The organism is Marinobacterium alkalitolerans (assembly GCF_017776525.1).
GTDB classification, from domain to species: Bacteria; Pseudomonadota; Gammaproteobacteria; order Pseudomonadales; family Balneatricaceae; genus Marinobacterium; species Marinobacterium alkalitolerans.
On sequence record NZ_JACVEW010000010.1, the window covers coordinates 57,672 to 115,342 of the forward strand.

Here is a 57,671-nt window from a genome sequence, read left to right on the forward strand (position 1 = left end):
TGAAGCCCTCAGGCAGATCCGACCAAAGAGTCGTTTTCTTGAGCTGGTGCATCGCCTGGACCGCGATACCTCCGGGTGCATCATGGTCGCCAAAAAGCGCAGTATGCTCAGGTATCTGCATGATGCCCTGCGACAGCGCAAGGTCAACAAGGTGTATCAGGCGCTGGTCGTGGGGCGCTGGGGCAAACGCCAGCAAACGGTTGATGCGCCACTGCTTCGATATGAACTCAAGTCGGGTGAGCGCATGGTCAAGCCGCACCCCGACGGCAAGGCATCCGTTACACGCTTTCAGGTATTACGGCGCTTTCAGGACGTCGCCACGCTGGTTGAAGCCAGGCCCCTTACGGGCCGGACGCACCAGATTCGTGTTCATACACAGTTTGCAGGCCACCCCATCGTAGGGGACGTTAAGTACACCCCGGATGAGGACAACGCCCGGTTTCGGAGTTTGGGGTTCAAGCGGCTTATGCTGCATGCTGCTAAGCTGGAAGTGAGTTTGCCGGACGGTGAAAAACTGTCGGTGTCGGCACCACTTGATCCTGAGACCACAAACGTTTTGGATAAACTGGCACAACGTTTCCCAAGGCAGGAGTCATAACGACAATGGATCAGTCTCGCAAAACACGTTTTTTCCACGCGGCCGATCAAATGCTGGCAACCGGACGTTTTCCGGAGCAGGAGTCACTGGTACAGCAGTGCCCGGTTGACGATGCGGCGCTTGCTGAGGCCTGGCTGGCAGAGTGGCGTCAAAGCCTCTCGGCTCGGTTGGGCAGCTTTACCAGTACACCGCCCAATGCCTTGCCGGAAAATGTGCATTCGGCCATGGAGCGCCTGTGGCAACTGGCGCTGGATGAGGCAGGGGAGCGCATTAACCTTGTGCGCCAGGCCCAGTCATTGCCGGCAGAGGAACAGGTGCGTGCCTGTGATGATGCTCTCAGGCAATCCAGGGGTGAGCGGGAAGAACTCTCCAAACGATTTGCCGAGCTTGAGCAGCGCTACGAATGGCTCAGTGAAAAATTCGATACCCTGGATAGTGAGAACAAGTCTCTGCAGCACGCGCTCTCTCAGGAGCGAAATGAGCGCAAGAAAGTCGAGCAGATGCATGCCAGTGCCTGTCAGGAGCTGGCTCAACTTCAGAAAACCTATGAAGATGCCAAGAGTACCTTTGATCAGCGCATCGATCAGGAAAAACGCTACAGTCTTGAGGCGATCGCCAAGGCTGAGGTAGATACTCGCCATTACCGTAACGCGTTTGAAAAGCTCAAGGATGAAAGTGGTCGTAACGAGGCGGCCCTGACGCGCGAGCTGAGTGGAGTTCAGGCACAGCTGTCGCGCCGTGATGCCAAGATTGAAAAGCTGGAGACTCAGGTCAAGTCTCTGGAGTCAGAGCTCAAGCGCTCCAGAAATGAAGATGTCCAGCAGAACAAGGAACAGACGCAGCTGAGTGCTCAGCTGCTGTCGGAGCGCAATCGAATCAAGCGCTATGAATCCCAGTTGAAAGAGCTGGAGGCGACCCGAGAAGCGCTGGATAGGAAACTGAGCGAAGCCACACTGGAAGCTTCACGCCGTGAGCAGAAGCTGCGCAGCCAGTTACAGGCGCTCGAAGAGCAGTTCAACAAGCAGCGCAGTCGATCCCAGGCTACGGATAAACGGTTGGCTGCCATGGAAGAGGAAAACAGGCGGCTTAAACAGCGCAACCTATAAGGTTATTGCTTGTTTATTCTGAAATGTTATATTGAATTTTTATTTATAACCTGGGCGACGCACAATGAAACTGCAACAACTTCGATACATTTGGGAAGTGGCGCGCCACGACCTCAACGTGTCCGCTACGGCGCAGAGCCTGTTTACCTCACAGCCCGGTATCAGCAAGCAGATTCGCCTGCTGGAAGACGAATTGGGTGTGGAGGTCTTTGCACGCAGCGGTAAGCATCTGACCCGCGTGACCCCGGCGGGCGAAGCTATTCTGGAAATAGCCGGCGAAGTGTTGCAGAAATGTGATGCCATCAGGCAGGTCGCTCAGGAGTTCAGTGATGAACGCAAGGGCAAGCTTGAAGTGGCAACGACCCATACTCAGGCACGTTATGCGCTACCCGAGACCATTCACGACTTTATCAAGGACTACCCGGATGTGTCCCTTCACATTCATCAGGGTACGCCCATGCAGATATCGGAAATGGCAGCGGATGGTACAGTCGACTTTGCCATCGCGACCGAAGCGATGTCGCACTTCAGCGATCTGATCATGATGCCCTGCTATCGCTGGAACCGCTCCGTGGTGGTGCCGGAAGGGCATCCGCTGACCGAGTTGCCTGAATTGACGCTCGAAGCCCTGGCTGAATGGCCCATCATTACCTATGTGTTTGGCTTTACCGGCCGCTCCAAACTGGATGAGGCCTTCATCAACAAGGGGCTGGAACCCAAGGTTGTTCTGACAGCAGTTGATTCCGACGTGATCAAAACCTATGTCCAGCTCGGGTTGGGTGTGGGCATTATTGCAACGATGGCCTTTGAAGAAGGCAAGGATGACGGCCTGGTCGCACTGGATGCCAGTCACCTGTTCGAGCACAGCGTGACACGTATCGGCTTCCGCAAGGGAACCTTTCTGCGGGGGTACATGTACGACTTTATACAAACTTTTGCTCCCCATCTGACGCCTGACCTGGTGCGCAAGGTACAGTCGTGCAGCAACCGTCACGATGTGGATGAGCTGTTTGCAGGGCTGGTGCTGCCGGAGCATTGAAAGCCTTCCCCTGACAAGGTAAATTGTGGCGCACTTGTAACTGATTGGAGGCGCCCGCGTGGAACTGGCTTGTCTTGACCTGGAAGGTGTACTGATCCCGGAAATCTGGATCGCATTTGCTGAAGAAACCGGCATCGAGGAACTAAAAGCCACGACCCGGGATATCCCCGACTACGATGTGCTGATGAAGCAGCGCCTGCGCATTCTGGATGAGCACGGTCTGACCCTGCCGCAGATTCAGGATACCATCAGCCGTCTGGCGCCGCTGGAAGGTGCGCGTGACTTTATCGATTGGTTGCGCGAGCGCTTTCAGGTCGTCATTCTCTCTGACACCTTCTACGAGTTTGCGGCACCCCTGATGAAGCAACTCGGTTACCCCACGCTGCTGTGTCACAAGCTCGAAGTGAATGAGGGTGGCCGCATCACTGACTACACACTGCGTCAGCGCGATCCCAAGCGTCAGTCGGTGCGTGCGTTCCAGCTGCTCAACTACCGCGTAATTGCAGCTGGCGACTCCTATAACGACACCACCATGTTGGCGCAGGCTGAATCGGGCATCCTGTTCCATGCGCCGCAGAATGTGATTGATGAATTTCCTCAGTTCCCGGCCGTGCATAACTTTGCCGACCTGAAACAGGCATTCGTCGATGCCAGTGTGCGTGATCTGAGCGTCTGAGACATCTACGGTTGAGGTGAGTATGAAACGAGTTCTTCGCAAGCCCCTGATGCTGGGAGTGTTCCTGCCCGCAGTGGCCCTGACGTTGGGCGCGTTCTCATACCACCCGCTGGAATCCGACCTCAAGCTGGACATCAAGTCCATTGCTGCATCCGACTCGCAACTTCCGGCTGAACTGCAGTCCGCGGATGTGCGTGTACCCAACTTCACCTATACCATTCAGAAAGGCGATACCCTGAGCACCATCTTCGAGATGCTGGATGTGGGGCAGGCCGATATGTATCAGGTGCTGGAAAGTGATGTCTCAATTCTGGCACTGGATACGCTGAAGCCGGGTGATCAGTTGAGTTTCTGGCTTCACGAGGGGCGCCTGGAACAGCTGGAGCTGCGCTTCAATCCGGCCCATCAGGTTGTCTTCACGCGCGCTGACCAGGACACCTTTGAGTACGAAGACGTGCGTGTCGAGGGGGAGTGGCGTGAAGAGGTCGTCAGTGGCGAAATAAACGGCAGCTTTTACGTATCGGCCAAGCGTGCCGGCTTGAGTGCTGCGGAGATTCAGAAAATCTCCTCACTGTTGCAGGATAAGCTCAACTTCAGGCGTGATCTGCGTGCCGGTGACAGCTTTCAGGCGGTGCGCGCCACTCAGTATGTGAATGGTGAGCCGACCGGTCAGACCCGCCTGGAAGGGTTGCGCATTCTGAACCGTTCCCGCGAGCTCACCGCCTTCAGTTTTGAAGGGCAGTACTATGACTTGAACGGCGACAGTCTGGCCCGCGCCTTCATGCGCTACCCTACGCGAGGCAAGTACCGTTTGAGCTCCCGTTTTAACCCCTATCGCAAGCACCCCGTGACCGGCCGTGTCAGGCCGCACAACGGCACCGACTTTGCGACACCCATAGGAACACCCGTCCTCGCAACCGGTGATGGTGTGGTTACCCGTGTGACCAGGCACCCTTATGCCGGGTTGTACATTGTCATTGAGCACGGTCAGAAATACAGGACCCGTTTTCTGCACCTGAGCAAGGCACTTGTACGCAAGGGACAGACCGTCAGCCGCGGTCAGAAAATTGCCTTGTCCGGCAATTCGGGCCGTTCAACAGGCGCCCATCTGCATTATGAGCTGCACATCAATGGCCGCCCGGTAGACGCCATGAAAGCGGCTATTCCGGTTGCAGACGGTGTCGACAAGGACGATCGCATGGCATTTGATGCCCAGCGAGACCGACTGCTGGAACAGATGGAAGCCAGCACCCGTCAGGGCTGAACCTCCAGTCCGTTGAGCAGGTTGTTGACCTTGTTGAAGGTCTCCTGGTATTCATCTTCGATATCGGAATCGGTCACGATTCCGCCCCCGGCCCAGCAGTAGATATTCGAACCCGTGCACAGCAGGGTTCGGATCGTGATGCTGGTATCCATGCGCCCGCAACTGCTGATATATCCCATGGACCCGCAATAGACTGAGCGTCGCTGAGGCTCCAGCTCGTCGATAATCTCCATCGCCCGGATTTTAGGGGCGCCCGTGATGGACCCGCCCGGAAACGCATCTCTCAATAATGTCAGAGCCGATGCCTCGGGGCGGAGGCTGCCGCGAATACTGCTGACCAGATGGTGTACATTGGGATAGGTTTCCAGACTGAACAGCTCAGGCACACGAACCGAGCCCGGCTGGCAGTTCCGGCTCAGGTCGTTACGCAGCAAATCCACAATCATAAGGTTCTCGGCCCGGTCTTTCTCTGCGCTCAATAGGGCTTTTGCCAATGCTTCGTCTTCTTCGGGCGTCTTTCCTCTTGGGCGTGTGCCCTTGATGGGGCGCGTCTCGACTTCGCCGGCTGGTGATACCTGAAGAAAGCGCTCCGGAGAAAGCGAAAGAATGCTGCCCCCAGGTGTTTCAAAATAGGCAGCGAAGGGTGTAGGCGCGTGGTGCCTGAGCTGCTGATAGGCCGACCAGGGATCTCCCCGGTAGGTGGATGCAAAGCGTTGGGCAAAGTTGATCTGGTAGCAGTCGCCGGCATGAATGTATTCATCAATACGTTGCAGCGCTGTCCGGTACTGCTCGGCGGTGAGATTGCTTGAAAACGGTTGAGTCAGATGAAAGGCGGGTTGTGAGTCTGGCTGAGCGGTTTCAATGCGTGCCTTTATGCCTTCAATGTAATCATCTGCCAGCGGGTGCCACACAAGATGGGCGTGGTGCAACTGATGGTCAACGATCACCGCCCACAGGTAGCGGCCAACCAGCATCCACGGGAAATCGATGTCGGCCTCTGCCTGCGTGGGGAGGGTTTCAATGGCACGCCCCAGATCATAGCCGAAAACACCGATCAGACCGGCGTTGAACGGGCAGTCATCCAGCGCCTGACACTGTCCAAGCTCGTCCAGTAACTGTTGCAGGAACAGAAACGGGTCCTGCTGAGCGTCAGTGGCTAAAGGCGAGCCCTCACCGGTATGGCAGAAGAGACCCTTTTCGTTGAGCGTAACAAGACGATCGGGGGCGGCACTGATGATATCAAAGCGACCGGACAGGGCATCGGGTTGGCTGCTGTCGAGTAACACCGGATAGCCGAGCGGCCGTACGCGCGCCAGGATATCGTGTGTGCTCAGCGAGTGATAGTCCAGAAGGTACTGCTTGATCAACGGTGGAGCCTCGGCGAAAAACCAGCATTTTAGCAAGTTGAGGGCGCGATTCGCGAGCCTTGCTGCCGTTATAATCGCGGGCTCACTACATATGAGGAGTGTCATGAAACATCCATTTGACGTCAGCGTGCATCGGCTCTCTCTGCCCGATCAGTCTATCTGCTATCGGCTCTACCGGAATCCGGCAATAGACTCGGGAAGGCGGCTTGTACTCATTCACGGAGCAGGGGTGGCAGGAACGGATACCTGGCATCTGCTGATCGCACATCTTCAGCACTGGCATGAGGTGCTGGTGCCGGACCTCAGAGGTGCCGGAGAGACGCGCTTCCCGGATGGTGAGGAATATGCCTTTACCGTCGAAGAGCTTGTCAGTGACCTGTCCTCCGTGCTGGATCATCTGGGCTGGTGGTCATTTGATCTGGGCGGCTATTCGCTCGGCGGGCTGGTCAGCATGCTGCTCAAGCAGCGGTATCCGGATCGTGTGGGGAAACAGTTCCTGCTTGAATCTGCGGTTCTGGACCGGCCTGACTGGAACAGTACGGTGAAGTTGCGCCAGCGTTATTCCGAGGCGGCGGTCCACTTGCGGGACGCGGATCATGAGCGGGGGATTCTGGAGTTTCTCGATACCATTTCACCCAACCGGCGAGTATCCAGTCAGGTTGAGGCGGTTGCCGTGAAGCGACTTGCGCGCCGGCCATTGGGGTTTGCTCATGCTTTGGACTCGGTCACGGATGCGATCCAGCGCATTGATCGTGAAGCGTTGGTGGCTGCACAGGGAGATGTCAGCAGTTTCATTGGTGGCTTGAGTGTTGATCTGATGCATGAACTACATCATGCCATGGCTGAGCGACTGCCGAACTGGCACTACTTTATGGTGCCGGGTACGGACCATTCGCTGCCGTTCCAGAAGCCCCGGCAGATCGCCAGAATCATGAATGACGAGTACCTGCGATACCGGGAAAAGCACTGAGGGAATCCCCCTAGACTTTTGTCTGATGTTGACAATTTTTCAGTCTGGCTTGGTTGACGCTCAAGAATCACCCCGGTATCTTTGCTTTCGTAAATATTGTCGACAATCTTAGTGAGGGTTGTGAAAGACGTGAAAGAACAGATAGAGCAGCGCAAGGTTGTGCCGCTTGAACCCGAAACCCGAACACTGGCTGATCGAGTCTGCCAGCAGATCGTGACCGCTATCGTCAAGGGCGAGATTCCGCCCGGCCAGAAAATCAGCGAGCCTGAACTGGCACGAACCTACGGTATCAGTCGTGGCCCTTTGCGAGAAGCCATTCGGCGCCTGGAAGGCTGGCGTCTGGTCGAGCGCAAGGCGCATGTGGGTGCACGAGTGGTTCAGCTGTCGGCGCACGAGCTGATCGAGATCTACCGCGTCCGTGAGGCCCTGGAAGGCATGGCCTGTCGACAAGCCGCTCAGAACATGACGGATGATGAAATCGAAAGCCTCAAGCGCCTGCTGGACGAGCACGAAATGTCGGTTGACCAGCGTGAAGGGCGTTCGTACTTCCAAAAGGAGGGCGACCTCGATTTTCATTACCGCATAGTCCGTGGCAGCAAGAACTCCAAGTTGCTTGAGCTGCTGGGGGATGATCTTTACCACCTGGTACGCATGTACCGTTATCAATTCAGTGTATCCAGCTCCCGTCCAAAAAGGGCGCTTAAGGAGCACCGCCAGATTGTCGACGCAATCGAGGCGCGTGATGCAGAGCTGGCCGAGATGCTGATGCGCAGACATATCAGTGCTGCACGTCGAAACATCGAATCCAAGCTGGATGCGGATACCAAACCAGAAGGGGATAAACATGGCTGATAAATTGACTGCGGGTGCCCGTTTCCGCAAGGCGCTGGCTGAAACCAAGCCGCTTCAGATCGTAGGGACCGTGAATGCCTACAACGCAATGATGGCGACTCGCGTAGGTCATAAGGCGATCTATCTGTCTGGCGGTGGCGTTGCCAACGCATCCTACGGCCTGCCCGATCTGGGTATGACCTCCATGAACGACGTACTGGAAGACGTATGCCGCATCACCAGTGCTGTCGATACACCGCTGATGGTGGATATTGATACCGGCTGGGGTGGTGCATTCAACATCGCACGTACCATCAAGGAGATGGAGAAGGGTGGCGCTGCCGCCGTTCACATTGAAGACCAGGTCGCCCAGAAGCGCTGTGGTCACCGTCCGAACAAGGAAATCGTTTCTCTGGAAGAGATGGTCGACCGCGTGAAAGCGGCTGTCGATGCCAAAACCGATGGTGACTTCTTCATCATGGCGCGTACTGACGCATTCCAGAAGGATGGTCTGAATGCGGCGGTTGAGCGTGCTCAGGCATGTCTGGAAGCCGGTGCAGACGGCATTTTCGCTGAAGCGGTGCACACGCTGGAAGACTACCAGGCCTTCTCCATGGGCATTAACGGCGCTCACCTGCTGGCCAACATCACCGAGTTTGGCGCAACACCGCTGTTCAACCGTGATGAGCTGGCTGAAGCCGGTGCCACCATGGTGCTGTATCCGCTGTCTGCATTCCGTGCAGCCAACAAGGCAGCCCTGAACGTATATGAGCACCTGCTGAAAGATGGCGACCAGAAGGCCGTCGTTGACACCATGCAGACTCGCATGGAACTGTACGATTTCCTCAACTACCACGACTTCGAGCAGAAGCTGGATGCCCTTTTCAAAGAAGGCAAGAACAAATAATAAAACGTCATCATCCGATATTCGGATCGAGATAACTGGTACAGGGAGGCCTGGCCTCCCGACAACAGATTAAGGAGAGACAGATGGCTGAAGCGAAAAAATTGGGTGGTGCCGGTCTGCGAGGTCAGTCCGCAGGCGAAACAGCGTTGTGTACCGTGGGTAAAACCGGTGCCGGCCTCACCTACCGTGGTTATGACATCAAGGAACTGGCAGACAAGGCCGAGTTTGAAGAAGTGGCCTATCTGCTGCTGTATGGCAAGCTCCCGAACCAGGCTGAGCTGGACGCCTACAAGGCAAAACTGAAAGGCATGCGCGGTCTGCCGGAAGCACTGAAAGTGGTGCTGGAACAGATTCCGAAAGATGCACACCCGATGGATGTGATGCGCACCGGCTGCTCCATGCTGGGCAACCTGGAAACCGAAGCAGACTTCTCCGAGCAGCATGACCATATCGACCGCATGCTGGCGGTGTTCCCGTCCATCATCAACTACTGGTACAACTTTGCTCACCACGGCAAGCGCATCGAAACCAACACCGATGCAGACTCTATCGGTGAGCACTTCCTCTGGACGCTGCATGACAAGAAGCCGGACCCGCTGCATGTAAAAGTGATGCATGCGTCCCTGATTCTGTATGCAGAGCATGAGTTCAATGCCTCTACCTTTACTGCACGTGTGTGCGCGTCCACGCTGTCCGACATTCACAGCTGTGTAACCGGTGCGATCGGTTCGCTGCGCGGTCCTCTGCACGGTGGTGCGAATGAAGCCGCCATGGCCATGATCGAAAACTGGAAGAGCCCGGAAGAAGCGGAAGAACAGATCATGGGCATGCTGGCGCGCAAGGACAAGATCATGGGCTTTGGCCACGCCATCTACCGTGATTCCGATCCGCGTAACGCCATCATCAAGGAATGGTCCAAGAAGCTGTCCGAGCAGGTGGGCGACACCGTGCTGTACCCGGTGTCCGAGCGTGTTGAAGCGGTCATGTGGCGCGAGAAGAAGCTGTTCTGTAACGCCGACTTCTTCCATGCTTCTGCCTACCACTTCATGGGCATTCCGACCGAGCTGTTCACGCCGATTTTCGTGTGCTCCCGAGTGGCAGGCTGGACTGCCCACGTGATGGAACAGCGCGCCAACAACCGCATTATCCGTCCGTCTGCGGACTACACTGGCCCTGAGTCAGCTGAGTGGGTGCCGATCGAAGAGCGCGCCTGATTCATGCGCAGGGTGTGGCCTCAGCTGCCACACCCGTCTCTTCGCCCGGCATCCTGCTGCGGGATTTCTGCAGCAGACCGCGTCAACGAACACTATCCGATGGACATTCGACGCCATGAATACAGAATTTCGTAAACCTCTGAAAGGTGCCAACCTGGATTACTTCGATGCCCGTGAAGCGGTCGAAGCGATCGAAGCCGGCGCCTATGCAAAGCTGCCTTACACCTCGCGTGTGCTGGCTGAACAACTGGTTCGCCGCTGTGAGCCGGCGGCTCTGACCGACTCCCTCAAGCAGCTGATCGAGCGCAAGCGCGACCTCGATTTTCCCTGGTACCCGGCACGTGTTGTTTGCCATGACATCCTGGGCCAGACAGCACTGGTAGACCTGGCCGGTCTGCGTGATGCCATTGCCGAGAAGGGCGGTGACCCGGCCAAGGTCAACCCGGTCGTGCCGACCCAGCTGATTGTCGACCACTCGCTGGCTGTTGAAGCGCCGGGTTTTGATCCGGATGCCTTTGAAAAGAACCGCGCCATCGAAGACCGTCGTAACGAAGACCGTTTCCACTTTATCGACTGGACCAAGACCGCGTTCAAAAACGTGGACGTGATTCCGGCCGGTAACGGCATCATGCACCAGATCAATCTGGAGAAGATGTCACCTGTGATCCAGGCGCGTGATGGCGTTGCTTTCCCGGATACCTGTGTCGGCACCGACTCGCATACTCCGCACGTAGATGCGCTGGGTGTTATCGCCATCGGCGTGGGTGGTCTGGAAGCGGAAACCGTTATGCTGGGGCAGCCGTCCATGATGCGCCTGCCGGATATCGTGGGTGTGGAGCTGACCGGTGAGCGCAAGCCCGGTATCACCGCGACCGATATCGTCCTGGCGATCACCGAGTTCCTGCGCAAGGAACGTGTTGTCGGCGCTTATCTGGAGTTCTTTGGCGAAGGGGCCGACAGTCTGACCATCGGTGACCGTGCGACCATCTCCAACATGACACCGGAATACGGTGCGACCGCAGCGATGTTCTACATCGATGATCAAACCATCGATTACCTGAAACTGACCGGCCGTGAACCGGAGCAGGTCGCTCTGGTAGAACAGTATGCCAAGGAAACCGGTCTGTGGGCTGACGATCTGAAAACAGCCGAGTACGAACGTGTACTGACCTTTGATCTGTCCAGCGTTGAGCGCAACCTGGCCGGTCCGTCCAACCCGCACCGTCGCCTGCCGACCTCTGCACTGCATGACCGTGGCATTGCGGATGAAGACAAGCTGGCAGCGGCACGCAAGGAAGAGGAAGAAGGTCTGTTGCCGGATGGTGCGGTGATCATCGCAGCCATCACCTCGTGCACCAACACCTCCAACCCGCGCAACGTGGTCGCTGCCGGCCTGCTGGCCAAGAAGGCCAACGAGCTGGGCCTGATCCGCAAGCCCTGGGTGAAATCCTCCTTCGCGCCGGGTTCCAAGGTCGCACGCCTGTACCTGGAAGAAGCCGGCCTGCTGCCTGAACTTGAAAAGCTGGGCTTTGGCATCGTTGCTTATGCCTGCACCACCTGTAACGGCATGTCCGGTGCGCTGGATCCGAAGATTCAGCAGGAGATCATCGACCGCGACCTTTATGCTACTGCGGTATTGTCCGGTAACCGTAACTTTGACGGCCGTATCCATCCGTATGCCAAGCAGGCGTTCCTGGCTTCTCCGCCGCTGGTTGTGGCGTATGCGATTGCCGGTACCGTGCGTTTCGACATTGAAAAGGATGTGCTGGGCACCGACAAGGATGGTAACCCGGTGACGCTGAAGGATCTCTGGCCGTCTGACGAAGAGATCGATGCGATCGTGAAGGAGAGCGTTAAGCCTGAGCAGTTCAAGCAGGTTTACATTCCGATGTTCGATCTGGGTCAGGTGGAAGAGGCGGAAAGCCCGCTGTACGACTGGCGCCCGATGTCCACCTACATTCGCCGCCCGCCGTACTGGGAAGGTGCGCTGGCCGCTGAACGTACTCTGACCGGCATGCGTCCGCTGGCGGTACTGGGTGACAATATCACCACCGACCACCTGTCACCGTCCAACGCGATCCTTGCCGACTCTGCGGCAGGTGAATACCTGGCCAAGATGGGGCTGCCGGAGGAAGACTTCAACTCCTACGCGACGCACCGTGGTGACCACCTGACGGCACAGCGTGCGACTTTCGCCAACCCGAAACTGCTCAATGAGATGTGTCGGGATGAAAGCGGCGAAGTCATTCAGGGGTCACTCGCCCGCCTGGAGCCGGAAGGTGAGCAGATGCGGATGTGGGAAGTGATCGAAGCCTACATGAACCGCAAGCAGAACCTGATCATTGTGGCAGGGGCTGACTACGGTCAGGGTTCGTCGCGTGACTGGGCGGCCAAGGGTGTACGCCTGGCAGGCGTTGAAGCGATCGTGGCAGAAGGCTTTGAGCGCATTCACCGTACCAACCTGGTCGGTATGGGCGTGCTGCCGCTGCAGTTCCGCGAGGGTGAAACCCGTCATACCTACGGTATCGATGGCACCGAAACCTTCGATGTGAAAGGGGATATTGCACCGGGCGCAACCCTGACGCTGACCATCCATCGCCGTAACGGTGAGAGTGTCGAAGTACCGGTGATCTGTCGACTCGATACGGCTGCCGAGGTTGAAACCTACAATGCCGGCGGTGTTCTTCAACGCTTCGCCAAGGAGTTCCTGGAAGCGGAAGGCGCTGCCTGATCGGCACCCACTCTACCCGGGCTGTGAATGCAGCCCGGGCTTTTCCCGGGCAGATGGTCATACTGTGACGGGAGGTACGGCTCCAGGCAGGCCAGAGCCCGACCACTGGGCGTATATCACCCGTCAGGTGACAGGCATGCGCAGCAGTCAAACACCCCGCCAGCGACCTACAATGCATTTACTTCAGCCCGATAACCGTTTTATTTTGGAGCATCTACATGTCCAGTGTTCCCCAGATTAAAGTTCCCGCTACCTACATGCGCGGCGGCACCAGCAAGGGCGTATTCTTCCGTCGCCAGGACCTGCCGGAGCCTTGCCAGGCGCCAGGAGAAGCGCGAGACAAGCTGCTGATGCGTGTCATTGGCAGCCCTGACCCCTACGGGCAGCAGATTGATGGCATGGGCGGTGCAACATCCTCCACGTCCAAGACCGTGATTCTGGACAAGAGTGAGCAGCCTGATCACGATGTCGACTACCTGTTCGGACAGGTTGCCATTGACCGTGCCTTTGTTGACTGGTCCGGCAACTGCGGCAACCTGACCGCTGCCGTTGGTGCCTTTGCGATCAGCGGAGGGCTGGTTGACCCGGCGCGAATCCCTGAAAATGGCATCTGTACGGTCCGGATCTGGCAGAAGAATATCCAGAAAACCATCATTGCCCACGTCCCCATTACCAACGGTGAAGTACAGGAAACCGGTGATTTTGAACTGGACGGTGTAACCTTCCCTGCCGCCGAAGTCGAGATCGAATTCATGGATCCGGCGGATGGTGAGGGCTCCATGTTCCCCACCGGCAATCTGGTGGATGACCTGGAGGTGCCGGGTGAAGGGACGCTGAAGGCGACCATGATCAACGCAGGCATCCCGACCATTTTCGTCAATGCGGCCGATATTGGCTACACCGGTACCGAGTTGCAGAAAGATATCAATGGCGATGCCGATGCACTGGCGCGTTTTGAGAAGATGCGTGCCTATGGTGCCGTTAAGATGGGGCTGATTTCCGATATCGCGGAAGCCGCATCCCGTCAGCACACCCCCAAGATCGCCTTTGTGGCACCGGCTACTGACTATCAGGCGTCAAGTGGCAAGCAGATCTCATCAAATGATATTGATGTGTGTGTACGCGCATTGTCCATGGGCAAACTGCACCATGCCATGATGGGGACCGCATCAGTCGCGATTGCGACAGCCGCTGCAGTACCCGGCACGCTGGTGAATCTGGCCGCCGGTGGCGTCGAGCGCGAATCCGTCACCTTCGGTCATCCCTCGGGCACCTTGCGCGTAGGGGCGGCTGCCGAAGAGGTGAATGGCGAATGGACGGCCAAAAAAGCCATCATGAGCCGAAGTGCACGGGTGATCATGGAAGGCCAGGTGCGCATTCCCGGCGATACTTTCTGACCTTCCCCCTAATGAACAGCCTGGCCCTTTGCCGGGCTGTTCATTGATCTGACACGCCCCGATTTTTCGCATACCGGGGGCAGTTGGCGTACAATCAATCCGTATTCAATTTGATACGGGTGACGTGAATTAGATGGTGCACCACTTTATACGCAAAGGCCCGCCCCCGGTTGTCGCATACACGCTGATACTGCTGATAACCCTGCTGCTTTTTGTGCTGGCCGAGTTTGTGGTGGGCCTGGTGCAGCAACGGATGGCTCAGGTTCAGCGTGTCGAGGCTGTTGCGGAAATTGCTCAGCGTCGAGCAGATTTGGAAAGCCGTATCAATTCCGTGCTGTATCTTTCGTCTACCCTCAATACCTACGTCCGCGTTAATCCAAACAGTAATGTTGATCGCTGGTACGAACTGGCGCGCGAAATTGTGCGTGAAGCACCTCTGGTCAGAAACATAGGCCTGGCACCTGATAATGTCATGCGGTTTGTCTATCCCTTGTCCGGGAATGAGGCCGCGCTGGGACTTGTATACCAGGAAAGGCCGGATCAATGGCCCTCCGTGGTGGAAGCCATGCTGACTGAAAAAATGACACTTGCCGGCCCGGTTAACCTGGTACAGGGCGGCAAGGGGCTGATCGCACGTACCCCGATCTACTATGAAGAGGGGGGAGAGCGGCATTATTGGGGCTTGTCTTCCGTAGTCATCAACTATGACGACCTGATCAGTGATGTGGGCCTCAAAAACGGCAATGACGCCTTCCGTCTGGCCATCAGGGGGCGAGATGCCAAGGGCAGTGAGGGGGAAGTGTTCTTTGGCGACCCGGCAGTGTTCGATGAACCGCTGGCGCGGATGCCGGTGTATTTTCCAAATGGCAGTTGGATCATTGCGGCTAAAACTGATAACGGGCGAATCCCTTCATTAACCTGGCTGCGGACTGCTGCCTGGGGATTGGTATTGTTGTTCGCGGCCGTAGCTGCCGTTTGTTACCAATTGTACCGTTTTGCGTTGAACCAGTCCCTCACGGACCCGCTGACCGGTTGCGAGAACAGGCGCTCCCTGCTGCAGAAAACACAGCTGCTGGCCGATCTTTACCCCCGGAGCGGCATCGGGTTCTCGATGCTCTTTATCGATCTTAATCACTTCAAGCAAGTGAACGACACCTATGGCCACCATGTGGGGGACATGCTGCTGATAGAAGCGGCTGCCCGGCTCGGGGCGCATGTTCGCAAATCAGATACCCTTGCCCGCAATGGTGGGGATGAGTTCATTCTGTTGATGCCGGGTACGCGCTGCAGAGATGCCAAGGCATTGGCTGCCAAGATTGAGAGCGTGATGTCCGAACCCTTTGCGATGGGCGATCAGGAGATCTTCATATCGGCAAGTGTCGGTTTCGCGGTGTTCCCGGATGAGGCCAAATCCGCCGATCAGTTGATCAATCTGGCCGATACCCGCATGTACAGTCGAAAGCGTGAGAAGAAGGCCGAGGAAGCGTCAAGGGCAGGGGAGAGCGCAGAGCAGGAACCCTGAACATCGTCAGAGCTCCTGCGCAGGGAGCTTGAAAGGTCTTAGCGCTGCTTGAGCGGCTGGTCCAGCTTGCCGGCCATTTCGCGCAGGCAGGATTCGGTCGTGCTCCAATCGATACAGGCATCCGTGACGGATACGCCGTATTTGAGCTGGGACAGATCCTCCGGAATAGACTGGTTGCCCCATTCCAGGTTGCTTTCAATCATCAGACCAACGATTGAGTTATTGCCTTCCAGAATCTGGTTGGCCACGTTTTCGGCCACCAGCGGCTGCAGTGCAGGGTCCTTGCTGGAGTTCGCGTGGCTGCAGTCCACCATGATATTGCTGGGCTGACCGGCTTTTTCCAGTGCCTGTTCGCACAGCTTGACGCTTACGGAGTCATAGTTGGGCTTGCCGTTACCACCGCGCAGAACAACATGGCCGTAGCGATTGCCACGTGTACGGACCATTGATACTTCACCGTCGCCGTTGATGCCCAGGAAATTGTGCGGATGGCTGACAGATTTCATGGCATTCACGGCCACGTCCAGCCCGCCGTCAGTACCGTTCTTGAAGCCGACGGCACAGGAGAGGCCGGATGACATCTCACGGTGTGTCTGAGACTCGGTGGTACGTGCACCAATGGCAGACCAGCTGATCAGGTCCTGCATGTACTGGGGGGAAATCGGGTCCAGTGCCTCTGTCGCCAGCGGCAGTCCCATTTCAGACAGATCGATCAGCAGTTTGCGCGCAATATGCAGACCTTCTTCGATATCGAAGGAGTCGTTCAGGTGCGGGTCGTTAATCAATCCTTTCCAGCCCACGGTGGTACGGGGCTTCTCAAAATAGACACGCATAACCAGATACAGACTGTCCTTAACTTCCTCGGCCAGTGCCTTGAGCTTGCGGCCATACGCCAGCGCAGCTTCGGGGTCATGGATGGAGCAGGGGCCCACAACGACAAAAAGACGCTTGTCCTTGCGATCGAGGATGTCCTTGATGACTTGACGGCCCTGCATGACCGTTTCGGCGGCGGCTTCGGTGATCGGAAGCTTGGCCTTGAGTTCTTCCGGTGTTACCAGTCGGATATTGGATTCAATATTAAGGTCTTCTACACGTGTATCGGTCATCGTATTGTCCTGACAGCGGCTGAGATGCTGGTATCGGCTTTTGGCGGCCGACTGATTCTGTTTTACCACATCAGTGCAACGGTTATAAGTGTCTGAAGGTGTTAGGCTCTGGCAGTCTTACAGCGTTCAGGTGGTACACTTTGATGAAAGTGCGAACATTTTGCGTATAAACCAGTCACAGCTAGAGTATTTTGGGCCGGATAAGGAACACCAGCGTGTTGATGCGTCTTTTTATATTCCCCTTGTTACTTGCAGTCTCGCTTGTTGCGTCTCCCTCTTTCGCGAACCCCTTTGGCAGTAATGGTGCCGATGGCCCTCTGATGGTCGAGGAAGCGTTCCGGCTGCGAGTGGAGGTGCCCGCCACTGGCGTGACACGGCTGGTCTGGCAGGTCGAGCCGGATTACTACCTGTACCGTGAGCGTATTGAAGTCTCGGTCCCGGAAGGGATAGAGCTGGTTGATCGCCGGGACATCAGTGGAGATATGAAGGATGACCCGCTCTTTGGGCGTGTCGAGGTTTACCATGAGCAGGCGCAGGTGGATCTGCTGCTTGGCCGTCGTGATGGGGCGGACGCTGGTGCCGATATATCCGTGACCTACCAGGGCTGCTGGGAAGGTGGGGTGTGCTATCCGCCCGTTACTCAGCAGATCAGCGTTGATAATTTGCCTCTGGCAGCCGGTTTGGGCTGGCCGGAGATGCCGAAGGCGTCCGGTGAACAAACCCGGGATCAAAGTGCCCAGTTAGAGAATGTGCTCCCACAAACCGAGCAGGACCGCTTCGCTGGATTGCTGGCGGGCGAGGATCGCCTGTTGATGCTGGGTGCGTTTTTCCTGGCCGGCCTGGCGCTGTCATTCACGCCATGCGTCCTGCCCATGATTCCGATTCTGTCCAGCCTGATTGCCGGGCAGGGGCATCGATCCAGTACACGGCGTGGCTTCATGTTGTCGCTGGTGTATGTGCTGGCAATGGCGCTGACGTATACGTTGGCAGGCATACTGGCGGGCCTGTTTGGCGCCAACCTGCAGGCTGCGCTGCAAAACCCCTGGGTGATTGGAACCTTCAGTGCCCTGTTCGTTGTGCTGGCGATGTCCATGTTCGGTTTTTATGACCTGCAGGTGCCCGCGGCCCTGCAGAGCAGGCTGAATAACCTGAGTCATCGCCAGAAGGGCGGCACGCTGCTGGGTGTGGCCATCATGGGTGTGCTGTCGGCGCTGATCGTGGGGCCCTGCATGGCAGCACCGCTGGCCGGGGCGCTGATTTATATCGGGCAGAGCGGTGATCCGGTACTGGGTGGCTCGGCGCTCTTTTCCCTGTCGCTCGGCATGGGCGTTCCGCTGCTGCTGGTGGGTGCATCGGCAGGCCGCCTGCTGCCAAGAGCCGGGGCCTGGATGGAAGGCGTCAAGGCGGGCTTCGGTGTGGTCCTGCTGCTGATGGCAGTCTGGATGCTCGATCGGATCCTGCCGACGGAAATCACCATGTTGCTGCTGGCGCTGGTGCTGATCATCAGTGCCGTCTACCTTAAGGCGCTGGACAAGCTCGATGCCAAGGCCAGCGGTTGGCACCGATTCTGGAAAGGGGTGGGCGTCGTGATGCTCATCTACGGCGGGGCGCTGATGCTGGGCGTCCTGGCCGGAGGTCAGAGCCTGCTGTATCCGCTGCAAGGAGTCACATCAGCAGTGGCAGGGGACTCGTCCAGCAGTCAGAAGCAGAAGCTGGCGTTTGAAGTGGTCACCCGAGAATCCGAGCTGGATCGGTTACTGACCCAGGCTCGTGCAAACAACCAGCCGGTTATGCTCGATTTTTATGCTGACTGGTGTATCTCCTGCATTGAATTGGACTATGTTACGTTCAGTGATGCGGGAGTGCAGGCCTCTTTAAAAGACTTCAAGCTGATCAAGCTTGATGTGACAGAAAATGATGATCAGGCCAAGCGGCTGTATAAGCGCTTCAATATCATAGGTCCGCCTGCGCTTATTTTTTATGATGCAGGTGGAGACATTCGGCCGGAAATGACAATGATCGGTGTGATTGATCCTCCTGATTTCATTGCTCAGGTCAGCCGAATTCAACTCTGAACAATGGAGGTGAGTGATGCGCAGGGAGAAAACTCGAGGGATGGCCATGGCAGTGTTGTGTATGCCCATGGCAGCCTGGGCGGCTGATCCCGAAACCGGTCGTGAGCTGTATGAAGCAGTGAGCATAGAGCGAACGATCCAGGGGCAGCACTATACCGATGCCAATTGCGAAACCTGTCATGCGCCGTCGTTTTACCAGCGCAGCGATCGCAAGGTTCAAAGTCGCGCAGCCCTTGAGGCATATGTAGAAGGCTGCAACACGAACCTGGACGTAGGGTGGTTTCCCGATGAGGTGGCAGATGTGGCCGCCTGGTTGAATCAGGAGCATTATCGTTTCGACTAGGGCTCGTTTCGATCAGGCAGTGAGTGGAGCTGTCAGGCTCAGGATATTCGCCCTGCGGTGCAGGGCGAATATCGGTCTGAATCAGCTTTGCAGTTCGGGCAGGTTTCTGAACAGTTCCAGTGCTTCAGGGTTGGCCAGGGCGTCCTTGTTTTTAACCTCTTCTCCCAGCACTACCTTGCGCACAGCCAGCTCTACGATCTTGCCACTGATAGTGCGCGGAATATCCGTGACCTGAATCACCTTGGCCGGCACATGTCTGGGGGTAGTGTTGGCGCGAATGGTTGAACGGATGCGCTGAACCAGTTCATCATCTAGTGCAACCCCTTCCCGCAGGCGGACAAACAACACCACGCGCACATCGTTGTCCCAGGGCTGACCGATACAGAGGCTTTCCAGTACCTCCTCAACCTTCTCAACCTGGCGATAGATTTCGGCCGTACCGATACGCACGCCGCCGGGGTTGAGTACCGCATCAGAACGACCGTGGATGATCAGGCCATCATGCTCGGTGATTTCACCGTAGTCGCCATGTGCCCAGATATTCTCGAACTGATCAAAATAGGCATCGTGATACTTTTGCCCTTCAGGGTCGTTCCAGAAGCCGATCGGCATGGAAGGGAAGGGCTGGGTGCATACCAGTTCTCCCTTTTCACCCACCACGGAATCGCCGCTGTCATTAAAGATCTTGACGGCCATGCCAAGGCCGCGGCACTGGAGTTCGCCCGCATAGACAGGTCGAATGGGGCAGCCCAGCGCGAAGCAGGAGACGATATCGGTGCCGCCGGAAATGGAGGAGAGCTGCAGGTCCTGCTTGATGTCACGATAGACATACTCAAAGCTCTCATGCGCCAGCGGTGAGCCTGTTGAAAGCACGGCTTTCAATTGGCTGAGGTCATGTGTTTCGCGCGGTTTAACGCCGGCTTTCTCCAGTGCCGCAATGTATTTGGCGCTGGTGCCAAAGATGCTGATACCTTCCTGCTCAGCCACGTCCCAGAGGTGTTCAGGCTTGGGGGCGAAGGGTGAGCCATCGAACAGCACCAGAGTACAGCCGGTTGCCAGTCCGCTGACGAGCCAGTTCCACATCATCCAGCCACAGGTGGTGTAGTAGAACAGGCGATCGTCACGCCCCACATCCGTATGCAGGATGTGCTCCTTCAGGTGCTGCAGCAGGGTACCGCCGGCGCTGTGTACGATGCACTTGGGTACACCCGTGGTGCCTGAGGAGTACATGATGTAAAGCGGGTGATCGAATGGCAGTTGCTCAAACTGGATCTCGGTCGCCTCGGAGTCGATGTAATCGGACAGCAAGACGGCGCGGTCAATACCGCTGATGTCCGGGGTGTCATCGATAAACGGCACCACCACGACAGACTCGATAGACGGCAGTTTGTCGACAATGCCCTCAACCCGCTCGAGGCTGTTCAGTACCTTGCCGTTGTAGCGATAGCCATCCGTGGTGAGGAGCACCCGGGGCTCAACCTGACCGAAGCGGTCCAGAACGCCGTTGATACCAAAATCAGGTGAGCATGAGCTCCAGATGGCGCCGATGGAAGCAGTTGCCAGCATCCCGATCAGGGTTTCGGGCACGTTGGGCATGAAGCCTGATACACGATCACCTGCCTTGATGCCTTGACGACGAAGGGCGCTGGCCAGCTGAGCCACACGCAGATAGAGTTCACGGTGGCTCAATTCGATACGGGTATCATCTTCACCGCGAAAGATCACCGCAGGGCGGTCGTCGTTGAACTTGAGCAGGTTCTCGGCAAAGTTGAGTCGTGCTTCCGGATACCAGCGAGCACCGGGCATGCGGTCCGGATGCTCCAGAATGGTGTCACCCTTGTGGCTGGCGACCACTCCGGCGTAGTCCCAGAGAGTGTCCCAGAACCTTTGGTTGTGCTGAAGACTCCACTGGTACAGGGTGCTGTAGTCGCTCAGGCTCAGGCCATAGGTTGTATTCAGGTGCTGTATGAACTGGTGGATCCGGCTGGCTTCGCAGCGTGCCTGGTCAGGTGTCCAGAGTGGTGCCGTCATCGACCTCTCCTGTTGTTGATTCTTGTTCTGGATACTAAATCAGTTGTCTATCGATGAAAGTTTACGTTAACGTAAACTTTCATCGATATGGCGGCAGGAGTCAAGAGAGGTAGGGGAAATTACTGATCTCTGCTATCGCAGATATTGACGGCTGATCTCACGGAAGCGGTCGGTGCCGGCGCGTCGCAGCCACTCGAACGCGACCATTTCGCGAGTGACAACCTGAATGCCGAGCTGTTTGAAGCGCTCCAGTGCGGCGGCCTTGTCTTCCGGATCTCGAGACGAGACGCAGTCCTGAACCACAAAGGTGTCGTACCCCTGTGACTTGAGTTCCAGCGCGGTCTGGAGCACACAGACATGTGTTTCCATACCCACCAGGATGACCTGTTGATAGGCGCCTGACTGGAGTGCGTGTCTGGGTTCAGCGTCTGACAGGGCAGAAAAGTGGATCTTTTCGATGATGTTGTTTGCATCGAGCAGGCACTTCAGGCGGGGCAGTGTTTGGCCCAGCCCTTTTGGATATTGCTCCGTGGCAAGCACTGGTACTTCAAGCCGGTTGGCGATCTCAATCAGCCACTGGCAGCGATCCACCACCTGTTCGGCCTGGTGTATGACAGGGGCCATCCGTTCCTGGATATCGATCACCATCAGGCAGGATGTCGTGGGGTCTATGAGCATGCTGTCGTCCTCTGGTTAAGCCTGAGAGTCAGCTTAGCCTGAAATGGGACCTGGCGTGAAACAGAGTGCTGTTATCGGACAGAAAAAAGGCAGGCCGGTAAGGGCCTGCCATATAAGGGCAAAGTGTGCTTTGACCCGTGCTCGGCACTGGATCGGATGGAGTGCAAGGGCATGCCTTGCATGCATTCATCATAGCACAGGCTCTTAAAAGAGATACAATAATTGGTAGATAAAAAATAATTTTGTATCGTAAAGTGTAACTCAACAAATCGGCTATGCTGGAAAAGCCGAATGGAACCCAATCATTCAGGAGACCTGCATGAAAGTGTATTCAATCGATGGCATTACACCCGTAATCCATCCGACTGCCTTCGTTCACCCTTCAGCCGTATTGATCGGTGACGTCATCATCGGTCCGCGCTGTTATGTGGGTCCGGCCGCCTGTTTGCGCGGCGATTTTGGACGCCTCGAGTTGAAGGAGGGGGCCAATATCCAGGATACCTGCGTCATGCACGGTTTCCCGGGGACGGATACCGTCGTCGAGGAAGATGGCCACATTGGCCATGGTGCCGTTCTGCATGGCTGTGTCATCAAGCGTAATGCACTGGTCGGCATGAACGCGGTGATCATGGATGGCGCGGTGGTAGGTGAGTCCTCCATCGTTGCCGCCATGGCGTTTGTCAAAGCCAAGTTCGAGGTGCCGGACCGTACGCTGGTGGCGGGCTCGCCTGCACGTATTATTCGTGAGCTGGGTGAGCAGGAGATTGCCTGGAAATCCAAGGGTACCGAGCAGTATCAGGATCTGGCGATTCGCAGCCTGAACACGATGCAGGAGGTGGATCCGCTGACGGAGGTGGAGCCTGATCGCAAGCGCCTGAGCTTCGAGGATGAGGTCATCCCGCTGTATCAGGTGAAGGAGCGGGAACAGTCTCAGTAAGCGACCTGCGGCAGAGCAGGAGGCTATGGCTCTGTCGCAGATGTCGGGAGGTTACTCTTCGTAGAACTGAGGCCAGTACTGTTTGACCACGGGGCCTTTGGTGTCGAAGGTGTGACAGGTGTTGAGCATGGGCGGGGGATTGTCGCCCTTGGCGCCGAAATCTTCCCGCTTCTCGCGCTCGTGATGCGTGGTCTGGTATGCCGTTGTCGCCAGTACACCCAGCATTTCCAGCAGATGGGTACAGCCCTGAGTGCCGCCCAGCAGCTCGCGTGTCAAGCGCGTAAAGCCGGGCGCAATCCGGTGCCCGATCAGCTTGCGGAAGCTGTCGGCAATCTCGGGGCAGTAACGGAACGGGGTATAGTCCATGCTGGCTTCAACATCGAGTATGTTGAGGTCGTAATCGATGGTCAGCCGAAGTGACATCTTGTGCAAGGGCTCGCCCGCCGGAATCACGCCGTCGTTGCGCTCGGCCACTTCAAGATCAAAGCTTTTGATATCAATCAGCTCGCCTTCAATGTCCCAAAGGCCATCTTCGCGCCTGTAACCGTTACAAGTCACATAACGGGTATGCAGCCGCTCACGCTTAACCGGGGTCGATAGGGGCATAATGTGCTCTCCGAATAGCGAGGATCAAAGGCCGCCAAAACGCTTGTAGAAGCGTGGAGAAGGTTCGGGCAGGGGGCCATCTGCCGTTTCCTGCGTCTGTGACAGCCATTCATCGGCCTTGTCGTAAATAAGGCGATAAATATTTCGGCACAGCACCCGCGCCGAAGTGCCGGCCCAATCAACAGGCAGCAGCTTTTCAGGCAGCAGGGGGTCTCTCAACAGCAGTCGACGATAGTGGTGTATCAGGAGCGTGCGCAGCTGGAAGCACTGTTCTGCCTCAAGATCGTCGGCTGCCTTGATGGCGCGCAGGATGGGCCTGAAGCGATCCAGAAACTGCTGGTAATCTTCAGCCAGTTTTTGCAGGTTCCAGCACTCATGCACCAGCTCTTTCAAGGCTTCCGAGGTTTGCGTACCCACCAGTTCGGACTGCATGTGAATCACTTCATTCTGCACGCAGAGTTCCTGCAGGGTATTTACCAGCTCCTGCGTATCGGCCATCGGGTGCGCCATGATACTGGGAGCAATATTGCCAAAGCCCTGCCACTCAAGCTCTTTCTTCAACACCTTGCGCAGCTCGTTGTCGAGCTGATTGGCCAGGATCATGTCCCACTTTCCATCCCACTCGGGGTAAAGCTCGGCGTAAATACGGCGGAAGGCGCTCTCGAAACGGCGACGGCCGGAGTCGGTCAGGCTGTAATAGCTGCGCCGACCAATCTGGTTGGACGTGAGCCAGCCATCCTTGGTGAGACGGAAGATTGAGGTACGGACCAGGCGCTGGTTCAGGCCCAGCGGCTCCAGCAGGTTGATCAGGCTGCCAAGCCAGACGGTTCCACCACGCGGCGCGATGGCATCACCGTAGATGGTAATGATCAGCGAGCCTCCACGGATGGGCCGTTGCTCCTTGAACTCTTCGACGAGTTCTTCGATACAGCGAATTTTAGTCATTGGAGATTTCTGTTACACATTGGCAGCACCTGAAGATGCGAAATTCTAAAGCCAAAAGGGCCATGGGCTCAAGCTGAACCTGCTGCAAGTCCTTGTGCAACAAACAGGAAGGGGTTCAGCGAGGCCCTTTGGCAGCGTACACTTCAGGCTAAAACCAAGCCGAGACATGCCATGAAAACCCGCGCTGAAACCTATCCGGTGAATCAACACCGCGCCTACCACGCCCACATTTACTTCAACGAACAGAGTGTAAACCGTGTTGAGGCGCTGTGCGCAACTATTCAACAGCAGTTCGGATTAAAGGTGGGACGGATTCACCAGAAGTGCGTTGGCCCGCATCTGCGCTGGAGTGTCCAGGTGGTCTTCAACAGCGGTGATTTTGACAGGTTTATTCCCTGGCTTGATGAGGCGCGAGGTGACCTGAGCGTGCTGGTGCACGGCCTGACCGGTAACGAGTACAGGGATCATACCGATTACGCCTACTGGCTGGGCGAGCCTGCTCCGCTGGATCTGAGCCAGTTCGAAGCAGGCAAATGATCTAGCTGATACGGCGTGTCAGCCCCGCCTCGTTGATAATGCGGGTGGCGATCTCTTCAATTGAGAAGTTAGTGGTATTGATGCAGTCGATACTCTCCTTCTGAAACAGCCGCTCAACCGTTCTGACTTCAAAATCGCACTGGTCCAGTGAGGCATACCGACTGTTGGCGCGACGTTCATGACGAATGGCGGCCAGCTGGAAGGGGTCTATGGTGAGGCCGTACAGCTTGTGGCGGTGCTGTTGCAGGCACTCCGGTAGCCGGTGGGCTTCCATGTCTTCTTCGGTCAACGGGTAGTTGGCCGCACGGATGCCAAACTGCAGGGCCATGTACAGGCAGGTGGGGGTTTTGCCGCAGCGGGAGACGCCCACCAGAATGATATCGGCTTCGTTGTACTGGCGGGTACGCGCGCCATCGTCATTGTCCAGCGCAAAGTTCACCGAGTCGATACGGTCCTTGTAGCGCTCCATCTCGTTAATGGCGTGGGACTTGCCGACAGAGTAGGAAGAGTGGGTTTCCAGCTCGGACTCCAGTGGTTTCAGAAAGGTTGAGAACACATCAATCTTGAAGCCGTTACAGCTGGCCAGAAGGGAGCGAATCTCGTCATTGACGATGGTATCCAGTACAATAGGCGGTTTCCCGTCTTCCTCCGCCTGCTGATTGATGCGGTCGACTACACGCTGTGCCTTCTCGACGGTGTCGACATATGGCAGGGTGATTTTTTCGAACCGAATCGCTTCAAATTGTGATAACAGGCTGTTGCCAAGTGTCTCTGCGGTAATACCCGTGCCATCTGAAATAAAGAATGCGGTCCGTTTCATGTATGCCTCGATTGTCGACAGATTAGCCTAATGCGCCTCTCGGCGAGGGGGCTACTTTAGCAGAAAAAAACGGGGCGTTTTTTGTAATAAAATTACATTTTGCCAGCCCCAAGATTTTTTGTTTCATCTGCAGTATTATCCGGCCTTCAGACAGAATAATAATAATGATCCTTACGTCAAACGGCTCAGACTCAGGAGAATTGGCTTTGCAGGATTATGTACTGCGCCTTGAACAGGCAGGCATGGGAGATGTCGACAAAGTCGGCGGCAAGAATGCATCTCTTGGTGAAATGATTCACCAGCTAAGTGATGCCGGTGTGCGAGTGCCCGGCGGTTTTGCGACAACAGCGCTTGCCTATCGTGACTTTCTGGCGCAAAGCGGGCTTGCGGATCGTATCAACGAAGCGCTGAATACACTGGATGCGGATGATACCCGGGCATTGATTGAAACCGGCAGCAAGATCCGTCAGTGGATCATGGAAGCGGACTTCCAGCCGGAACTGGATCAGGCGATCAACGACGCCTGGGCTGAAATGACCAACGGCGAAGAAATTGCCGTTGCCGTCCGTTCCTCCGCCACAGCGGAAGACCTTCCGGATGCGTCATTTGCCGGTCAGCAGGAAACCTTCCTTAATATTCGAGGCCTGGACAATGTCAAACAGGCGATCAAGGAAGTGTTTGCGTCTCTTTACAACGACCGCGCCATTTCCTATCGCGTGCACAAGGGTTTCACGCACGCCGAAGTCGCCCTGTCTGCCGGTATTCAGCGCATGGTTCGTTCCGAAACCGGTTCCTCAGGCGTCATGTTCACCATGGACACCGAGTCCGGCTTCAACCACGTGGTGTTTATTACGTCTGCCTACGGGCTGGGTGAAACCGTGGTTCAGGGAGCCGTGAACCCGGATGAATTTTACGTCTACAAGCCGACCCTGGCACAGGGAGCGCCGGCCATTCTGCGCCGTACACTGGGGTCCAAGGCGATCAAGATGGTATACACGGATGACGGCAGCGCCGGCAAGGCCGTTGAAACCGTGGATGTGCCCAAGGAAGCACGTAACCAGTTCTCCATTAACGATGCCGATGTTGAAGAACTGGCACGCATCGCCGTGACAATCGAAAAGCATTACGGCCGCCCGATGGATATCGAGTGGGCCAAGGACGGGGATGACGGACAGCTGTACGTGGTGCAGGCGCGTCCCGAAACCGTCAAGAGTCAGAGCAAGGGTACCGTGATCGAACGCTACCTGCTGAAAGAGAAAGGGACCGAGCTGGTCGAAGGCCGTTCTATCGGCCACCGCATTGGCTCCGGCCCGGTACGCGTGGTGGCAGGTCTGGATGACATGCACGAAGTGCAGCCGGGCGATGTGCTGGTGACTGATATGACCGACCCTGACTGGGAGCCGGTGATGAAACGTGCTGCCGCTATTGTGACCAACCGTGGTGGACGTACCTGTCATGCGGCGATCATTGCGCGTGAGCTGGGTATCCCGGCCATCGTGGGTTGCGGTGATGCGACCGAGAAACTCAAGGACGGTCAGGAAGTCACCGTGTCCTGTGCCGAGGGCGATACCGGCCGTGTCTACGAAGGCAAGCTGGCATTCGAGCACCAGAGCAACAGTGTCGAGTCCATGCCGGATCTCCCGTTCGAAATCATGATGAACGTGGGCAACCCGGACCGTGCATTCGATTTCCAGTCGCTGCCGAATGCGGGTGTCGGGCTGGCACGCCTTGAATTCATCATTAACCGCATGATTGGCGTACACCCCAAGGCGCTGCTGAACTTTGACGATCAGCCGCGGGACGTAAAGCAGATCATCGAACGTCGTATCGGCGGTTATGCATCACCGGTTGATTTCTACGTGGACAAGCTGGTGGAAGGGATCTCCACGCTGGCTGCTGCGTTCTACCCCAAGAAAGTGATCGTGCGCATGTCCGACTTCAAGTCGAACGAGTATGGCCACCTGATTGGCGGTGACCGCTACGAGCCCAGCGAAGAGAACCCGATGCTCGGTTTCCGTGGCGCAGCACGCTATATCTCGGACAACTTCCGTGACTGCTTTGAACTCGAGTGCCGCGCCATCAAGCGGGTACGCGACGAGATGAAGCTCACCAACGTTGAAGTCATGGTGCCTTTCGTACGCACCCCGGGTGAAGCGAAGCAGGTCGTTGAGATGCTGGCCAGCAACGGCCTCAAGCGTGGCGTCAATGGCCTGCGCCTGATCATGATGTGTGAAATCCCGTCCAACGCGCTGCTGGCCGATCAGTTCCTGGAGCATTTCGATGGTTTCTCCATCGGTTCCAATGACTTGACTCAGCTGACACTGGGGCTGGACCGTGATTCGGGCATCATTGCACACCTGTTCGATGAGCGTAACGAAGCGGTCAAACGCCTGCTGGCAATGGCCATTGAGGCCTGCCGCAAACAGAACAAGTACGTGGGCATTTGCGGTCAGGGGCCGTCCGATCACCCCGATCTGGCACGCTGGCTGATGGAGCAGGGGATCAGCACTGTTTCCCTGAACCCGGACTCCGTACTGGATACCTGGTTCTTCCTGGCGAACGAAAAAGCCTGATTGTACGCTGAGCCATAATCAAGGCCCCACTTGTTGGGGCCTTTTTTGTGTGGTTTTACCTGCAAGCGGTCAGTGTATACCCCCTTGGCCGCTATCTACCTGTATACCCAAAGCCGACAACTGCTCTGCCAGTGTCTGGTCTCTTGTCACCTGCCATCGCTGGTAGAGCGCCATGATCTCACTGGCGCTGTAGCATTTTTCCCTGTGGCAGACACGTGCAACCAGCAACATGATTGAAGCAAACCGCCTGGCCAGCTCCTCAAAAACACGGCCCCATTCTCTGGCGTGGTCGGCCAGATAATCATAGGCAGCGCTGCCCATGCCGATTAAGTAATCACGCCGAATCCCCTTGCGGGCATAGTGGCCCGGAAACAGGGCGCCCAGAAAAAGTGCCTGATCTCCCAGCTGTCGCAATAGCAGGCAACGCTCACGCTCATCCCGACACTGTTGGGCATCGCCATACAACAGCGTCAGTGGTCGAATGCTCAGTTCGCCTTCTTCATAGCTGTACAGCGCACTGCTTTGGCTGAAACGCTCCAGCAGGTTCCCGATGTACCATCGGGTATCTTCACCCGCTTGAGTTCCGGCCAGCCGTTCCAGCTGGTGGCGAAAGAATTCGGCAAGGCCATACTGGCCGGTCTGGTCCAAGCTGTTCATCCGCACCCCCCCGATCAAGCTCCTATGCCTTAAAGTTAGCACTGGTTTACTCAAGCGTTTGTTGATTTTGTTGAATTTTTTTCAACAAGAGAGGCTCTTGAAACTGCCTTGAAGTGGACCTATTTGAATATCCGCGAACTGATTCGCACAGGCATGTTTTCTTTTTGTTGCCTGCCGGTGGCAGGTTGGAAGGAGGAAAAATTGGTATGAACATTCGACCTCTTGATGATCGTCTGGTGGTCAAACGTTTGGCAGCGGAGACCACCACTGCAGGTGGAATTGTGATACCAGACAGCTCGGCTGAAAAACCGAGCCAGGGTGAAGTCGTTGCGGTCGGCGAAGGAGTCTTGCTGGAGAACGGTGAGCGCCGAGGTATGACCGTGAATGTGGGGGACCGTGTGCTGTTTGCCAGATACGCGGGGACTGAAGTGAAACAGGATGGCGAAACACTGCTGGTCATGCGTGAGACCGATGTATTAGCCGTAATTGAAGATGCCTTGGTTGAGGAGGACGCAGCATGAGTGCCAAAACCGTTAAATTCTCCACTGATGCACGCGAGCGCATGCTGGCGGGGGTCAACACGCTGGCGAATGCCGTAAAGGTAACCCTGGGCCCGAAAGGGCGTAATGTAGTGCTGGACAAAAGCTTTGGTGCACCGCGTGTGACCAAGGATGGCGTGTCCGTGGCCAAGGAGATCACCCTGAAGGACAAGTTCCAGAACATGGGTGCACAGATGGTCAAGGAAGTTGCCTCCAGGACGGCAGATGTTGCAGGTGACGGCACCACCACCGCAACTGTTCTCGCTCAGGCCCTGGTACGTGAAGGGCACAAGGCGATTGCGTCCGGCATGAACCCGATGGACCTCAAGCGAGGCATTGATACCGTATGCAAGGCCGCCGTAGAGGAACTGCATGCATTGGCAACGCCCTGTTCAGACAGCAAGTCCATAGATCAGGTCGGCACCGTATCCGCCAACTGGAACAGTGACATTGGCCAGATTCTGGCTGATGCCATGGACAAGGTTGGCCGTGATGGCGTGATCACCGTGGAAGAGGGCAAGTCACTCGAAAACGAGCTGGAAGTCGTTGAAGGCATGCAGTTCGACCGTGGTTACCTGTCGCCCTATTTTGTGACCAGCCAGGAGAAGATGCTGACCGAACTGGAAAGCCCCTATATCCTCCTGTTCGATAAAAAAATCAGCAATATCCGTGACCTGGTGCCGACACTGGAAGCGATCTCACAGGCAGGCAAGCCGTTGCTGATCATCGCTGAGGATGTTGAAGGTGAAGCGCTGGCGACCCTCGTTGTGAACAACCTTCGCGGCATCATCAAGGCAGCCGCAGTCAAGGCGCCGGGCTTTGGCGACCGTCGCAAGGCGATGCTGGAAGATATCGCCATTCTGACCGGTGGTACGGTTATCTCGGAAGAGATCGGCCTGTCACTCGAGAAAGTGGAGCTGAGTCAGCTGGGTACCGCACAGCGCGTGGTGATCAGCAAAGAGAACACCACCATAGTGAATGGTGCGGGTTCCAGCCAGGCAATTGATGCTCGGGTTGAACAGATCCGCAAGCAGATCGAAGACACCAGCTCCGACTACGACCGTGAGAAGTTGCAGGAGCGTGTCGCCAAGCTCTCCGGTGGTGTCGCCGTCATCAAGATCGGTGCGGCCACCGAAGTCGAGATGAAAGAGAAGAAGGACCTTGTGGACGATGCACTGCACGCGACTCGCGCAGCCGTTGAAGAAGGCATAGTCCCGGGCGGTGGCGTCGCGCTGGTGCGCACGGCAGCCAAACTGGCCGAAAAGCGACTTGAAACGGCCAACGATGATCAGGACATGGGCGTTCGCATTGCGCTGCGAGCCATGGAAGAACCTCTGCGCCAGATCGTGACCAACGCCGGTGAAGAGGCCAGCGTTGTGCTGAACCAGGTGCGTTCAGGCGATGGCAACTTCGGTTATAACGCCCAGACCGGCGAATACGGTGACATGCTTGAGATGGGCATTATCGACCCGGCCAAGGTGACACGCTCTGCGCTGCAGAATGCGGCCTCCATCGCAGGTCTGATGTTGACGACTGAAGCGATGATCGCGGATAAGCCGGAAGAGAAAAAAGCCTCTGCGCCAGCCACCGGCATGGATGACTGGGGCTGATTCACCTCACTACTTTGGCTCTCCTCACTTCGACACCCGCCGGAAATATCCGGCGGTTTTTTTATCTGAAAGGCATTACGCCCTGCGGGCATGGTTGTCAGCCTCGGGTTCTGCTCGAACCTCCTGCCCTCAATGGCGTAGAATGCTCTGAACCTGAATGAATAAAGCGATTGAATTCTGGCCCATTACGAGATGTCAGGGTGGGCATGCAGAATCCAGGTGAGACAGATGACCGATGACAACATCATTGATTTTGCTGCCCGAGGTGAAAAGCACCGTACCCGGCGTGAACAGGATGCCCGGGAAGCGCGTGCCGAGGGGCTCAGGCACCGCTTTGAAGCGGCCCTGCCCGATAAGCCACGCCCGGTAAAAGACTATTTCAAAAAGAAAAAGGCGCGCAAAAAACGATAGGTACATGTACACGCTGCCCGGGGCGATAACTCGGGTATACTGCACGCGCACCTGAAGGTGTTATGAAATGCGTGACGGTGCACAAACAACAAGCGGAGTGGTAGATGGTTGAGACAGGGCAGCTGAACAGGCTCAAGGTTATTCGGGAAGTCGAATTCGGCGTTTACCTTGAAGGTGGGCGTGAGGGCGGCATTTTGCTGCCCAGAGCAGAAGTGCCGGCGGGCACACGTTTGGGTGATCGGTTACAGGTGTTCGTGTACCTGGATACGAACGACATGCCCATTGCCACCACCAAACGTCCGCGAGCGCAGGTGGGTCAGTTTGCCAACCTTAAGGTGGCTGAAGTCAATGAGGTCGGCGCCTTTCTGGACTGGGGGCTGCCCAAGGACCTGTTTCTGCCTTACAACGAGCAAACACGCCGCCTCAAGCCGGGCGAATCAGTTACGGTTTTTCTATATCTGGACAATACCGGCCGTATTGCCGCCACGACCAAGCTGGAAAAACATTTTGATCCTGCGGCCGAGTATCATCAGGGCCAACTGGTGGAGTTGCTGGTCTGGCGCCGAACCGACATTGGCTATCTGGTGATACTGGATAACCGTGCACAGGCGCTGTTGCATCAGCAGGATATTCACCGGCCAGTACGGGTCGGGCAGCGCTTGCCCGGATTTGTGAAACAGGTACGTGAGGACGGCAAAATCACGGTCATGCTGGAAAAACCCGGCTACGCCCGGGTGGACCCATTGGCACAGCAAGTGCTGAACTACCTGGAAGCTCGTAACGGCTTTTGCGCGCTGGGTGATAAAAGTGACCCCGATGCCATTCGCGAAATCTTTGGTGTCAGTAAAAAAGCCTACAAAATGGCACTGGGCCAGCTTATGAAATCGGGCCGGATTCGACAGGATGAGAAGGGCATCCATCTGCTCGACTGATACTCGGCCAATAGCCTTCCTTTAAGTTTCGTTTAAGACCCGCCCCTTAAAGTAGCTCCTGACATCAACAACAGGAGCTACTTTCATGAACAGGCTGATTGCAACCCTTCTGATCTCAACTGCCGCCGTGTCGGGCCCGGCTCTGGCGAGTGACAAATGTGATGTGCCTCGGGATGAATGGCAGAGTGAACAGGCTTTTCGTGACGCTGTTACTGCCAAAGGATGGGAGGTCAAGCGTTTCAAGATTGATGATGGCTGCTATGAGATCTACGGCTATGACGACAAGGAGCGCCGGGTAGAGGCCTATTTCAACCCGAAAACCTTCGATATCGTCAAAATGAAAGTCGAAGACTGAGGAGGCGGTCATGGCCACTGTTAAGGTATGGGATCCGCTGGTTCGGTTATTTCACTGGTCGCTGGTGGCCTGCTTTGCAGTGGCCTGGATCAGTGCAGATGAGTGGCAGGACCTGCACGAGCTGATGGGCTACACCATCGCCGGACTCGTTGCGTTCAGGCTGCTGTGGGGGCTGGTTGGGCCTCGTTATGCCCGATTCAGCCAGTTTGTGCGCTCCCCGGGCAGCGTCGTGCGCTATTTGACTGCCATTCGCAAGGGGCAGGAAAAGCGATATATCGGTCATAATCCTGCCGGTGGTGCCATGGTGCTGCTGCTCTTGCTGAGCTTGTCGCTGTTAACGCTGAGCGGCTGGCTGGGCACCGATATCTTCTGGGGTGAAGAATGGGTGGAAGAGCTGCATGAGCTGATGGGCAACCTGGTGCTGCTGCTGGTCGCGGCTCATCTGGGCGGTGTATTCTTGGCCAGTATGAGGCATCGTGAAAACCTGCCTGCCGCCATGATTAACGGTCGAAAACGGGCGCCTTCCGGCTCTGACCATCACTGAGCGCCGCTTTTGGCACCTTGCAATATTTGGAGAACAGGATGACAAGAACCGCTGCTATCAGTGTCGCGCTATGCATGCTCGCAGGCCTGTTCACGTCATCCTGGGCTCTGGCCAGTCGGGAGCTGGATCAGGAGGAGATTCTGGAGCTGGTCAAGCAAGGCAAAATCAAGCCCCTGACACATCTGCTGGAGCAAAACAGGACACGCCTGAAGGGGCACCTGCTGGATGTGGAAGTCGAGCATGAGCATGGACGACTCGTATACGAGATCGAGATGCTGGGTGAGGATGGTGTCGTCAGGGAGTTTTATCTTGACCCGGTAACGGGACGGATTCTGAAAGAAGAGATTGAGGACTGATCATGCGACTGCTGCTGGTTGAGGATGATGCCGCCCTGTGCGGGCGCTTGAAACCTGCACTCCAGAAAGCCGGTTATGCCGTTGAAATCGCTGCGGACGGAGTGGATGGCGAATTTCTGGGCAGCGAAGAACAGTTCGATGCCGTGATTCTGGATCTGGGGTTGCCGAAAATGCCGGGGCTTGAGGTGCTGGCAAGCTGGCGCCGCCAGGGCCGTGACATGCCGGTGTTGATTCTCACAGCCCGTGATGCCTGGCATGAGCGGGTTGACGGGCTGAAAGCGGGTGCGGATGATTATCTGGGCAAGCCCTTTCATACGGAAGAGTTGCTGGCGCGTCTGGAGGCGCTGGTACGCCGCCAATACGGCCATACTTCCAACCGGCTGGAGGTCGCCGGGCTCACGCTGGATATGGATCTGCATCAGGTGTCGGATATACGGGGTGAAACCCATGCGCTGACCGGAATCGAGTTCCGGTTATTGCGCTACATGATGCTCAATGCCGACCGGGTGCTGTCCAAGAACCAGCTGAGTGAGCATGTCTACGAGGAAGATCACCTGCGCGACAGTAACGTGATTGAGGTCTATATCAACCGGTTGCGGCAACGTCTTGGGCGTGACGTCATTCTCACACGCCGGGGTCAGGGCTACTGTTTGCCTGCCAAGTCGCGGGTTGATGCCGGCTGATGGCGCAAGGGGCTTTTTCACTGGAGGGTCGGATCCGCCGGCAGCTGTTGATCGGCTTGCTGGTGGTGATGGCAGCTCTGCTGAGTCTGGTGCATGTCAGCGTGACCCGTTTGACACAGTCCTTTGTCGTCAGCCGGCTGGAGGATGATGCCGAAAGCCTGATTGCCGCGCTCAGTCGGGCACCAGACGGTGACTGGGCGCTGAACCAGCAGGCGCTCCTGCAGGCATACCAGCGCGTTCAGTCCGGGCATTACTATCAGCTGTCGGGTGAGCAGGCCTCATTTCGTTCGCGCTCTTTGTGGGACTTTGAACCGGAACTGACACCTGAAATCCCGGCAGGTCAGCCGGTGACCACCGAAACCGCTGCATTTGGCGATCAGCAATGGCTGGTACTGGAACAGAGCTTCATCAAGCAGGGGGAGCGTTTCCGGTTATGGGTGGCCGAGGATATTGCCGACCTTAAAGCGGATCAGCGCGCGTTTGAGCTCTGGCTGCTGGCATTGCTGGGTCTCAGTGTACCGGCCCTGCTGGTGATGCAGCGTCGGATCCTGCATTCCGGCTTTGCGCGCCTTGAGCCGGTCCGTCAGACACTGGCGCAGCAGCAGGCAGGGGAGTTGGTCAGGCTTCCCGAAGAGGTGCCTGCCGAGGTGGTGCCGCTGGTCAACAGTATTCAGCAATTGCTTCAGCAGTCGGGCCAGCAGATTTCCCGTTCGCGCATGGCACTGGGCAATCTGGCACATGAACTCAAGCGGCCACTGCAGCAGTTGAGGTGGCTGTCCGAACAGCAGCAAGAGCCTGAAGTGCGTCAGGAGCTGATGCAGCTCTATGCCGCGCTTTATGAGCGTATCGAGCGTGAGCTGAGACGGGCACGGATTGCCGGTTCACCGGGGCCGGGGCGGCAGTTTAATCCCCGCGCCGAGATGCCACACCTGACAAAACTGCTGCACAGGATTGGCAGTGATGCGATCACTCTGGAGTCCGAGCTGCCGCCGGGCGCTGTGCCTTTTGACCGTGACGACATGCTGGAACTGCTTGGCAATCTGCTCGATAACGCCTGGCGATATGCACGGCAGCGGGTGCGGATTCGGTTCGTGTCGTCAGCGAGTCGACCGGGGGAATGGGAGCTCAGTGTGGAGGATGATGGTCCTGGCGTCAGTGAAGCCGACCTTACCCGCATTGCGGCGCGCGGCGTTCGTGTCGACGAGGCGGCGAGTGAAGGCAGCGGCCTGGGGTTGTCCATTTGCCAGGCCATCGTTGAAAGCTATGGCGGCGAGATGCAGTTCAGTCGATCTGAGCTGGGTGGCTTAAAAGTTGATCTGCGTCTGACGGCGGGGTAAGCCCATCTCTGTTATGCTGCGGTTACATTTTCATGAAAGTGAAGCAAGATGGATTCGATTGGATTGCTGATCCTCCTGGCCGGTTGTGTGGTTGTACTCTTTGACTTCACCAACGGCTTTCATGACGCTTCCAACATGGTTGCTTCGGTCATTGCCTCCCGAGCAATGACGCCCCTCCAGTCGGTGCTGATTGTTGGCACCTTCACGTTTCTGGGGCCGGTACTGGGTGGAACCGCCGTGGCCAATACCATTGGCAAGTTCGTCACCCTTGATGATCTGCCCGAGACGCTCTCGCTCATGGTCGTGCTCTGTGGGCTGGCGGCTGCCACCGCCTGGAATCTGCTCACCTGGTGGCGCGGACTGCCATCGTCCTCTTCTCACGCGCTGGTGGGTGGTCTCTGTGGCGTTGTGGCCATTTCAGCGGGCCCTGAACAGGTGGTCTGGGGTCTGGAAGCTCTGACAAGAGGTGAGTTCACCGGCGTCACCAAGGTGCTGCTGGCCCTGATCCTGTCCCCGCTGATGGGCTTCTGGGTCGGATTTATTCTGCAGCGGGTGACCCTGTTTCTGTTGCGCTCTGCCAGCCCGCTGGTGAACCGAGAGCTGCGCGGGGCACAGTGGCTTACCACTGCAGGGCTTGCCTTCTCTCATGGTGCCAACGATGCCCAGAAAAGCATGGGCATCCTGACCCTGTGTCTGTTACTGGGCGGGGAAATTGATCAGTTTGAGGTGCCGTTCTGGGTCATCATGCTGTGTGCTTCGGCGATTACATTGGGCACGGTACTGGGGGGCTGGAAGATTGTGCGCACCCTGGCCTTTGCAATCTACAAAATTCGGCCGCTGCACGCGCTGAACTCACAGATGACCTCGGCGAGCGTGGTGTTCCTGGCCTCACTTGTTGGCGCACCGGTTTCAACGACTCATGTGGTGTCATCATCCATTATGGGCATCGGAGCGTCTGAACGGCCTCGCGCCGTTCGCTGGGCCAAGGCTCGGGAGATTGCGACCACCTGGCTGATTACGATTCCCGGGTCAGGTGTGCTGGCGATCCTGATGTACGAAGTGATGCGCCTGTTCGTTGCAGGGTTATGATTCTCTTCTCTGGTTTACACGGAGTCACACTATGGCCAATACAAGCGGTTTTTTTCAGGCATTACTGGACCGGGTGATTCCCAAGCCGCCCGACTTTCTGACGCTGCTGGCCGAGCAGAGTGCACTGGTCAGTGAAACCATGACCAACCTGCACCAGTACATGCAGCATCCGACCGATGAGCTGTCCGAACGGCTGACCGAGGAAGAGCACGCGGCGGATACGCTCAAGATTCGTAATCTTCACCTGCTCAACCGGGCGTTTTCGACGCCGATCGACCGTGAAGATATCTACCGCGCCGTTGACGGACTTGACTGGATCGTGACCCACTGTAAAAGCACGATCAACGAAATGCTTGACTTTAATGTGGCCCCAGACCAGCACATGCGCGCCATTCTGGATGAGCTTCTGCATGGCTGTGAGGCGTTGGAGAGGGGGTTTCGTGCGCTATCAACCTATCCAGCCGGTGCCGAAAAGGAAGCCCATGCCGCGCGCCATGCCCACCGACGCATTGAGCGGCTGTATCGCCACAGCCTTGCGGAGCTGTTTCAGGGCGAGGTAACCGCCGAAATGCTCAAGAAACGTGAAATCTATCACCACTTGATGGATGGTTCACGCCGCTTACATTCTGCAGCCAATGTGCTGCACGATATCTTCGTAAAGCTCGTCTGATCAGCTACTTCTGAGGCTTGAACCCGGCGGCCAGCGCCTGTGTCAGCTCACGCGCAGAGGTCGCGCGGCACCCTGTGCGGTTTTGTCCGGCCCAAAGAGGCGTAAAATCACCGCAGCCTCGAGACTCGGCCTCGGCACGCAAGGGGGCCGAAGCGCCTGATGCAAGTGGAAAGGCCGGCGCGCTGTCGGCGATAGGGCCGACTTCCTCAGTCATGCGGTTGGCAAGGCCCCTTGCCGGCCGGCCGCTGAACACGTTGGTCATGCGCGTCGGGTGTTCATGCGTCTGCTGTAGTGCCGCACGGTGAACGGGGCTGGTTTTCGCCTCATCACACAGCAGGTAAGCGGTGCCTATCTGGACGGCACTGGCACCCAGAGACATGGCGGCCTGGACCCCACGAGCATCAGCAATGCCGCCTGCTGCAATGATCGGCAGGGCGGTGGCATCAACCAGTTGCGGTACCAATGCCAGAGTGCCGATCTGGCTGTCCAGATCATCCGTGAGAAACATGCCTCGATGACCGCCGGCTTCAACGCCCTGCGCAATAATGGCGTCGACACCCTGCTGTTCCAGCCAAAGTGCTTCCTCAACCGTCGTTGCCGTGGCGATAATTCGGCTGTGACTGGCCCGGACGCGGTCCAGCAGCGCGGGTTCAGGCAGGCCGAAATGGAAGCTGACAACTTCAGGCTTGAGTTCAGACACCAGGTCGGCCATTGGGGCATCGAAGGGCTTTCGAGAGGCGCCTGCGGGCGTTTGGGGCGGTTCAAGGCCCAGTTCATTGTAATAGGACTCAAGACGTTTCAACCAGGCAGCCTGCGCCGCCGGGGCCTCTGCAGGCTGCTGGTGGCTGAAAAAGTTCAGGTTGATCGGTTGTCGGGTTCTGTCACGGTAGGCCTGTACCGCGGCTCGAATGGACTCTGCATTCAACATGGCGCAGGGCAGGGAGCCCAGCGCGCCGGCCTCAGCCACGGCAAGGGCCAGTTCCCAGCTCTGTACACCCGCCATTGGGGCTTGAATAAGCGGGATATCGATACCAAATAGTTCATTGAAACATTTCATTGGGGGCCATCCTTAAATCAAGAGGTATTCAGGATACATCTTAATCCGTCCTGATGCTGCTAGACTTTGGCTACCCTGCACGCAACGGCTTGAGAGTCATCGGGTTGTGCGTACCTGGCGTATAAATCCGCACGCAAACAAGGAGTCGATATGTCCGATAAAGAGTATGTTCCGCCAAAGGTTTGGCAGTGGGAAAATGCAAGCGGCGGCAAGTTTGCCAGTATCAACCGACCCGTCGCGGGTCCAACCCATGAACAGGTATTGCCGGTCGGCAAGCACCCCTTGCAGCTTTACTCTCTGGCCACGCCCAATGGCGTGAAAGTGACCATCATGCTGGAAGAGTTGCTGGCGCTTGGGCATACGGGGGCTGAATATGATGCCTACCCGATTCGGATAACCGAAGGGGATCAGTTTGGCAGTGGCTTTGTTGAGGCCAACCCCAATTCCAAGATTCCGGCACTGGTTGATCACAGCCGTGACAAGCCGCGCAGGGTGTTTGAATCAGGCGCTATTCTGCTTTACCTGGCCGAAAAATTTGATGCCTTTCTGCCAAAGGATCTGGATGCACGCACCGAAACGCTGAATTGGTTGTTCTGGCAAATGGGCAGCGCACCGTTCCTCGGGGGAGGCTTCGGGCACTTTTATGCCTACGCGCCCGAGAAATACGAATATCCGATCGATCGCTACACCATGGAAGTCAAGCGGCAGCTGGACGTGCTGGATCGCCAGTTGGCCGAGCATGAATATGTGGCGGGCGATACGTACACGATTGCCGACATGGCGATTTGGCCCTGGTACGGTGTTCTGGTGCTGGGGCGGCTCTACGATGCAGCCGAATTTCTGGATGTTGAAAGCTACACCCACGTGATGCGCTGGGCCCGCCAGATTGAACAGCGGCCGGCGGTGCAGCGGGGGCGCAAGGTCAACCGTACTTGGGGCAAGCCGGAAGATCAGCTTCCCGAACGGCATGATGCCAGTGATTTCGATGCACTGAAGGGGTAAATCGATCAGGGCTGGGGTGGCAAACCGCAGCCCTGTTTACAGCGCGAGCGGAAACGCCAGCGTGCAAAGCGATGGTACAGCTTATCCAGCAAGCCGGTGAGTCGCAGCGTCTCAATCACTGTGGCCAGGTGTCGATAGCAGGGCAGCTCCCGCCAGATCAGCATAAAGGCGTGAACGCCCGTATGAATGCGGCCATCAGGCGCGACGGCATGAATCACGGACATGGCGCTCCAGGCATCAATCCCCAGCGTCTCCAGATCGGAAGCAGGGTCAAAAAGATCACGCCAGTCCACACGCCGGTCGATATCCAGCCGCTTGTAGTGCGCAATTTCACGTTTGCACAACGGACACTGTCCGTCATACAGCAGTATGGGTCTTTGGCTCATTCAGGTCTCCCGTTTCAACGGATCTACGCAGCCAGGCTTTCACCGGATCTGTCTATACGCTGGTCACCCATTTGGGCAGGCGAACCTGTTCCAGATAGAGACGCACCTGCTCGAGCAATGCAGCCGCTGCGGGCGAGAGTGCACGCCCCTTGCGGGTAATGATGCAGATCTCCCGCTCGATCACGGGCGCATCAAGCGGAATAAAGGCCAGCCCATCAAATGAATGGGTGTCCGCTGCCAGTGCCGGCAAGAGAGACACGCCCAGCCGTTTGCTGATCAAGGCTGCCATGCCGGCAGGGTTGGACACTTCGATTTGCACCCGCTCCAGCTCGATGGGGATCAAGCCGTTTTTACTGAAACGCTCAAGTTGGGCGCGTATGCCCGTGTCCCCGGACAGGAGCAACAGATCATCTTCCGGCAGTTGCTGCCAGCGCAGTTGGCTCGACTGCGCCAGCGGGTGGTCACTGGGCACGACCAGACCGTAACGGTCACGCAGCAGGGGGCTGTAGCTCAGCTCCGGTTGCTGAGAGTGGTTACCGGCAATGGCAAAGTCCACCTCATTGTTCAGCACGCGCTGTTCGAGACTGCCCGCGCTCTCATCACGGATATCGATCTGAATGGACGGATAGGAGGCGCGAAACTCAACCAGGGCGCCCGGCACCAGCCGCGTGATCACCGAGGGGGAACCGGCCAGGCTGACGCGCCCCTGTTGCAACTCGGCGCGGGCGCGCAGGTCATCCAGAGCCGCATTGAAATCGGACACCATGCGTTCGGCCACGGGCATGAAACGCTCACCCTCGGCACTTAACACCACGCGCCGTGTCGTGCGGTCGAACAGGGTCAGCCCCGCATCCTGTTCAAGCTGTTTTATGGTCGCGGTCAACGCTGACTGTGTCAGGTGGAGGTGCTCGGCGGCGCGGGTAAAGCTGCCGCTGCGGGCGACTTCTATGAACGCATGCAGGTGACGTATGCCGATCTGGCTCATATTGGCAAATTATTTTGATTAATTAATAGAATTTAATCGTTTGAATGATAAATAGGGATTCTGCATCATTGCCCCCCATACGCACAATATTGAACATGCCAAGCGAATGCCCTGGTGGTACGGACAAAGGGCGGCTTGCAGTGGAGACTGAGATGATTCCCCGTATTGATCAGATCGATGCAACGCAGAGCCTGTATCTGGACTTTATCGAAACCCTCAAGCAACAGGGCTTCAAAGGACACCTGAACCCGGACTATGCCAACCGTACGGTGCTGGCCACGGACAACAGCATCTACCAGGTGCTGCCGCAGGGCGTGCTCTATCCCAAAAACACCGATGATCTGGTACTGATTGCACAGCTGTCCAACGAACCTCGTTTCAAGGATGTTGTGCTCAGTGCCCGTGGCGGCGGTACCGGCACCAATGGCCAGTCACTGACTGATGGTTTGATTGTCGATGTCTCTCGCCACATGAACCGTATCCTTGAGATCAATCCCGACGAGCGCTGGGTGCGTGTTCAGGGCGGTGTGGTAAAGGATCAACTCAATGCTGCGCTCAAACCATACGGGCTGTTTTTTGCGCCGGAACTGTCCACCAGTAACCGTGCCACTATTGGCGGCATGATCAATACCGATGCCAGCGGTCAGGGCTCGGTCCTGTACGGCAAAACCCGTGACCATGTACTGGAGCTGACCAGCGTCTGGCTCGACGGTACGCTGTGGCAGTCCGGTCCGATTGATGACGAAAGCCTTGCCTTGATCAAGCAGCGTGAAGACCGGGTAGGGGAAGCGCACCGCCTGCTGGACGAGATTCAGCAGACCCGCAAAGAAGAGATTGACGCCTGCTTCCCCGAGCTGAACCGTTGTCTGACCGGCTATGACCTGGCTCACATCCGCGATGAGTCCGGGCGCTTCAACCTCAACTCCATTCTGTGCGGTGCCGAAGGCTCGCTGGCCTTTATCGCCGAGGCGAAGTTGAATGTGCTGCCGATTCCGAAGTATGCAGCGCTGGTTAACATCAAGTACGACAGCTTTGAGTCGTCCCTGCGCGATGCCAAGGCGTTGATGGAGTGGGAACCGACCTCCATCGAAACCATCGACTCCAAGGTATTGAACCTCGCCATGGGCGACATCGTCTGGGATACGGTGCGTGACTATTTCCCCGAAAAGGAAGGCGATCCGGCCATTCAGGGTATCAACCTGGTGGAGTATACCGGTGATGACGAAGCCGAGCTGCGCGCTCGAGTCGAAAGGTTGTGTGAACACCTGCAGCAGGTAAGCGGCGAGCCGGGCAAAAGCTTTGGTTATTCGGTCGTGTATGGCGCCGGCGAGATCAACAAGGTCTGGGGCATGCGCAAAAAGGCGGTGGGGCTGCTGGGGAATGCTCAGGGGCAGAAACGCCCCATTCCCTTCGTGGAAGACACGGCCGTACCACCTGAAAATCTGGCCGATTTCATCATGGCGTTCCGCAAGGTGCTGGATGATCGAGGCCTTGCCTATGGCATGTTTGGTCATGTGGATGCCGGTGTACTGCACGTTCGCCCGGCAATCGACATGAAGGATCCGGCTCAGGAAACCCTGATTCGGGAGATCACCGATGAGGTGGTGCGTCTGACGCAGGAATACAAGGGGCTGCTCTGGGGTGAGCACGGCAAAGGGGTACGCTCGGAGTACGCACCGGAGTTTTTCGGTCCGCTGTACCCTGTCCTGCAGCAGATCAAGGGCTGCTTCGATCCGCGTAACCAGCTTAACCCGGGCAAGATCGCTACCCCCATGATTGAGGGGGCTGAGCTGCTGAAGATTGATCAGGTCCCCACACGTGGCCAGCAGGACCGCCAGATCAGTGAGCCGGTGCGCGCCGAGTATGACTCGGCCATGCACTGTAATGGCAATGGTGCCTGCTACAACTACGACCCGAACGACGCCATGTGCCCTAGCTGGAAAGGCACCCGCGAGCGTATTCATTCCCCCAAGGGGCGCGCTTCTCTGATTCGGGAGTGGCTGCGCCTGATGGCCAAACAGGGGGTGGATGTGAGCGCAGAAGCGCAGCAGCTTCGCTCCCGCGGTTTCCTGCGCACCTTGCCGAGCCGGATCCGCAATACTCTGGCCAGACGCAAGGGCGATTATGACTTCTCCAATGAAGTCCACGAGGCGATGATGGGATGCCTGGCCTGCAAGTCCTGTGTTGGGCAGTGCCCGATCAAGGTCAACGTGCCGGACTTCCGAGCCCGCTTCCTCGAAGTCTATTACGGTCGCTATCTGCGCCCGGCCAAGGATTACCTGGTGGGAAGTCTGGAGTACATGATCCCGAGCCTGTCACGCTTCCCGGCACCCTACAATTGGGCCATGCGCAATACGCTGGTGAAGGGCGTTATGCGCCGTTTGGGTGGCATGGTAGACAGTCCGGTGATCTGTACGCACAGCCTCAAGCAGGGACTGGACACACGCGGTATTCAATGGGCCACGCCAGCAGTGATCGCAGGCTTGACCGATGCACAGCGTGAGCGCGCCGTGGTGATCGTACAGGACGCCTTTACCAGCTATTTTGAAACCCGCCTGGTACTGGATATTGTTGATCTGCTCAGCGCGCTGGGCTTCTATGTACTGGTGGCGCCTTTCATGCCGAACGGCAAGCCCTTGCACGTACACGGCTTCATGAAAGCCTTCGACAAGGCCGCACGCCGGAATGCTGACATGCTGCAGGCTATCGCCGAGGAGGGCTTGCCTCTGGTCGGTATTGACCCCTCCATGACGTTGACTTACCGCCAGGAATACAAGGATGTGATTGAAGGGGAGCTGCCGCCGGTTCAGTTGATTCAGGAATGGCTGAGCACACGCCTGGACAGCCTGAACTTGCCGGTGAACCTCCCAGCAAACGAATACCGGTTGATGGCACACTGCACCGAGAAAACTTCGGCGGCTCCTTCCTTGCGTCAATGGCAGGCGATTTATGCCGCTCTGGGGCAAAAGCTGGACGTGGTTGCAACAGGCTGCTGTGGCATGAGCGGTACCTTCGGGCACGAAACGCAGAACCTGCAGCGCTCCAAGGATATTTATGAGCTGAGCTGGCGCGGGATCGTCAATCAACCGGAAAACAAGGGCAAGCTGGTTGCCACCGGTTACTCATGCCGCTCCCAGGTGAAGCGGTTTGATGATCAACAGTTGCCGCACCCTGCACAGGCTCTGCTGTCCCTGATACGCGAGGTCTGATGTCACACGCCGGGTACTTAAGTTGTAGTGCAATTGCAGCATGAATCAGCGAAGATGCCCGGCATACCGCCAATTGCTAAAGACAGGAGCAACTGATGCAAGACCTTCTGCCGGATCTGTGTGATCACTTTGAGGAACTGGTTCAGGTTGTTGAACCCATGTTTGCCAATTTTGGTGGGCGTGAAACCTTTGGGGGTGAAATCGTCACCATCAAGGCGTTTGAAGATAACTCGCTCGTGCGTGAGCAGGTGGCTCAGCCGGGTCAGGGCAAGGTCCTGGTTGTGGATGGTGGCGGCTCACTGCGTCGCGCCATGCTGGGTGACATGCTGGCCGAGAAAGCGCAGAACAACGGCTGGGAAGGCATCATCATCTACGGTTGTATTCGAGATGTGAATGCGATTTCGGCGCTGGAAGGGCTGGGCGTACAGGCGCTGGCAACGCATCCGATGAAAACGGAGAAGCGGGGCGAAGGGCAGCTCAATATTCCGGTAACCTTCGGCGGTGTGACCTTCCGCCCGGGTGAATATGTCTATGCCGACAACAACGGTGTACTGGTTTCACCGCAGAAACTGGAACTGCCTGAGTCCTGATACCTGCCGGGGTCGCGTCCCGTGGCCCCAATCTTTTTCAGGTGTTCCGCCTGATTCTTCAACCTGTTTTTAGATTGATGAGCCAATTTATTGAAATATATGGCTTTAAAATAAAAGCAAAAAAACAGGTGTTTTTTCTGGCGAAAAAAATTCAGCGCTGTCTATACTGAAGTCAACAGCGCACCGGACGTGTGCTGGCCCGGCTCTCCGGGTAAATAAGGATATTTCCTGCACGCATCCGGTACCCCTTCGCCTGATGCGTGCTTTCTTATGGACGCTTGATAAGCAGCCTCAGTCCTCGTACATGGCCTGCATGGCTTCTTTGGTCCACTTGAGGCTGTGACGGTAGGCCGCTTCAAACAGTGATACGTCAAAATCACTCGGCAGCAGATCCCAGTCGCCTGATTCATAGGCAATAACCTGATTCAGGATTTTGCCCATGGGACCTTCACCCCTGGCGAGTGCCTGCTTGATGTCTTCGCCCAGTGGCAACTGCTCCAGCAGGGTTTCCTGGTCGATATCCAGCATGGCGTGCAGGCCGGACATCATGCCCACCATAAAGTAGCCGGAGGGGTTGGGCAGCTTTTCTGTTTCGGCGATCATTTCGCACATGTGACCACGCGTCAGCAGAATGCGCGTCAGCTCTTCCGGCTTCTCATTGTTGGACGACATGGCGATCAGGCTTGCCCACTTTCTCACCTGCTCCATGCCCAGCAGCACGACTGCCTGAGCAACGGATTCGACCTGCCGCACCAGCGAATAGGCCGCAGAGTTCACGATGCGCAGCAGTTTGTAGGTGAGGATGGGGTCCCGGATGATCAGGTCTTCAAGTTTTTCCGGCGTGGTATTGGGCTTCTGAAGCTCTTGAATCAGTTGCATCATGGCAATCTGGTTGGTGCTGATCTTGCGGCCCTTTACCACCTTGGGCTTGCTCAGGAAGCTGCCCTGAAACAGCTTGCAGCCGGTCTCGATGCAGTTCTCAAGCGTATCGAACTGACTGATGTTACTGGCCAGAATGGTGGACTTGTAAGGCGACAGCTGAGCTGCCAGTTCAGCCAGCTCATCGGCACTTTTCTCGCCCACATCGATCTTGACGATTTTGGCCAGCTTGAGCGCCGTATCATACTCGGGGGAGAACTCGAAATCGGTTAGCGCGAAACGGTAACCTTCCTTGACCATGCGGTGCACCGCACGGAGCAGCTCCATGTTTTTGGGATCAGCCAAGCGGATGCACAATACAACCTGCTTGGGCGGCAGGGCCGGCACATTACCGTCCAGTATCATTTGCGGGTTGACCTGAATGAAGGCGGGTACGCGTTTGATCTCACCCTGGTCCGAAATGCTGGTATAGGCATGCAGCAAAAGCTCTGAACTGGACTCAGCGTCGGGGTCAGCCTGTGCCATGGCATCCAGGTGATGATCCTCACCATAAAGAAGCTCATAGGCAATGACACGCTGCTGGTGGTCAAAGATCGGCTGACGAGCCAGCAGAGCCTGGCTCTGGTCTGAAGTGGCGTCCATTCGAGTCCTCGGTCGGCCTGAAACAAATATCGAGACGATTTTATCACTTAGGTATGGTTGAATCACTCAGGACTGTATAATGCGCCCCTTTTTAAACAGCTGGACATCCCGATGACACGTATCAACTGGTTTCCCGGCCACATGCACAAGGCGCGAAAGGAAATCGCCCAGGTGATGGACGAAATCGATGTGGTAATTGAAGTGCTCGACGCACGCTTGCCCATGTCGAGTGAAAACCCGCTGGTCGATCAGCTGCGGGGCCAAAAGCCGGTGCTGAAACTGCTCAACAAGCAGGATCTGGCTGACCCGGAGCGTACCCGTGAATGGCTGGACTATTATAACGCACGGGAAGATGTAACTGCGATCGCACTGGATACGCAGCAGAAAAAGCTGATCAAGCAGATACCCGAGCTGTGCAAACAGCTTGTGCCGGCGCGGGTACGCCAGGAGCGGCCTGTACGTGCCATGATCATGGGGATCCCCAATGTGGGCAAGTCCACGCTGATTAACGCCTTGCTGGGTCGCAAGATCGCCAAGGTGGGCAACGAGCCTGCAGTGACCAAGGCGCAGAAAAAATACAGCGTCCATAACGGGATGGCACTGTCCGATACGCCGGGGATTCTCTGGCCCAAAATCGAGGACGAGGATTCCGGCTACCGTCTGGCAGCCAGTGGTGCGATCAAGGATACCGCGATCGAGCACGAAATGGTCGCGGCCTATGCCGCCGGTTTCATGCTGGCGGATTACCCCGAACGCCTGCAGGAGCGCTATAAACTCAAGGAGCTCCCCACCGATCGTGAGGCGATGCTGGATGCGCTGGGCCGCAAGCGCGGGTGCCTGAGGCCCGGTGGCGTGGTCGATCTGCACAAGGCATCCGAAATTCTGCTCAACGAACTGCGGGCCGGCAAACTGGGACGCATCACTTTCGAAACTGTCGATGAGTGGGAACGTAAACGTATAGAAGCAGAGCGTATTGCTGCAGAAGAAGCTGAAGCAGCGCGTCTGGCCGAGGAGTCAAAATGAGCCGATCAAAGAAATCACGTAAAACAGGCGCCTTCATGACGGTGCTTGAGCGCAAGCCCAAGAAGCAGGAGTTGCTCGCGGACCCGACAAGCAAGGAAAGTCGGCGCAAAAAGCTTAAAGAACAACGCAAGAAACAGAAATCGGTGTTTGAAAAAGCACAGGCTACCCAGAAGGCGGCTGAACGTGATGCCCAGGCCGGTCGTCGAGGCACGCGCCACGGTGGTCCTCTGGCTGAAAAAATTCGCAAGCTGAACGCGGAAAAGAAAGCACAGCAGGCTCAGGACAACGAAGAGTAACGCATGACAGACGCCCCGATGAAAAACAGTGTGCAATACGATGTCGTTGTCATTGGCGGCGGGGCGTCCGGTCTGATGTGTGCTGCCACGGCCGCCTATCGCGGGCGCCGGGTCCTGCTGCTGGAACATACGCGTAAAATCGGTCGTAAGATTCTGATGTCGGGAGGCGGGCGGTGCAACTTCACCCACCTGCACAACACCGCGGCCAACTTCCTGTCCGATAACCCCCATTTTTGTAAATCGGCGCTCAGCCGGTTCAGCGCATCAGATTTTGTCGAACTGGTGGATCGGCATGGCATCGAGTACCACGAAAAGACTCCGGGGCAGCTGTTCTGTAACGAGTCCAGCAAGGAGATTCTGCAGCTCCTGCTGACCGAGTGCGAGTGGTCCGGCGCTGAACTGATGACGGAAACGTCGGTTTTTGCGGTGGAACAAGGGCCAAGTGGATATCACCTGAGAACGTCACGCGGGCAGTTTGATACCGAGTCGCTGGTGATCGCGACTGGTGGCTTGTCGATACCCAATGGTGGCGCAACCGGCTTCGCCTATGAGGTAGCTGAACAGTTTGGTCTTGGCGTAACACCCCGGCAGGCGGCACTGGTGCCGTTCACTCTTCAGCCTGACCTGCTGGAACATCTCAAACCCTTGTCCGGCGTGTCTCAACCGGTCAGCGTCAGCTGCAACGGCATGCAGTTCAATGAAAATCTGTTGCTCACCCACCGCGGCATGAGTGGCCCGGCCATTTTGCAGATATCTTCCTACTGGTCACCGGGCGATGAGATTGAAATAGACCTCGTGCCCTCGGTCGATCTTGAGGCGTGGCTCAAGGAGCAGCGTCAACAGCGCCCCAAGGCCGAAATCCGAACGCTGATGTCACAGCACATGACGAAACGGCTCGCCCACACGCTGTGCGAGCTCTGGCAGTTTGGCGGTGAAATTGGTCAGTGCAGCAACGCACGCCTACAGGTGATCGCGGAGCAGTTCAAACACTGGCGCCTCAAGCCGTCCGGCACTGAAGGATACCGCACTGCGGAGGTGACCCTGGGCGGCATCGATACCAATGAAATTTCACAGAAAACTTTTGAGGCCAAAAAGGCGCCCGGGCTGTATTTCATTGGTGAGTGCCTTGATGTAACGGGACACCTGGGCGGGCACAATTTTCAGTGGGCCTGGGCATCCGGCTTTTGTGCCGGGCAGTTTGTCTGAAAATTCAGCACGACAGCTCCAGTTTCGATTCCATTCCTTAACCCGCTGCTTGCAATCGCCCGCCTGGAAGAGACATCACCTAAGCCTGAAAAAAATTTGATGAGGTTTCGTGACTCCATCGCATGATGGACTATGATGCTGATTGAAATCTTCTATTTTAATTAGTTATAAGCTTATGTGATTATGTTCTCAATGCAGGCGACCTGCAGATCATCGGATGAAACTGGAGAAATAACAGATGGCACTTCGTATCAATGACACCGTACCCAATCTTGATCTGAAAACCGATCAGGGCAACTTCAAACTGCATGACTTCATTGGTGACAGCTGGGCTATTCTGTTCAGCCACCCGAAGGACTTTACCCCCGTATGTACCACCGAATTTGGTGCAGTGGCCCAGCTGGCTGCCGAGTGGGAAAAGCGTGGTACCAAGGTGATCGGTCTGTCCGTCGACGGCGTTGATGAACATGTGGAATGGAAAGCCGACATCGAAACCTACTGCGGAGCACCCGCCAAGTTCCCGATCATCGCCGACGATGATCTGGCCGTTTCCAAGGCGCTGGACATGCTGCCGGCTGATGCATACCTGCCGGACGGCCGTACAGCTGCAGACTCAGCCAGTGTACGTGTTGTCTTTATCTTCAGCCCGGACAAGAAGCTGCAGCTGGCCATGACCTACCCGATGTCTGTGGGTCGTAACTTCGCGGAAGTGCTGCGTGCGCTGGATGCACTGCAGGCGACCTACCAGACACCGATCGCCACCCCGGCCAACTGGGAAACCGGTCAGGATGTGATCGTTGCCCTGTCACTGAATGATGATGAAGCCAAGGCGAAGTTTGGCGATATCGACATCAAACTGCCGTACCTGCGTACCACCAAGCAGCCGTCCTGATTCGGCGCCTCTGAACGCTCTCTGCGCCCTGCCTTGGCAGGGCGTTTTTGTATTCCGAGCAAGGCGGCACCCTCATGGGCGCTGACGGGTCGATGCTTCGATCCCGGCGGGGTATCCGTGCTAGAATGCCGGCCCACTCAATACCCGAGCCAGACAGACGCCTCATGGAAATCAAGGTCAATTTTCTCGACAACCTGCGACTTGAAGCCAAGTTCGACGACTTCACCGTAACGGCTGACCAGCCAATCCGCTACAAGGGCGATGGCTCGGCACCCAGCCCCTTTGATTACTTTCTGGCGTCGTCTGCGCTGTGTGCAGCCTATTTCGTAAAAGTCTACTGCAAGGCGCGAGATATCCCGACCGAAGATATTCGTCTGTCACAGAACAACATCGTCGATCCCGAAAATCGCTATAACCAGATTTTCCAGATACAGGTGGAGTTGCCGGACAGCATCTCCGAGAAAGACCGTCAGGGCATTCTGCGCTCCATTGATCGCTGCACCGTGAAAAAAGTGGTGCAGGAGGGACCCGAGTTCAAGATCGACCCGGTCGAGAGTCTGGACGAAGATTCCGCACTGCTGTTTTCGGATATGACCGATGGGGACGGGCGAACCTACATTCCGGGCAAGGACCTGCCGCTGGAAGACACCATCAAGAACATGACCGCAGTGCTGGAGCAGCTGGGCATGAAGATCGAAGTGTCTTCCTGGCGCAATATCGTGCCCAACGTCTGGTCGTTGCACATCCGTGATGCGGCGTCCCCCATGTGCTTTACCAATGGCAAGGGTGCCAGCAAGGAAAGTGCACTCTGTTCGGCACTGGGTGAATTCATTGAGCGCGCCAGCTGCAATTTCTTCTACAACGACCACTATTTCGGAGAAGCGATCGCCAACAGCGAGTTCGTACACTACCCGAATGAAAAGTGGTTCAAGCCGGGGCCGAACGATGAGCTGCCCGACGGCCTGCTTGATGAATACTGCCTTGAGATCTACAACCCGGATGGCGAACTGCAAGCGTCCCATCTGATCGATACCAATTCGGGCCGGGTGGATCGAGGCATCTGTGCCATTCCCTACGTGCGCCAGTCAGACGGCGAAACCGTGTATTTCCCGTCCAACCTGATAGAGAACCTGTTCGTCAGTAACGGCATGAGCGCAGGTAACACCCTGCATGAAGCTCAGGTGCAGTGTCTTTCAGAGATTTTCGAACGGGCCGTCAAGCGGGACATTATCGAAAACGAAATCGCCTTGCCCGACGTGCCTCAGGCGGTGCTTGAACGATATCCGCACATTGTCGCCGGCATTCGTGGGCTGGAAGACCAGGGCTTCCCGGTACTGGTGAAAGATGCTTCTCTGGGCGGTCAGTTCCCCGTCATGTGCGTCACCCTGATGAACCCCAGAACCGGTGGCGTGTTTGCCTCCTTTGGGGCTCACCCCTGCTTTGAAGTGGCCCTTGAGCGCAGTCTGACAGAGCTTCTGCAGGGCCGCAGCTTTGAAGGGCTGAACGATGTACCTGCGCCGACCTTCAACTCACACGCGGTGACCGAGCCCAATAACTTTGTCGAACACTTCATCGACTCCACCGGCGTGGTGTCCTGGCGTTTCTTCAGTGCCCGCTCCGATTACGAATTCTGTGACTGGGACTTCTCCGGTACCAGCGAAGAGGAAAATGCGCGCCTGATGCAGATCCTCGAGCAACTGGGCAAGGAGGTCTACGTTGCCGTATTTGATGACCTGGGCGCCACCGCCTGCCGCATTCTGGTGCCGGACTATTCCGAAATCTATCCGGTCGAGGATCTGATCTGGGATAACACCAACAAGGCGCTCCTGTTCCGTGAAGATATCCTGAATATTCATCGGCTGGATGACGAAGCGCTGGCAGACCTTCTGGACCGCCTTGAGGAAAGCGAGCTGGATCATTACACCGAAGTGCCCACCCTGATCGGTATCGAGTTTGACGAGAATACCGTATGGGGGCAGCTCTGTGTGGGCGAGTTGAAGGGCATGATCCATCTGGCGCTGCAGGAGTACGATGAAGCCTACGATCTGGTATGCGAATTCCTCGACTACAACGACAATACGGTTGAGCGTGGCCTGTTCTACCAGGCACTGCGAGCGGTTCTGGAAATCGTGCTGGACGACACACTGGAACTGGAGGACTACCTGTATAACCTGACCCGCATGTTCGGCGAGTCGACCATGAACGATGTGGTCGGTCTGGTGTCGGGGGAGCAGCGTTTCCATGGCCTGACACCGACCAGCATGAAGCTGGAGGGGCTGGAGCGTCACCAGAAACTGATTGAAAGCTACACCAAACTGCATCAGCTCCGAGCTGCACGCGCCAGCAGCTGATTCGGTTATGCGTGCCTGCCGCGGGGGAGTGTACCTCCCCTCAGGCAGGCCATTGGGCCCAGCCCTGCCAACCCCGTTTGCCATCCAAATTCCACGCTGAATCAAAGCATTGGATCCAGGTTATAAACCAAAGCCTGACCAAACATCCCGCATCTTATCCTGTGCTCAGTTTCTACTACCAAGGGACCATGGTTTGGGTGCCAAGGTGTAATTCTGAGCAGCCGCGCTCTCGTTCATCATGTGCCTCAACAGCGTCGGGTCAGTGACTCGTCCCTTTGAGTTTCAAGTATTGATAACAAGAACGGTGAACGCACATGTCTAAGCTGAACAAGATTACAGGCCTGGCCGCCTCGGCTGCACTGGCTGCGGCAGTATCCGGAACGGCCCTGGCCCATGGTGACGTGACCCCCCAGGCCGTGGACACCACAGGCTTGAGCCCGCTGGGTGAAGAGTGGGCCGATACCAACCCCTACCGTGATTCTGACGATTTTGGACGTGCAGTGGAGATCGGCGCTTCCGCCTATAACCAGAACTGCGCACGCTGCCACGGTCTGGACGGCATTTCGGGCGGTATTGCTCCCGATTTGCGTTATCTGACCGCTGATTACGATGGCGACGAGTGGTTCAAGTACCGCGTGATCAATGGTGCAGTCAGGGATGGCAAGGTGTACATGCCCAAGATGGCCGAAACCTTGAGTCAGGAAGCGCTCTGGGCGATCCGCAGCTGGCTGGAGACGAAGTATGTTGAGGAATAAGCTGCTGACGCTGCTTGTCTCTCTTGCCATGAGCCTGCTCGCTTGCGAGCAGGCTTTTGCGCGTCTGCATGATGACGTCATGGCATCCGGTTATATCCGGATCGGCGTGTACAAGAACTTCCCGCCGTACTCGTTCATGCAGGAGGGAGAAGCCGCTGGTGTAGACATTGAAATCGCCCGCGAAATTGCGGACGCCTTCGATCTGGATCTGGAGCTTCACTGGATTACCCCCGATGAAAACCTGGAGGATGACCTGCGTAACAATGTCTGGAAAGGCCACTATCTGGACAAGGATGAAGACAATCCCCTGGCGATGAAGCAACTGGCAGACGTGATGCTGCGGGTGCCCTATGACAAGGCCTATGCCTACAAGCAGGACTCACTCGGCTATCTGATCAATGAACAGGTGGTGATGAAAGCCCCTTACCAGCAGGAGCGCTGGCAGGTGGCCTATGACGCCGATCGCCTGGATGCCGTACGCACGGTTGCGGTGTTTCAGTATGAACCTATCGGGGTCGAGATTGACAGCGTGCCCGCGTTCTATTTCACCTCCTCCATGGGCGGCCGGATGCGCAACATGACCCATCATTTTGCCACCCCGGCCAAGGCCTTTGAGGCGATGCAGTCGGGAGAGGTCGCGGCGGTCATGGCCATGCAATCGGAGATCGACTGGCTGCTGCATCAGGCTGACAACCCCCGATACCGGCTGGCTGAAAACGGATTCCCGACCATGGGCAGGCAGACCTGGGATATCGGCATCGCCATTCGGCAAACGGACCGCCAGCTGGGCTACGCTGTCGAATCTGTTCTGGACCGACTGATTCGTTCGGGAGAGATGGATGCCATCTTCGAACGCTATGGGCTGAGATATACCAAGCCGGAGTTTTACCAGGTGGCAGAGGAGGCTGCCGGTACCGACTGACACCTCAATACCTGCACAATAACAACAACAGGGGTACAACATGCGGATGCAATTTGGCCTGGCAGTAGGGGTAATGGCGCTGCTGCTGACAACTTCAACCCTGAGTGCGGCACAACCGCAAGACCCGCTCGATTCGGTGATGTGGGATTACACTCGGGAGATGTTTCTGGGCGATGAGCCCTATCAATTTGATGCTTCGATTGAAGTAAGCGTTCCGGCATTTGCCGAAGACCCTACTCAGGTACCTGTCACTATCGATGCGGGCGTACATGCCGGAAACATCGACAAGGTGGTGGTGTGGGCCGACCTCAACCCCATCCAGCATATCTTCAATTTCTATCCCGGTGAGGGGGCCAATCCCCGGGTTTCACTACGCATCAAGGTGCAGCAGAGTACAGCCATTCGCGCCGCGGTGAAAACCCGAGACGGCCACTGGCACGTGGGCTATGCACAGCTGGAAGCGGCGGGCGGCGGGTGCACGACCCCCAGCATGGGAAATGCTGATCCTTACTGGCAAAGCCATCTGGGTGAGATCCAGTCACGCCGTTTTCCATCTGTCTCCGGTCAGGACACCCGCTTCAAGTTCAAGGTGATCCACCCCATGGATACCGGGCTGGTGGATGCGATCCCCGAGTTCTATCTGGAGCAGGTTGAAGTGCGGGGTGCAGAGGGTGAGCCTGTTGTTCGTATGGAGCTCTCGCCCCCGGTGTCCGAGAACCCCGTGTTCACATTTGACCTTGAGGGGGATCAGCGCCAGTACAGGCTCTGGATGCGTGACAACGGTGGCAATGAGTTTGAGCAGGCCCTGTAGGAGGTGACATGAAATACCTGACAATGCTGGCACTGCTTCTGGCTCACCCCCTGTTGGCCGCGCCGCTCAGTTATAACCTGAACGCCCAACAGGTTGCGGACGATACCTGGTTTGTCGAGGGCAAAACCGAGGATTTCAGTTTTGAAAACGGCGGCAACATCGTCAATACGGCCTTTATCAGTACCGGTGACGGCGTAGTGGTATTGGATACAGGCGTATCGCGCCGTTACGGTGAAGAGTTGCGTCAACTGATCGAACAGACAACCAGTGAACCGATCAGGCTGGTGATCAACACGCATCAGCACCCGGACCACTTTCTGGGCAATCAGGCATTCAGCGACGTGACGATTGCTGCCCTTGGAACAACACGGGAGCAGATCCGCCGTCACGGGGACAGTTTTGCGGAAAACATGTACCGCCTGGTGGGCGACTGGATGCGCGGCACCGAGTCCGTGGTGCCGAACCAGACCCTTGAACCCGGAATATTTGAAATGGGGCAGCACCGTCTTGAGGTCATGTCTCTGACGGGGCACAGCGGTGCCGACCTGGTAATGCTGGACCATACCACCGGAGTGCTGTTTGCCTTTGATATGGTGTTTTACCAGCGGGCACTGACAACGCCTCATACGCCCGGACTTGAGCAGTGGGGCAGGGAGATTGAACAGTTGCGCGAGCTGCCTTTCAGGCTGCTGCTGCCCGGGCATGGTCCCGTGGTGGAGGGGCATCTGGCGCTTGATCAGATGCAGGCCTATCTCCAATGGCTGGATACAACCTTGACTGAGGCAGCCAACAGCGGCCTTAGCATGACTGAAACCATGCAGTTACCCATTCCGGAACGCTTCAGCAGTATCGCGCTGCATCAGATCGAGTTCGAGCGCTCAGTGTTCCATCTATACCCTCACTACGAGGAAGCCGCCTTCGATGGCAAGCCCTGACCTTGATTGGACGCCCAGAAGCCCCGTATGACGGGGCTTTTTTGTGGGTATTACTACCAAGTGAGGATAAAACTGCTTCGGCGGTTCAATTGTGGGATCTGGCGTCAAATTCAAGAATGCCCGAACGGGTCGGGCATTTTCCCGACTGCTCCTGGAAAACAAAAAAATCCTAAAAGGGGACAGCGATGAAGAAATTTGGCCGCAGCACAGGCTTTGCCGTATCCACGCTCGTGGCTGCCATGTCCTTTGCCGGAATGGCGCAGGCAGGCATCACTGACAAGGATATTCTGGCCGACCAGATGACGACGGACGATGTCGTTTCCAACGGTCTGGGTCCGCGAGGGCAGCGTTACAGCCCGCTGGCAACACTGAACACCGAAACCGTCAAGGAGTTGCGTCCGGTCTGGTCATTCTCCTTCGGTGGCGAAAAGCAGCGTGGTCAGGAATCACAGCCGATGGTAAAGGACGGCGTCATGTACGTGACCGGCTCCTATTCCCGTGTATTTGCCATCGATGCTAAAACCGGTGAAGAGCTCTGGGAATACAACGCACGCCTGCCGGATGGCATCATGCCCTGCTGTGACGTGATCAACCGTGGTGTCGCGCTGTATGACGACCTGGTGATCTTTGGCACTCTGGACGCCAAGCTGGTGGCATTGAACAAGGACACCGGCAAGGTCGTGTGGAAGAAGAAAGTGGCCGACTACAAGGAAGGCTACTCGCTTACGGCAGCACCGCTGGTCGTCAAGGGCAAGGTCATTACCGGTGTATCCGGCGGGGAATTCGGTATCGTGGGCAAGGTAGAAGCCTATGATGCCAAGACAGGCGATATTGTCTGGACGCGTCCCACCGTGGAAGGCCACATGGGCTACATCTGGAAAGATGGCAAGAAAGTGGAAAACGGCATTTCAGGTGGCAAACCGGGTCAGACTTGGCCGGGTGATCTCTGGAAAACCGGGGGCGCAGCAACCTGGCTGGGTGGCACCTACGATCCTGAAACGGACCTGATGTTCTTCGGTACCGGTAACCCGGCCCCCTGGAACTCTCACCTGCGCCCGGGCGATAACCTCTTCTCCTCTTCACGTCTGGCGATCGACCCCGATACTGGCAAGATCGTATGGCATTTCCAGACCACACCGCATGATGGCTGGGATTTCGACGGCGTTAACGAACTGATCTCCTTTGATTACTCGGAGGGGGGCAAAACCGTTAAAGCAGCTGCCACCGCAGACCGTAACGGCTTCTTCTACGTCCTGAACCGTGAGAACGGTGATTTCATCCGTGGCTTCCCGTTCGTGGACAAGATCACCTGGGCTGAGGGTCTGGATGACCAGGGTCGACCGATCTTCAAAGAGGGCGGGCGCCCGGGCAACCCGGCAGACACCGATGGCAAGAAGGGTGAACCAGTCGTATCCGCACCTTCATTCCTGGGCGGCAAGAACTGGATGCCGATGGCGTACAGCCAGGATACTGGTCTGTTCTACGTGCCGTCCAACGAGTGGGCCATGGATATCTGGAACGAGCCGGTCTCCTACAAGAAAGGGGCTGCGTACCTGGGTGCCGGATTCACCATCCGTCCCATGAACGATGACTACATCGGCGTACTGCGTGCGATCGACCCGAAAAACGGCAAAGAGGTCTGGCGCTACGAGAACTATGCACCGCTTTGGGGGGGCGTTCTGGCCACCAAGGGGAATCTGGTCTTTACCGGTAATCCGGAAGGCTACCTGATGGCGTTCGACGCCAAGAGCGGCGAAATGCTGTACAAGTTCCAGACCGGTTCCGGCATCGTGGGCTCACCCATCACCTGGGAGATGGACGGTGAGCAGTACGTATCCGTCGTATCCGGCTGGGGTGGTGCAGTACCCTTGTGGGGGGGTGAAGTGGCCAAGCGTGTCAAACACCTGAACCAGGGCGGTTCGGTCTGGACCTTTAAACTGCCCAAAGAGAGCTGATTACATCACCTGATGGCTCTAAAGCCCTGTCGGGAAACCGGCGGGGCTTTTTGCGTTAAAGGAACCGGTCGGGCAGGTGCAGCCCTCATCCTTAAGTAGTAAAAACAGAAAGCCTGCATGACATCCCACTCTGTATTGCACTGAATTGTCTTTTAAAACAATTGGATAGCAAAACTAGATGCGGCTGTTTAAGCGACTGAAGTAGCATTACGGCCAGCATTGAACAGCAGATACAATTGAAACGTGTTATTTCAGCGCGAGTAAACTCGATGAACGCGCCACTTATTCAAAGCCCTGTTCGGTCCGCCATGTCATCCAG

At 56.7% G+C, this 57,671-nt stretch carries 54 protein-coding genes (2 of these 54 cut by a window edge); 42 read left to right on the top strand and 12 right to left on the bottom strand.

Annotated elements, in window-relative coordinates:
- From rluC to H9C73_RS07990, 5 genes are all read left to right on the top strand, one after another.
- Positions 1-598, top strand: partial view of a 23S rRNA pseudouridine(955/2504/2580) synthase RluC gene (gene rluC, locus H9C73_RS07970; protein WP_209287284.1) — the 3' portion only. The gene continues 380 nt to the left of window position 1, outside the view; the window shows 598 of its 978 coding nt (coding positions 381-978); its start codon lies beyond the left edge, outside the window; it ends in the stop codon at positions 596-598.
- Between the two features lie 5 nt (positions 599-603).
- Positions 604-1,704: a DNA-binding protein gene (locus tag H9C73_RS07975; protein WP_209287285.1), complete on the top strand. Its 1,101-nt coding sequence runs from the start codon at positions 604-606 to the stop codon at positions 1,702-1,704.
- Positions 1,705-1,768: 64 nt separating this feature from the next.
- Positions 1,769-2,743, top strand: a complete 975-nt coding sequence (cysB, locus tag H9C73_RS07980) for an HTH-type transcriptional regulator CysB (protein WP_209287286.1) — start codon at positions 1,769-1,771, stop codon at positions 2,741-2,743.
- 58 nt (positions 2,744-2,801) lie between these two features.
- Positions 2,802-3,419, top strand: a complete 618-nt coding sequence (thrH, locus tag H9C73_RS07985; RefSeq protein WP_209287287.1) for a bifunctional phosphoserine phosphatase/homoserine phosphotransferase ThrH — start codon at positions 2,802-2,804, stop codon at positions 3,417-3,419.
- A gap of 22 nt (positions 3,420-3,441) precedes the next feature.
- Positions 3,442-4,683: a peptidoglycan DD-metalloendopeptidase family protein gene (locus tag H9C73_RS07990; protein WP_236014161.1), complete on the top strand. Its 1,242-nt coding sequence runs from the start codon at positions 3,442-3,444 to the stop codon at positions 4,681-4,683.
- Here the strand turns inward: H9C73_RS07990 and pabB are convergent.
- Positions 4,674-6,050, bottom strand: coding sequence for an aminodeoxychorismate synthase component I (gene pabB, locus H9C73_RS07995; protein ID WP_209287288.1), 1,377 nt, complete (start codon positions 6,048-6,050; stop codon positions 4,674-4,676). The genes H9C73_RS07990 and pabB overlap by 10 nt on opposite strands.
- Before the next feature lie 103 nt (positions 6,051-6,153).
- Here pabB and H9C73_RS08000 point away from each other — a divergent pair, with 103 nt between their 5' ends.
- From H9C73_RS08000 to H9C73_RS08030, 7 genes are all read left to right on the top strand, one after another.
- Complete coding sequence (locus H9C73_RS08000; RefSeq protein ID WP_209287289.1) at positions 6,154-7,020, top strand: alpha/beta fold hydrolase; 867 nt, start codon at positions 6,154-6,156, stop codon at positions 7,018-7,020.
- A gap of 129 nt (positions 7,021-7,149) precedes the next feature.
- Positions 7,150-7,872 (top strand): GntR family transcriptional regulator, encoded by a 723-nt coding sequence (locus H9C73_RS08005; RefSeq protein ID WP_209287290.1) that lies wholly within the window; start codon positions 7,150-7,152, stop codon positions 7,870-7,872.
- Entirely contained in the window at positions 7,865-8,758 is an 894-nt protein-coding gene (prpB, locus tag H9C73_RS08010) for a methylisocitrate lyase (protein ID WP_209287291.1), read from the top strand. Before H9C73_RS08005 ends, prpB begins: the two co-directional genes overlap by 8 nt.
- 83 nt (positions 8,759-8,841) lie before the next feature.
- Complete coding sequence (gene prpC, locus H9C73_RS08015) at positions 8,842-9,972, top strand: bifunctional 2-methylcitrate synthase/citrate synthase (protein WP_209287292.1); 1,131 nt, start codon at positions 8,842-8,844, stop codon at positions 9,970-9,972.
- Positions 9,973-10,087: 115 nt separating this feature from the next.
- Complete coding sequence (gene acnD / locus H9C73_RS08020; RefSeq protein ID WP_209287293.1) at positions 10,088-12,703, top strand: Fe/S-dependent 2-methylisocitrate dehydratase AcnD; 2,616 nt, start codon at positions 10,088-10,090, stop codon at positions 12,701-12,703.
- 218 nt (positions 12,704-12,921) lie between these two features.
- Positions 12,922-14,100, top strand: a complete 1,179-nt coding sequence (prpF, locus tag H9C73_RS08025; protein ID WP_209287294.1) for a 2-methylaconitate cis-trans isomerase PrpF — start codon at positions 12,922-12,924, stop codon at positions 14,098-14,100.
- Positions 14,101-14,233: 133 nt separating this feature from the next.
- On the top strand, positions 14,234-15,622 hold the full coding sequence (locus tag H9C73_RS08030) for a diguanylate cyclase (RefSeq protein WP_209287295.1): 1,389 nt from the start codon (positions 14,234-14,236) through the stop codon (positions 15,620-15,622).
- A gap of 38 nt (positions 15,623-15,660) precedes the next feature.
- Here the strand turns inward: H9C73_RS08030 and H9C73_RS08035 are convergent, their stop codons facing one another.
- Positions 15,661-16,728, bottom strand: a complete 1,068-nt coding sequence (locus H9C73_RS08035) for a 3-deoxy-7-phosphoheptulonate synthase (protein WP_209287296.1) — start codon at positions 16,726-16,728, stop codon at positions 15,661-15,663.
- Between the two features lie 221 nt (positions 16,729-16,949).
- Here H9C73_RS08035 and dsbD point away from each other — a divergent pair, with 221 nt between their 5' ends.
- Together dsbD and H9C73_RS08045 are read left to right on the top strand one after the other, a co-directional pair.
- Positions 16,950-18,803 carry a protein-disulfide reductase DsbD gene (gene dsbD, locus H9C73_RS08040; protein ID WP_209287348.1) on the top strand — a complete coding sequence of 618 codons (1,854 nt, stop codon included), beginning with the start codon at positions 16,950-16,952 and terminating at the stop codon, positions 18,801-18,803.
- A 16-nt stretch (positions 18,804-18,819) separates the two neighbouring features.
- A complete protein-coding gene (locus H9C73_RS08045) occupies positions 18,820-19,146 on the top strand; it encodes a hypothetical protein (protein ID WP_236014162.1) in 327 nt (108 codons plus the stop codon).
- An 81-nt stretch (positions 19,147-19,227) separates the two neighbouring features.
- Here H9C73_RS08045 and H9C73_RS08050 read toward each other — a convergent pair whose 3' ends face one another.
- Together H9C73_RS08050 and H9C73_RS08055 are read right to left on the bottom strand one after the other, a co-directional pair.
- Positions 19,228-21,177, bottom strand: a complete 1,950-nt coding sequence (locus H9C73_RS08050; RefSeq protein ID WP_209287297.1) for an acetoacetate--CoA ligase — start codon at positions 21,175-21,177, stop codon at positions 19,228-19,230.
- Positions 21,178-21,309: 132 nt separating this feature from the next.
- Complete coding sequence (locus H9C73_RS08055) at positions 21,310-21,855, bottom strand: hydrolase (RefSeq protein WP_209287298.1); 546 nt, start codon at positions 21,853-21,855, stop codon at positions 21,310-21,312.
- A gap of 319 nt (positions 21,856-22,174) precedes the next feature.
- Between H9C73_RS08055 and paaY the strand changes: the two genes are divergently transcribed.
- Positions 22,175-22,792: a phenylacetic acid degradation protein PaaY gene (paaY, locus tag H9C73_RS08060; RefSeq protein ID WP_209287299.1), complete on the top strand. Its 618-nt coding sequence runs from the start codon at positions 22,175-22,177 to the stop codon at positions 22,790-22,792.
- 51 nt (positions 22,793-22,843) lie between these two features.
- Here the strand turns inward: paaY and H9C73_RS08065 are convergent, their stop codons facing one another.
- Together H9C73_RS08065 and paaX are read right to left on the bottom strand one after the other, a co-directional pair.
- Positions 22,844-23,398, bottom strand: a complete 555-nt coding sequence (locus H9C73_RS08065; protein ID WP_209287300.1) for a DUF2889 domain-containing protein — start codon at positions 23,396-23,398, stop codon at positions 22,844-22,846.
- Positions 23,399-23,422: 24 nt separating this feature from the next.
- Positions 23,423-24,343, bottom strand: coding sequence for a phenylacetic acid degradation operon negative regulatory protein PaaX (gene paaX / locus H9C73_RS08070; protein ID WP_209287301.1), 921 nt, complete (start codon positions 24,341-24,343; stop codon positions 23,423-23,425).
- A 171-nt stretch (positions 24,344-24,514) separates the two neighbouring features.
- Between paaX and H9C73_RS08075 the strand changes: the two genes are divergently transcribed.
- Positions 24,515-24,880: a DOPA 4,5-dioxygenase family protein gene (locus H9C73_RS08075; protein WP_209287302.1), complete on the top strand. Its 366-nt coding sequence runs from the start codon at positions 24,515-24,517 to the stop codon at positions 24,878-24,880.
- A 1-nt stretch (position 24,881) separates the two neighbouring features.
- Here the strand turns inward: H9C73_RS08075 and ppsR are convergent, their stop codons facing one another.
- Positions 24,882-25,700 carry a posphoenolpyruvate synthetase regulatory kinase/phosphorylase PpsR gene (ppsR, locus tag H9C73_RS08080; RefSeq protein ID WP_209287303.1) on the bottom strand — a complete coding sequence of 273 codons (819 nt, stop codon included), beginning with the start codon at positions 25,698-25,700 and terminating at the stop codon, positions 24,882-24,884.
- Positions 25,701-25,906: 206 nt separating this feature from the next.
- Between ppsR and ppsA the strand changes: the two genes are divergently transcribed.
- A complete protein-coding gene (gene ppsA / locus H9C73_RS08085; protein ID WP_209287304.1) occupies positions 25,907-28,273 on the top strand; it encodes a phosphoenolpyruvate synthase in 2,367 nt (788 codons plus the stop codon).
- 69 nt (positions 28,274-28,342) lie between these two features.
- Here the strand turns inward: ppsA and H9C73_RS08090 are convergent, their stop codons facing one another.
- Entirely contained in the window at positions 28,343-28,930 is a 588-nt protein-coding gene (locus tag H9C73_RS08090) for a hypothetical protein (RefSeq protein WP_209287305.1), read from the bottom strand.
- 206 nt (positions 28,931-29,136) lie between these two features.
- On the opposite strand from H9C73_RS08090, the gene groES reads away from it, so the two are divergent.
- From groES to H9C73_RS08145, 11 genes are all read left to right on the top strand, one after another.
- Entirely contained in the window at positions 29,137-29,451 is a 315-nt protein-coding gene (groES, locus tag H9C73_RS08095; RefSeq protein WP_209287306.1) for a co-chaperone GroES, read from the top strand.
- Complete coding sequence (gene groL / locus H9C73_RS08100; RefSeq protein ID WP_209287307.1) at positions 29,448-31,079, top strand: chaperonin GroEL; 1,632 nt, start codon at positions 29,448-29,450, stop codon at positions 31,077-31,079. Before groES ends, groL begins: the two co-directional genes overlap by 4 nt.
- Before the next feature lie 228 nt (positions 31,080-31,307).
- Positions 31,308-31,490, top strand: a complete 183-nt coding sequence (locus H9C73_RS08105) for a tRNA (uracil-5-)-methyltransferase (protein ID WP_209287308.1) — start codon at positions 31,308-31,310, stop codon at positions 31,488-31,490.
- Positions 31,491-31,594: 104 nt separating this feature from the next.
- Positions 31,595-32,422, top strand: coding sequence for a CvfB family protein (locus tag H9C73_RS08110; protein WP_209287309.1), 828 nt, complete (start codon positions 31,595-31,597; stop codon positions 32,420-32,422).
- Between the two features lie 85 nt (positions 32,423-32,507).
- A complete protein-coding gene (locus tag H9C73_RS08115; protein WP_209287310.1) occupies positions 32,508-32,777 on the top strand; it encodes a PepSY domain-containing protein in 270 nt (89 codons plus the stop codon).
- Between the two features lie 10 nt (positions 32,778-32,787).
- Positions 32,788-33,321: a cytochrome b/b6 domain-containing protein gene (locus tag H9C73_RS08120; RefSeq protein WP_209287311.1), complete on the top strand. Its 534-nt coding sequence runs from the start codon at positions 32,788-32,790 to the stop codon at positions 33,319-33,321.
- Between the two features lie 38 nt (positions 33,322-33,359).
- A complete protein-coding gene (locus tag H9C73_RS08125; RefSeq protein WP_209287312.1) occupies positions 33,360-33,677 on the top strand; it encodes a PepSY domain-containing protein in 318 nt (105 codons plus the stop codon).
- Between the two features lie 2 nt (positions 33,678-33,679).
- Complete coding sequence (locus H9C73_RS08130) at positions 33,680-34,360, top strand: response regulator transcription factor (protein ID WP_209287313.1); 681 nt, start codon at positions 33,680-33,682, stop codon at positions 34,358-34,360.
- Positions 34,360-35,697 carry a sensor histidine kinase gene (locus H9C73_RS08135; protein ID WP_209287314.1) on the top strand — a complete coding sequence of 446 codons (1,338 nt, stop codon included), beginning with the start codon at positions 34,360-34,362 and terminating at the stop codon, positions 35,695-35,697. The genes H9C73_RS08130 and H9C73_RS08135 overlap by 1 nt, the downstream gene beginning before the upstream one ends.
- A 48-nt stretch (positions 35,698-35,745) precedes the next feature.
- A complete protein-coding gene (locus tag H9C73_RS08140) occupies positions 35,746-36,786 on the top strand; it encodes an inorganic phosphate transporter (protein WP_209287315.1) in 1,041 nt (346 codons plus the stop codon).
- A 31-nt stretch (positions 36,787-36,817) separates the two neighbouring features.
- A complete protein-coding gene (locus tag H9C73_RS08145; protein ID WP_209287316.1) occupies positions 36,818-37,456 on the top strand; it encodes a DUF47 domain-containing protein in 639 nt (212 codons plus the stop codon).
- A gap of 4 nt (positions 37,457-37,460) precedes the next feature.
- On the opposite strand, the gene H9C73_RS08150 is transcribed toward H9C73_RS08145, so the two are convergent.
- Complete coding sequence (locus H9C73_RS08150; RefSeq protein ID WP_209287317.1) at positions 37,461-38,513, bottom strand: NAD(P)H-dependent flavin oxidoreductase; 1,053 nt, start codon at positions 38,511-38,513, stop codon at positions 37,461-37,463.
- A gap of 150 nt (positions 38,514-38,663) precedes the next feature.
- On the opposite strand from H9C73_RS08150, the gene yghU reads away from it, so the two are divergent.
- Positions 38,664-39,515, top strand: coding sequence for a glutathione-dependent disulfide-bond oxidoreductase (gene yghU, locus H9C73_RS08155; RefSeq protein ID WP_209287318.1), 852 nt, complete (start codon positions 38,664-38,666; stop codon positions 39,513-39,515).
- Positions 39,516-39,520: 5 nt separating this feature from the next.
- Here the strand turns inward: yghU and H9C73_RS08160 are convergent, their stop codons facing one another.
- Positions 39,521-39,901 (bottom strand): thiol-disulfide oxidoreductase DCC family protein, encoded by a 381-nt coding sequence (locus tag H9C73_RS08160; protein ID WP_209287319.1) that lies wholly within the window; start codon positions 39,899-39,901, stop codon positions 39,521-39,523.
- Positions 39,902-39,953: 52 nt separating this feature from the next.
- On the bottom strand, positions 39,954-40,886 hold the full coding sequence (locus H9C73_RS08165) for a LysR family transcriptional regulator (RefSeq protein ID WP_209287320.1): 933 nt from the start codon (positions 40,884-40,886) through the stop codon (positions 39,954-39,956).
- A 152-nt stretch (positions 40,887-41,038) separates the two neighbouring features.
- Here H9C73_RS08165 and ydiJ point away from each other — a divergent pair, with 152 nt between their 5' ends.
- Together ydiJ and rraA are read left to right on the top strand one after the other, a co-directional pair.
- Positions 41,039-44,095, top strand: coding sequence for a D-2-hydroxyglutarate dehydrogenase YdiJ (gene ydiJ, locus H9C73_RS08170; RefSeq protein ID WP_209287321.1), 3,057 nt, complete (start codon positions 41,039-41,041; stop codon positions 44,093-44,095).
- 95 nt (positions 44,096-44,190) lie between these two features.
- A complete protein-coding gene (rraA, locus tag H9C73_RS08175; protein ID WP_209287322.1) occupies positions 44,191-44,685 on the top strand; it encodes a ribonuclease E activity regulator RraA in 495 nt (164 codons plus the stop codon).
- A gap of 291 nt (positions 44,686-44,976) precedes the next feature.
- Here the strand turns inward: rraA and H9C73_RS08180 are convergent, their stop codons facing one another.
- Positions 44,977-46,206: an EAL and HDOD domain-containing protein gene (locus tag H9C73_RS08180; protein ID WP_209287323.1), complete on the bottom strand. Its 1,230-nt coding sequence runs from the start codon at positions 46,204-46,206 to the stop codon at positions 44,977-44,979.
- Between the two features lie 111 nt (positions 46,207-46,317).
- Between H9C73_RS08180 and ylqF the strand changes: the two genes are divergently transcribed.
- The 11 genes from ylqF to nosP form a co-directional block, all read left to right on the top strand.
- Positions 46,318-47,229, top strand: coding sequence for a ribosome biogenesis GTPase YlqF (gene ylqF, locus H9C73_RS08185; RefSeq protein ID WP_209287324.1), 912 nt, complete (start codon positions 46,318-46,320; stop codon positions 47,227-47,229).
- On the top strand, positions 47,226-47,525 hold the full coding sequence (locus H9C73_RS08190) for a hypothetical protein (protein WP_209287325.1): 300 nt from the start codon (positions 47,226-47,228) through the stop codon (positions 47,523-47,525). The genes ylqF and H9C73_RS08190 overlap by 4 nt, the downstream gene beginning before the upstream one ends.
- A gap of 3 nt (positions 47,526-47,528) precedes the next feature.
- Positions 47,529-48,731 (top strand): BaiN/RdsA family NAD(P)/FAD-dependent oxidoreductase, encoded by a 1,203-nt coding sequence (locus H9C73_RS08195; protein ID WP_236014163.1) that lies wholly within the window; start codon positions 47,529-47,531, stop codon positions 48,729-48,731.
- Positions 48,732-48,969: 238 nt separating this feature from the next.
- Entirely contained in the window at positions 48,970-49,623 is a 654-nt protein-coding gene (locus tag H9C73_RS08200; RefSeq protein WP_209287326.1) for a peroxiredoxin, read from the top strand.
- Between the two features lie 164 nt (positions 49,624-49,787).
- Positions 49,788-51,974, top strand: a complete 2,187-nt coding sequence (locus tag H9C73_RS08205; RefSeq protein WP_209287327.1) for an OsmC domain/YcaO domain-containing protein — start codon at positions 49,788-49,790, stop codon at positions 51,972-51,974.
- Between the two features lie 314 nt (positions 51,975-52,288).
- The gene (gene pedF / locus H9C73_RS08210; RefSeq protein WP_209287328.1) at positions 52,289-52,729 is read left to right on the top strand and encodes a cytochrome c-550 PedF; all 441 of its coding nucleotides are present in this window, start codon (positions 52,289-52,291) and stop codon (positions 52,727-52,729) included.
- On the top strand, positions 52,716-53,651 hold the full coding sequence (locus H9C73_RS08215; protein ID WP_209287329.1) for a transporter substrate-binding domain-containing protein: 936 nt from the start codon (positions 52,716-52,718) through the stop codon (positions 53,649-53,651). Before pedF ends, H9C73_RS08215 begins: the two co-directional genes overlap by 14 nt.
- 40 nt (positions 53,652-53,691) lie before the next feature.
- Positions 53,692-54,462 (top strand): quinoprotein dehydrogenase-associated SoxYZ-like carrier, encoded by a 771-nt coding sequence (locus H9C73_RS08220; RefSeq protein WP_209287330.1) that lies wholly within the window; start codon positions 53,692-53,694, stop codon positions 54,460-54,462.
- An 8-nt stretch (positions 54,463-54,470) separates the two neighbouring features.
- Positions 54,471-55,397, top strand: a complete 927-nt coding sequence (locus tag H9C73_RS08225; protein WP_209287331.1) for a quinoprotein relay system zinc metallohydrolase 1 — start codon at positions 54,471-54,473, stop codon at positions 55,395-55,397.
- A gap of 185 nt (positions 55,398-55,582) precedes the next feature.
- Positions 55,583-57,352 carry a PQQ-dependent methanol/ethanol family dehydrogenase gene (locus H9C73_RS08230; protein WP_209287332.1) on the top strand — a complete coding sequence of 590 codons (1,770 nt, stop codon included), beginning with the start codon at positions 55,583-55,585 and terminating at the stop codon, positions 57,350-57,352.
- Between the two features lie 269 nt (positions 57,353-57,621).
- On the top strand, positions 57,622-57,671 hold the start of the coding sequence (gene nosP, locus H9C73_RS08235) for a nitric oxide-sensing protein NosP (protein WP_209287333.1). 1,111 nt of this gene lie beyond the right edge of the window; the window shows 50 of its 1,161 coding nt (coding positions 1-50); the start codon lies at positions 57,622-57,624; its stop codon lies beyond the right edge, outside the window.

Bases quoted from the DNA above. Each gene is read 5' to 3' on its own strand.
- H9C73_RS07975 (WP_209287285.1), top strand. From the start codon at position 604: ATGGATCAGTCTCGCAAAACACGTTTTTTCCACGCGGCCGATCAAATG.
- cysB (WP_209287286.1), top strand. From the start codon at position 1,769: ATGAAACTGCAACAACTTCGATACATTTGGGAAGTGGCGCGCCACGAC.
- H9C73_RS07990 (WP_236014161.1), top strand. From the start codon at position 3,442: ATGAAACGAGTTCTTCGCAAGCCCCTGATGCTGGGAGTGTTCCTGCCC.
- H9C73_RS08000 (WP_209287289.1), top strand. From the start codon at position 6,154: ATGAAACATCCATTTGACGTCAGCGTGCATCGGCTCTCTCTGCCCGAT.
- prpB (WP_209287291.1), top strand. From the start codon at position 7,865: ATGGCTGATAAATTGACTGCGGGTGCCCGTTTCCGCAAGGCGCTGGCT.
- prpC (WP_209287292.1), top strand. From the start codon at position 8,842: ATGGCTGAAGCGAAAAAATTGGGTGGTGCCGGTCTGCGAGGTCAGTCC.
- acnD (WP_209287293.1), top strand. From the start codon at position 10,088: ATGAATACAGAATTTCGTAAACCTCTGAAAGGTGCCAACCTGGATTAC.
- prpF (WP_209287294.1), top strand. From the start codon at position 12,922: ATGTCCAGTGTTCCCCAGATTAAAGTTCCCGCTACCTACATGCGCGGC.
- H9C73_RS08030 (WP_209287295.1), top strand. From the start codon at position 14,234: ATGGTGCACCACTTTATACGCAAAGGCCCGCCCCCGGTTGTCGCATAC.
- H9C73_RS08035 (WP_209287296.1), bottom strand. From the start codon at position 16,728: ATGACCGATACACGTGTAGAAGACCTTAATATTGAATCCAATATCCGA.
- dsbD (WP_209287348.1), top strand. From the start codon at position 16,950: ATGCGTCTTTTTATATTCCCCTTGTTACTTGCAGTCTCGCTTGTTGCG.
- H9C73_RS08045 (WP_236014162.1), top strand. From the start codon at position 18,820: ATGCGCAGGGAGAAAACTCGAGGGATGGCCATGGCAGTGTTGTGTATG.
- H9C73_RS08050 (WP_209287297.1), bottom strand. From the start codon at position 21,177: ATGACGGCACCACTCTGGACACCTGACCAGGCACGCTGCGAAGCCAGC.
- H9C73_RS08055 (WP_209287298.1), bottom strand. From the start codon at position 21,855: ATGCTCATAGACCCCACGACATCCTGCCTGATGGTGATCGATATCCAG.
- paaY (WP_209287299.1), top strand. From the start codon at position 22,175: ATGAAAGTGTATTCAATCGATGGCATTACACCCGTAATCCATCCGACT.
- H9C73_RS08065 (WP_209287300.1), bottom strand. From the start codon at position 23,398: ATGCCCCTATCGACCCCGGTTAAGCGTGAGCGGCTGCATACCCGTTAT.
- paaX (WP_209287301.1), bottom strand. From the start codon at position 24,343: ATGACTAAAATTCGCTGTATCGAAGAACTCGTCGAAGAGTTCAAGGAG.
- H9C73_RS08075 (WP_209287302.1), top strand. From the start codon at position 24,515: ATGAAAACCCGCGCTGAAACCTATCCGGTGAATCAACACCGCGCCTAC.
- ppsR (WP_209287303.1), bottom strand. From the start codon at position 25,700: ATGAAACGGACCGCATTCTTTATTTCAGATGGCACGGGTATTACCGCA.
- H9C73_RS08090 (WP_209287305.1), bottom strand. From the start codon at position 28,930: ATGAACAGCTTGGACCAGACCGGCCAGTATGGCCTTGCCGAATTCTTT.
- groES (WP_209287306.1), top strand. From the start codon at position 29,137: ATGAACATTCGACCTCTTGATGATCGTCTGGTGGTCAAACGTTTGGCA.
- groL (WP_209287307.1), top strand. From the start codon at position 29,448: ATGAGTGCCAAAACCGTTAAATTCTCCACTGATGCACGCGAGCGCATG.
- H9C73_RS08105 (WP_209287308.1), top strand. From the start codon at position 31,308: ATGACCGATGACAACATCATTGATTTTGCTGCCCGAGGTGAAAAGCAC.
- H9C73_RS08110 (WP_209287309.1), top strand. From the start codon at position 31,595: ATGGTTGAGACAGGGCAGCTGAACAGGCTCAAGGTTATTCGGGAAGTC.
- H9C73_RS08115 (WP_209287310.1), top strand. From the start codon at position 32,508: ATGAACAGGCTGATTGCAACCCTTCTGATCTCAACTGCCGCCGTGTCG.
- H9C73_RS08120 (WP_209287311.1), top strand. From the start codon at position 32,788: ATGGCCACTGTTAAGGTATGGGATCCGCTGGTTCGGTTATTTCACTGG.
- H9C73_RS08125 (WP_209287312.1), top strand. From the start codon at position 33,360: ATGACAAGAACCGCTGCTATCAGTGTCGCGCTATGCATGCTCGCAGGC.
- H9C73_RS08130 (WP_209287313.1), top strand. From the start codon at position 33,680: ATGCGACTGCTGCTGGTTGAGGATGATGCCGCCCTGTGCGGGCGCTTG.
- H9C73_RS08135 (WP_209287314.1), top strand. From the start codon at position 34,360: ATGGCGCAAGGGGCTTTTTCACTGGAGGGTCGGATCCGCCGGCAGCTG.
- H9C73_RS08140 (WP_209287315.1), top strand. From the start codon at position 35,746: ATGGATTCGATTGGATTGCTGATCCTCCTGGCCGGTTGTGTGGTTGTA.
- H9C73_RS08145 (WP_209287316.1), top strand. From the start codon at position 36,818: ATGGCCAATACAAGCGGTTTTTTTCAGGCATTACTGGACCGGGTGATT.
- H9C73_RS08150 (WP_209287317.1), bottom strand. From the start codon at position 38,513: ATGAAATGTTTCAATGAACTATTTGGTATCGATATCCCGCTTATTCAA.
- yghU (WP_209287318.1), top strand. From the start codon at position 38,664: ATGTCCGATAAAGAGTATGTTCCGCCAAAGGTTTGGCAGTGGGAAAAT.
- H9C73_RS08160 (WP_209287319.1), bottom strand. From the start codon at position 39,901: ATGAGCCAAAGACCCATACTGCTGTATGACGGACAGTGTCCGTTGTGC.
- H9C73_RS08165 (WP_209287320.1), bottom strand. From the start codon at position 40,886: ATGAGCCAGATCGGCATACGTCACCTGCATGCGTTCATAGAAGTCGCC.
- ydiJ (WP_209287321.1), top strand. From the start codon at position 41,039: ATGATTCCCCGTATTGATCAGATCGATGCAACGCAGAGCCTGTATCTG.
- rraA (WP_209287322.1), top strand. From the start codon at position 44,191: ATGCAAGACCTTCTGCCGGATCTGTGTGATCACTTTGAGGAACTGGTT.
- H9C73_RS08180 (WP_209287323.1), bottom strand. From the start codon at position 46,206: ATGGACGCCACTTCAGACCAGAGCCAGGCTCTGCTGGCTCGTCAGCCG.
- ylqF (WP_209287324.1), top strand. From the start codon at position 46,318: ATGACACGTATCAACTGGTTTCCCGGCCACATGCACAAGGCGCGAAAG.
- H9C73_RS08190 (WP_209287325.1), top strand. From the start codon at position 47,226: ATGAGCCGATCAAAGAAATCACGTAAAACAGGCGCCTTCATGACGGTG.
- H9C73_RS08195 (WP_236014163.1), top strand. From the start codon at position 47,529: ATGACAGACGCCCCGATGAAAAACAGTGTGCAATACGATGTCGTTGTC.
- H9C73_RS08200 (WP_209287326.1), top strand. From the start codon at position 48,970: ATGGCACTTCGTATCAATGACACCGTACCCAATCTTGATCTGAAAACC.
- H9C73_RS08205 (WP_209287327.1), top strand. From the start codon at position 49,788: ATGGAAATCAAGGTCAATTTTCTCGACAACCTGCGACTTGAAGCCAAG.
- pedF (WP_209287328.1), top strand. From the start codon at position 52,289: ATGTCTAAGCTGAACAAGATTACAGGCCTGGCCGCCTCGGCTGCACTG.
- H9C73_RS08215 (WP_209287329.1), top strand. From the start codon at position 52,716: ATGTTGAGGAATAAGCTGCTGACGCTGCTTGTCTCTCTTGCCATGAGC.
- H9C73_RS08220 (WP_209287330.1), top strand. From the start codon at position 53,692: ATGCGGATGCAATTTGGCCTGGCAGTAGGGGTAATGGCGCTGCTGCTG.
- H9C73_RS08225 (WP_209287331.1), top strand. From the start codon at position 54,471: ATGAAATACCTGACAATGCTGGCACTGCTTCTGGCTCACCCCCTGTTG.
- H9C73_RS08230 (WP_209287332.1), top strand. From the start codon at position 55,583: ATGAAGAAATTTGGCCGCAGCACAGGCTTTGCCGTATCCACGCTCGTG.